Annotated in this window: 40 protein-coding genes and 3 pseudogenes; 17 read left to right on the top strand and 26 right to left on the bottom strand. The window is 70.2% G+C overall.

What is annotated here, in order from left to right:
* On the top strand, positions 1–540 hold a 540-nt coding region (locus H7965_RS22135), incomplete at its 5' end, for a hypothetical protein (RefSeq protein ID WP_186772761.1).
* Positions 537–1,745, top strand: coding sequence for a GNAT family N-acetyltransferase (locus H7965_RS22130; RefSeq protein WP_186772760.1), 1,209 nt, complete (start codon positions 537–539; stop codon positions 1,743–1,745). The genes H7965_RS22135 and H7965_RS22130, both read left to right, overlap by 4 nt.
* A 16-nt stretch (positions 1,746–1,761) precedes the next feature.
* Here the strand turns inward: H7965_RS22130 and H7965_RS31160 are convergent.
* Positions 1,762–3,102: pseudogene (locus H7965_RS31160) on the bottom strand (acyltransferase family protein); the annotation flags it as partial.
* 93 nt (positions 3,103–3,195) lie between these two features.
* Between H7965_RS31160 and H7965_RS22125 the strand changes: the two are divergent.
* The 8 genes and pseudogenes from H7965_RS22125 to H7965_RS32040 form a co-directional block, all read left to right on the top strand.
* A complete protein-coding gene (locus tag H7965_RS22125) occupies positions 3,196–4,575 on the top strand; it encodes a putative O-glycosylation ligase, exosortase A system-associated (protein ID WP_186772759.1) in 1,380 nt (459 codons plus the stop codon).
* Between the two features lie 151 nt (positions 4,576–4,726).
* Complete coding sequence (locus tag H7965_RS22120) at positions 4,727–5,140, top strand: carboxymuconolactone decarboxylase family protein (RefSeq protein WP_186772758.1); 414 nt, start codon at positions 4,727–4,729, stop codon at positions 5,138–5,140.
* Positions 5,141–5,480: 340 nt separating this feature from the next.
* Positions 5,481–6,257 carry a molybdate ABC transporter substrate-binding protein gene (gene modA / locus H7965_RS22115; RefSeq protein WP_186772757.1) on the top strand — a complete coding sequence of 259 codons (777 nt, stop codon included), beginning with the start codon at positions 5,481–5,483 and terminating at the stop codon, positions 6,255–6,257.
* Between the two features lie 8 nt (positions 6,258–6,265).
* The gene (gene modB, locus H7965_RS22110) at positions 6,266–6,982 is read left to right on the top strand and encodes a molybdate ABC transporter permease subunit (protein ID WP_186772756.1); all 717 of its coding nucleotides are present in this window, start codon (positions 6,266–6,268) and stop codon (positions 6,980–6,982) included.
* Entirely contained in the window at positions 6,982–8,211 is a 1,230-nt protein-coding gene (gene modC / locus H7965_RS22105; protein WP_186772755.1) for a molybdenum ABC transporter ATP-binding protein, read from the top strand. Before modB ends, modC begins: the two co-directional genes overlap by 1 nt.
* 67 nt (positions 8,212–8,278) lie before the next feature.
* Complete coding sequence (locus H7965_RS22100) at positions 8,279–8,629, top strand: winged helix-turn-helix domain-containing protein (RefSeq protein WP_186772754.1); 351 nt, start codon at positions 8,279–8,281, stop codon at positions 8,627–8,629.
* Between the two features lie 137 nt (positions 8,630–8,766).
* The gene (dinB, locus tag H7965_RS22095; RefSeq protein ID WP_186772753.1) at positions 8,767–9,870 is read left to right on the top strand and encodes a DNA polymerase IV; all 1,104 of its coding nucleotides are present in this window, start codon (positions 8,767–8,769) and stop codon (positions 9,868–9,870) included.
* Positions 9,871–9,917: 47 nt separating this feature from the next.
* Positions 9,918–10,144: pseudogene (locus H7965_RS32040) on the top strand (IS5/IS1182 family transposase); the annotation flags it as partial.
* Positions 10,145–10,175: 31 nt separating this feature from the next.
* On the opposite strand, the gene dut reads toward H7965_RS32040, so the two are convergent.
* The 3 genes from dut to H7965_RS22080 are packed head-to-tail and all read right to left on the bottom strand — an operon-like array spanning position 10,176 to position 12,719.
* Positions 10,176–10,625 (bottom strand): dUTP diphosphatase, encoded by a 450-nt coding sequence (dut, locus tag H7965_RS22090; RefSeq protein ID WP_186772752.1) that lies wholly within the window; start codon positions 10,623–10,625, stop codon positions 10,176–10,178.
* Complete coding sequence (gene coaBC, locus H7965_RS22085) at positions 10,622–11,809, bottom strand: bifunctional phosphopantothenoylcysteine decarboxylase/phosphopantothenate--cysteine ligase CoaBC (protein WP_186772751.1); 1,188 nt, start codon at positions 11,807–11,809, stop codon at positions 10,622–10,624. The genes dut and coaBC overlap by 4 nt, the downstream gene beginning before the upstream one ends.
* A 31-nt stretch (positions 11,810–11,840) precedes the next feature.
* Positions 11,841–12,719 (bottom strand): TauD/TfdA dioxygenase family protein, encoded by an 879-nt coding sequence (locus tag H7965_RS22080; RefSeq protein WP_186772750.1) that lies wholly within the window; start codon positions 12,717–12,719, stop codon positions 11,841–11,843.
* 181 nt (positions 12,720–12,900) lie between these two features.
* On the opposite strand from H7965_RS22080, the gene H7965_RS22075 reads away from it, so the two are divergent.
* A complete protein-coding gene (locus tag H7965_RS22075; RefSeq protein WP_186772749.1) occupies positions 12,901–13,068 on the top strand; it encodes a hypothetical protein in 168 nt (55 codons plus the stop codon).
* A gap of 77 nt (positions 13,069–13,145) precedes the next feature.
* Positions 13,146–13,409 carry a hypothetical protein gene (locus H7965_RS22070; RefSeq protein WP_186772748.1) on the top strand — a complete coding sequence of 88 codons (264 nt, stop codon included), beginning with the start codon at positions 13,146–13,148 and terminating at the stop codon, positions 13,407–13,409.
* Between the two features lie 89 nt (positions 13,410–13,498).
* Here H7965_RS22070 and H7965_RS22065 read toward each other — a convergent pair whose 3' ends face one another.
* A complete protein-coding gene (locus tag H7965_RS22065) occupies positions 13,499–13,672 on the bottom strand; it encodes a DUF1328 domain-containing protein (protein WP_186772747.1) in 174 nt (57 codons plus the stop codon).
* A gap of 272 nt (positions 13,673–13,944) precedes the next feature.
* Here H7965_RS22065 and H7965_RS22060 point away from each other — a divergent pair, with 272 nt between their 5' ends.
* Positions 13,945–15,420 carry a PQQ-dependent sugar dehydrogenase gene (locus tag H7965_RS22060; RefSeq protein ID WP_456308196.1) on the top strand — a complete coding sequence of 492 codons (1,476 nt, stop codon included), beginning with the start codon at positions 13,945–13,947 and terminating at the stop codon, positions 15,418–15,420.
* On the opposite strand, the gene H7965_RS22055 is transcribed toward H7965_RS22060, so the two are convergent.
* Complete coding sequence (locus tag H7965_RS22055; RefSeq protein WP_186772746.1) at positions 15,312–16,007, bottom strand: hypothetical protein; 696 nt, start codon at positions 16,005–16,007, stop codon at positions 15,312–15,314. The genes H7965_RS22060 and H7965_RS22055 overlap by 109 nt on opposite strands.
* 423 nt (positions 16,008–16,430) lie before the next feature.
* On the opposite strand from H7965_RS22055, the gene H7965_RS22050 reads away from it, so the two are divergent.
* A complete protein-coding gene (locus tag H7965_RS22050) occupies positions 16,431–17,432 on the top strand; it encodes a Bug family tripartite tricarboxylate transporter substrate binding protein (RefSeq protein ID WP_186772745.1) in 1,002 nt (333 codons plus the stop codon).
* 341 nt (positions 17,433–17,773) lie between these two features.
* Here the strand turns inward: H7965_RS22050 and H7965_RS22045 are convergent, their stop codons facing one another.
* From H7965_RS22045 to H7965_RS22005, 8 genes and pseudogenes are all read right to left on the bottom strand, one after another.
* Positions 17,774–19,390 (bottom strand): FAD-dependent monooxygenase, encoded by a 1,617-nt coding sequence (locus tag H7965_RS22045; protein WP_186772744.1) that lies wholly within the window; start codon positions 19,388–19,390, stop codon positions 17,774–17,776.
* An 11-nt stretch (positions 19,391–19,401) separates the two neighbouring features.
* Positions 19,402–20,364 carry a Bug family tripartite tricarboxylate transporter substrate binding protein gene (locus tag H7965_RS22040; protein WP_186772743.1) on the bottom strand — a complete coding sequence of 321 codons (963 nt, stop codon included), beginning with the start codon at positions 20,362–20,364 and terminating at the stop codon, positions 19,402–19,404.
* Positions 20,365–21,209: pseudogene (locus H7965_RS22035) on the bottom strand (Bug family tripartite tricarboxylate transporter substrate binding protein).
* Positions 21,210–21,330: 121 nt separating this feature from the next.
* Complete coding sequence (locus H7965_RS22025; protein WP_186772740.1) at positions 21,331–22,116, bottom strand: alpha/beta fold hydrolase; 786 nt, start codon at positions 22,114–22,116, stop codon at positions 21,331–21,333.
* Positions 22,113–23,738, bottom strand: a complete 1,626-nt coding sequence (locus tag H7965_RS22020; RefSeq protein WP_186772739.1) for an FAD-dependent monooxygenase — start codon at positions 23,736–23,738, stop codon at positions 22,113–22,115. The genes H7965_RS22025 and H7965_RS22020 overlap by 4 nt, the downstream gene beginning before the upstream one ends.
* 44 nt (positions 23,739–23,782) lie before the next feature.
* A complete protein-coding gene (locus H7965_RS22015) occupies positions 23,783–25,003 on the bottom strand; it encodes an LLM class flavin-dependent oxidoreductase (RefSeq protein WP_186772738.1) in 1,221 nt (406 codons plus the stop codon).
* A gap of 24 nt (positions 25,004–25,027) precedes the next feature.
* Entirely contained in the window at positions 25,028–25,810 is a 783-nt protein-coding gene (locus H7965_RS22010) for an alpha/beta fold hydrolase (protein ID WP_186772737.1), read from the bottom strand.
* Positions 25,811–25,883: 73 nt separating this feature from the next.
* Entirely contained in the window at positions 25,884–26,870 is a 987-nt protein-coding gene (locus H7965_RS22005) for a Bug family tripartite tricarboxylate transporter substrate binding protein (protein ID WP_186772736.1), read from the bottom strand.
* Between the two features lie 177 nt (positions 26,871–27,047).
* On the opposite strand from H7965_RS22005, the gene H7965_RS22000 reads away from it, so the two are divergent.
* Positions 27,048–27,758 carry a TetR/AcrR family transcriptional regulator gene (locus H7965_RS22000; protein ID WP_186772735.1) on the top strand — a complete coding sequence of 237 codons (711 nt, stop codon included), beginning with the start codon at positions 27,048–27,050 and terminating at the stop codon, positions 27,756–27,758.
* A 311-nt stretch (positions 27,759–28,069) separates the two neighbouring features.
* Here the strand turns inward: H7965_RS22000 and H7965_RS21995 are convergent, their stop codons facing one another.
* Together H7965_RS21995 and H7965_RS21990 are read right to left on the bottom strand one after the other, a co-directional pair.
* Positions 28,070–28,642 carry a hypothetical protein gene (locus H7965_RS21995; RefSeq protein ID WP_186772734.1) on the bottom strand — a complete coding sequence of 191 codons (573 nt, stop codon included), beginning with the start codon at positions 28,640–28,642 and terminating at the stop codon, positions 28,070–28,072.
* 8 nt (positions 28,643–28,650) lie between these two features.
* Entirely contained in the window at positions 28,651–29,454 is an 804-nt protein-coding gene (locus H7965_RS21990) for a peptidoglycan-binding protein (protein WP_186772733.1), read from the bottom strand.
* A 297-nt stretch (positions 29,455–29,751) separates the two neighbouring features.
* Between H7965_RS21990 and H7965_RS21985 the strand changes: the two genes are divergently transcribed.
* On the top strand, positions 29,752–31,911 hold the full coding sequence (locus H7965_RS21985; protein ID WP_186772732.1) for a DUF2235 domain-containing protein: 2,160 nt from the start codon (positions 29,752–29,754) through the stop codon (positions 31,909–31,911).
* 298 nt (positions 31,912–32,209) lie between these two features.
* On the opposite strand, the gene H7965_RS21980 is transcribed toward H7965_RS21985, so the two are convergent.
* The 8 genes from H7965_RS21980 to H7965_RS21945 form a co-directional block, all read right to left on the bottom strand.
* Entirely contained in the window at positions 32,210–33,196 is a 987-nt protein-coding gene (locus tag H7965_RS21980) for a Bug family tripartite tricarboxylate transporter substrate binding protein (protein WP_186772731.1), read from the bottom strand.
* 26 nt (positions 33,197–33,222) lie between these two features.
* Complete coding sequence (locus H7965_RS21975) at positions 33,223–34,518, bottom strand: LLM class flavin-dependent oxidoreductase (protein WP_186772730.1); 1,296 nt, start codon at positions 34,516–34,518, stop codon at positions 33,223–33,225.
* 21 nt (positions 34,519–34,539) lie between these two features.
* Positions 34,540–35,253, bottom strand: coding sequence for an ABC transporter ATP-binding protein (locus H7965_RS21970; protein WP_186772729.1), 714 nt, complete (start codon positions 35,251–35,253; stop codon positions 34,540–34,542).
* Positions 35,246–37,111, bottom strand: coding sequence for a branched-chain amino acid ABC transporter ATP-binding protein/permease (locus H7965_RS21965; RefSeq protein ID WP_186772728.1), 1,866 nt, complete (start codon positions 37,109–37,111; stop codon positions 35,246–35,248). The genes H7965_RS21970 and H7965_RS21965 overlap by 8 nt, the downstream gene beginning before the upstream one ends.
* Positions 37,108–37,998 carry a branched-chain amino acid ABC transporter permease gene (locus tag H7965_RS21960; RefSeq protein ID WP_186772727.1) on the bottom strand — a complete coding sequence of 297 codons (891 nt, stop codon included), beginning with the start codon at positions 37,996–37,998 and terminating at the stop codon, positions 37,108–37,110. Before H7965_RS21960 ends, H7965_RS21965 begins: the two co-directional genes overlap by 4 nt.
* A 15-nt stretch (positions 37,999–38,013) precedes the next feature.
* Positions 38,014–39,228 carry an ABC transporter substrate-binding protein gene (locus H7965_RS21955; RefSeq protein WP_222440749.1) on the bottom strand — a complete coding sequence of 405 codons (1,215 nt, stop codon included), beginning with the start codon at positions 39,226–39,228 and terminating at the stop codon, positions 38,014–38,016.
* Between the two features lie 46 nt (positions 39,229–39,274).
* Positions 39,275–40,048 carry a carboxymuconolactone decarboxylase family protein gene (locus tag H7965_RS21950; RefSeq protein WP_186772726.1) on the bottom strand — a complete coding sequence of 258 codons (774 nt, stop codon included), beginning with the start codon at positions 40,046–40,048 and terminating at the stop codon, positions 39,275–39,277.
* A 203-nt stretch (positions 40,049–40,251) separates the two neighbouring features.
* On the bottom strand, positions 40,252–41,205 hold the full coding sequence (locus H7965_RS21945) for a LysR family transcriptional regulator (protein WP_186772725.1): 954 nt from the start codon (positions 41,203–41,205) through the stop codon (positions 40,252–40,254).
* 240 nt (positions 41,206–41,445) lie between these two features.
* Between H7965_RS21945 and H7965_RS21940 the strand changes: the two genes are divergently transcribed.
* Positions 41,446–42,732: an LLM class flavin-dependent oxidoreductase gene (locus tag H7965_RS21940; protein WP_186772724.1), complete on the top strand. Its 1,287-nt coding sequence runs from the start codon at positions 41,446–41,448 to the stop codon at positions 42,730–42,732.
* A 127-nt stretch (positions 42,733–42,859) separates the two neighbouring features.
* Here H7965_RS21940 and H7965_RS21935 read toward each other — a convergent pair whose 3' ends face one another.
* Both H7965_RS21935 and H7965_RS21930 read right to left on the bottom strand, forming a co-directional pair.
* Positions 42,860–45,862 carry a CHAT domain-containing protein gene (locus H7965_RS21935; RefSeq protein ID WP_186772723.1) on the bottom strand — a complete coding sequence of 1,001 codons (3,003 nt, stop codon included), beginning with the start codon at positions 45,860–45,862 and terminating at the stop codon, positions 42,860–42,862.
* A partial coding sequence (locus H7965_RS21930) for a beta strand repeat-containing protein (protein ID WP_186772722.1) occupies positions 45,859–50,142 on the bottom strand: 4,284 nt, incomplete at its 5' end. The genes H7965_RS21930 and H7965_RS21935, both read right to left, overlap by 4 nt.

The raw sequence follows: 50,142 nt of genomic DNA, 5'->3' as shown, positions 1-50,142 counted from the left end.
CCATTCGGCATCCGTCAGATCGGAGGGGTAGCGCAGCCCGCGCCGATCCGCCGCACGCCGATGCTCCGCTGTCCACGCCATCCTGCTTCCCCACAAATCGCCCGCAGGAGAAGGGAATCACATCCGATTCAGGTAACTCAATCCCTTTTCGGATGGGCTCTGAGCCAATCCGAAAATCTTCAGATCACGAACTACAAGGGTGCCAATAGCCATTCTTTCGAATTGTATCTCGGCCTCTTCATGGGAATGAAGGGAATGGATACTGAGAATATGCGAAGCTCTGGAAACAATTCCTGGATGGTCTCGACTTGGCGAGCCTTCGGCTGCGATTTCCGGCCCCAAGACGGCTTCTCGAGATTGCTTAAGGCCGATCGCTTCCTGTTCGGCCTGCCATTCCTGCCTACAAAATTCACCGCCCTGTCTCCGAGCTTCGCCCACTTCATCGGGCTGCGGCCCCGGCGCCTGTATGATCGGTTGTCGGCGCACTTCCGCAGCGAGGCTCGCAAGCGACTCGCACTCTGCGAATCCAGCACGCGGTGACTCCGGGCGCGCCGCAGGTCGAGATACTCGCTTCGCCGCGCGGCGAAGCGCTGGGCCAGCTGTGGCGGGAGTTGGAAGCAAAGGCGGCCGAGTTCTCCTTTTTCCAATCCTGGACCTGGGTCGGCTGCCTGGCCGATGAGCGCTACCCCGATCCGGTGCTGCTGCGGGCGAACAGCGGCGGGCGGCTGCTCGGCCTTGCCCTGCTGAACCGCCGGCGCGGCCGGCTTTGTCTGGCCGAGAGTGGCGAGCCGGTGCTGGACGCGCCCTTCATCGAGCACAACGCACCGCTGCTGGCCGCCGATGCCGGGCCGGAGGTGGAAGCGGCGTTACTGCGGGCGGCCTGGCAGGTACCGGGGGTGGGGCAACTGGTGCTGGGCGGCGTGCCGCCCCATCTGCCAAGGCTGGCCGGCGGCATCGCCTGGCGATGGCAGGAACGACCGGTGCCGCTGGTCGCGCTGGGCCCGGTGCGGGCGGCGGGCGGCGATTACCTGGCGGGACTCAGCGCCAATAGCCGCTATCAGATCCGCCGCTCCGCCCGGCGCTATGCCGCCTTCGGCGCGCTACGGCTGGACCGCGCCGAGACCCTGCCGGAGGCGCTGGAATGGCTGGAAGCGCTTGCCACGCTGCATGGAGAGACCTGGCGCGCCCGCGGTCGCCCGGGGGCCTTTGCCGATGACTTCGCGTGGCGCTTCCACCAAGCGCTGGTGGCGCGCGCTCAACCGCGGGGGGAACTCGACCTGCTGCGGGTGACGGCGGGCGAGCGGGTGGTCGGCTACCTCTACAACTTCCGCCTGCGCGGGCGGGTCTACGCCTATCAGAGCGGGCTGGACCACGTCGGCGCCGGGCCGCACGGCAAGCCTGGGCTCACTTGCCACGCGATGGCGGTGGAGCGGGCAATCGCCGAAGGCGCGGAGAGCTACGACTTCCTGGCCGGGCCCGACCGCTACAAGCGGAGCCTGGCCAATGCCGAAGCGACGCTGGTCTGGGCCGAGTTGGTGCCGCGCTGGTCGGCGCGGGGGCTGGTGGTACGGTTGCGGGGGGCAGCGGGGCGCATCGTCGGCGGCAGACCGCTCAGAGCCCTGACCCCGGCTTCAGCCGAGCGTCCGGCGCTGCGGGAGGGCAACACACGGGGAGCGGGCGCAGCGGATCAACCAATCGCCGTGATAATTGGCGGCCCGGCACCTCGATCCAGCGATAGAGCATGATGGAGGTAAGCGCCACTGCAACCAGATAGCCCAGTAGCACCGGCTCCAGGCGCGTGCCGGGATGGATGAACAGGAACTTCATCCAGTCCTTGAGGAAGTAGTGGCAAAGATAGGTCGAGTAGGAAATCTCGCCGATCCGCTCCAGCGGCGCCCAGCCGAGGCCGGCAGACAGGAAATGCCCGCCACGGGCCAGGGCATGGATCAGCAGCGCAAAGCCGAGCGGCATCGTCAGCCAGTCCTGGATGGGCAGGGCTGCATAGGCAGCAAAGCAGCCGAGCGCCGCGCCCAGCGCGAAATACCCCTCCCACCGACCCACCGAGGGGCGCGCGGCATGCAGGCGCTGGAGGAACACGCCGATGGCGAACTCCATCACGCAGCGGACCAGCCCGAAGGTCTCGATCCTGTCGCCGAGGCTGCCGCCGATACCCGCGCAGATGGCTGCGAAGGCCAGAAGCAGCAGCGCCGTCAGCCGGAGCGCGCCGGCGGCATCGCGCGCCCAGCGCAGAGCGAGCCAAGCCAGGAAAGGAAAGACCAGATAAGCGAACCACTCCGTACTGATCGACCAGGCCGGGATGTTCCAGGCAAGGCTATCCGTGGAGCCCCAATTCTGCATCAGCAGCAGGCTCAGCAGGAAGTAATCCGCAGCATAGCGTTCGCCGACCCGGCCGGCGGCCGAGAACAGGCCGATCGCGATCGGATTGGCAACAAAGGCAATCAGCATCACCAGGTGCAGCGGATAGATGCGACCCAGCCGGAGCAGAAGGAAACGGCGCACCTGGCCGGCATCCAGCCGGGCAAACTGCGTACTATAATTCAGCGAAATGACGAAGCCGCTGAGCATGAAGAATAAGTCAACCGCAAGGTAGCCGTGCGCCAGCGCGGCATGCAGCATGGGCGGCATCGTCGGTGGCAGGAGTTCCCGGACGTGGTAGAGCACGACCCACCAGGCGGCGAGCCCGCGGATGGATGTGAGCGCACGGATTGGCTGCCGCGGCACGTTGGGGGCACTGACAATCACGGGATAGGCGCAATCCTGTCGAGACGCTGAATCAGCCGATTTCCGGCCGGCGGCTGCTCTATATACAACTTCTGGTAATGACAACAGCCTTTGCCTTGTCGGTCGAGGCGTGATTGCCTGGGGCGGATGTGACGGCACGGCGCCAGGCAGACACCAATGTTTCGTGTGCGGATCTAAGAAGGGCGTGGCGGTATGGTGGATATGTTGGCGATCATGCTGGTCACCGGCGCCTGTCTCTATGTGACCATCCGTGCCGTCCTGCTCGACCGAATGCTGCCTTGGTTCGCGACACCCGTAGTGCGGGAGACGGAGCGAGAGAAGCCAGCATCGCCAGCCCATGACACCACGTCCTCGCCCCCAGCAACCGGGTGGCGCGCACGCACGACCGGGGCTGGCGCCCGGCCCGACCGGCAGATGGACCACTGATCGGCCATGCTGCGCAGCCTTTACTTGACCTTGGCATTTTTCTCTTTTATTGGCGTTGGGCTGGCTGCGCCATTTGCTCTGAGCCTTGGTTACATCTGGATCAGTATTTTTCGACCTCAGGCGATTGCTTACACCATTCTTCCCTCCATCCCAGTGTCGCTCATCATGGGGGCGCTGGCAGTCGGCTGGTACCTGCTCCGCGATCGGCGGTCACCACCACACTTCAGTCCGGTGCTCGGCATGATGGCGGCCATGGCGGCCTGGGTCACGCTGACGACCGCCGTCTTCGCCGTAGCGCCGGACAGCGCTTGGGAGAAATGGGACTGGGCCTTCAAGACCATCGTCTTTTCCGGCTTCATGGTCTTCGTCTTTCGCTCCCGCATCCAGATCGAGGCGCTGCTGCAGGTCCTCCTGTTTTCCTTCGCCGCGCATTTCCTGCCGGTCGGGATCAAGGTGGTGCTCAGCGGCGGAGGCTATGGCCAAGCGCTTGGCCTGATCGGGGGCAACAGCGGTTTCGGTGAAGGCGCCACCCTCGCCGCGGTGGCGTTGATGTGCATCCCGATCGCGCTGTTCCTGGCCAAGCACAACCGTCTCATGCCGGCTTGGCCGATCGTGCGGTTGGGCTATATCGGCATGGCCGGCCTCGCGGTCATGGCGACCATCGGGACCTATCAGCGGACCGGGCTGGTCGGGCTTGTTGTCCTCGCCATCACCTTCTGGGTGCGGAGCAGGCAGAAGCTCCTGGTTGGCACGGGCCTCGGTATCGGCGCCATCGTCTTCGCGCTCAGCGTGTCGTCAAACTGGGCGGAACGCATGTCGACGATTAGCGAATATCAATCGGAGGGTTCGGCCCTCGGCCGTATCCTGGTTTGGCAATGGACGCTCGGCTTCGTTGCGAACAATCCGTTCGGCGGCGGCTTCCACAGCTACATGATCAATGAGTTTACCTCGCAGCCGACGCCCGAGTACCCCAATGGATATACGGTCCGTGGCAAGGCCTTCCACAGCATCTACTTCGAGGCCCTGGGCGAGCATGGCTGGATTGGGCTAGGACTGTTCCTGGCCATCAACATCGCCACGCTGCTGAGCCTGCAACGCGTCATCCGGCGCACGCGCGGGTCGGAGGCCTTGGCCTGGTGCCGCGATCTGGCGGCGGCGCTGCAGGTCTCACTGCTGGTGCTGCTGGCGTGCGGCGCCTTCATCGGCATCGCCTTTCAGCCGATGTTCTGGTATCTCTTCGCCGCCTCCGGCTGCCTCTCGCACCATGTCGGGCGGGCGTTTGCACCAGACGTTGCGGCACGGCGGCAGCAGGCCCTCGGGGCAGGCGTCGGGACCCGCGGGAACGCCATCGCCGCACGGCCGTGGCGAGGTGCCGCCGGCGGCTGACCGGCGGCGCACGGACACCGTATCCCTCATCCGGCCAGCCCATCGCCCTGCCCTCTGGTTGCGCCGGCGCGCGCCGGGTTCAGTATGGTCGCCGCGCTGCGCCAAGGCGGCGTCGGCACTGGCCCCTGCCTGCCGAACCCGGAGGAATCACATGACCAAGCTTCCCTACGACGAGAATGAAGGCTTCAAGGCCGGCCGCGATGTCTGGTTCGAGATGCGGGGCCCAAAGGCCGCGCAGCAGGCGCTTGATCAGGCGGCCGAGCATGATTTGACGCGCGATCTGCGGCAGTACCTGTTCGAGCACTGCTTCGCCGCGGTCTGGGCCCGCCCGGGGCTGGAGCGCAGCGCGCGCAGCACCATCACCATTTCCGTGCTCACCGCCCTCGGCCGGACCGAGGAGCTGAAGTCGCACATCAAGATGGGCCTCGCGAACGGGCTGACGCGGGACGAGTTGAAGGAGATCTTCCTGCATGTCGGCATCTACGCCGGCGTGCCGACCGCGGTCGCCGCGGTGCGTGCGGCGATGGAGGTCTATGCCGAGCTCGACGGCGCGGTGAAAAGCTAGAGCGGATTGCGGAGGGCATGACTCCGCTGTAGCCCTCTGCGACCTGCGAGGTGGGGCCGGGCCGGGGTGCCGGCCCTTCGGCCCCGACGCCGCCGCCGCGGGCGATGTCGGCGGCGCTGTGCCGCAGATCGCCCGCTGCCTGCGGCTCGGCCGACCCGCGTTATGATCACTCACGCACAATGCCGTGCAGGGGGCGTAGGCTACCCTGCGCCGGCATCCAGCCCCGGCTCATGCCAACGAAGGCGCAGCGGCAACCGCCCAAACCCCGCCTGGCCCGCCATGGACGGGTGCCGGTGCCTCCGCTATCTTTCGCCACATACAACGCCCATGGGAATCCGGCATGCGCCGCAACCGCTTCCTGGCCATCCTGGCCGCGCTGCTGCTGGCCTGCGGGACCGTCGGCCCGGCCACGGCCCAGGAGGTTACGGTTTTCGCCGCCGCCAGCCTGACCGATGCGATGCGCGCCCTCGGCGCCGCCTGGCAGGCCCGTGGCAATCCGGCGCCGCGCTTCTCCTTCGCCGCCTCCTCGGCGCTTGCCCGGCAGATCGAGCAGGGCGCCCCGGCCGATCTCTTCATGAGCGCCGACGAGTCCTGGATGGACTATCTCCAGCAGCGCGGGCTGATCGTGGATGCGACGCGGGTGAGCCCGATCGGCAATGCGCTGGTGCTGGTGTCGCCGGCCAATGCGGTGCGCCCCGTCACCCTGACGCGCAACACCGATCTGCTGGCGCTGGTCGGCCCGCAGGGGCGGATCGCCACCGGCGACCCGGCGCATGTGCCGGTCGGCCGCTACGCCCGGGCCGCGCTCGGCTGGATGGGACAGTGGGAGGCCATCGCCCCGCGCCTCGCCCGCGCCGACAACGTCCGCGCCGCGCTGCTGCTGGTGGAGCGCGGTGAGGCGCCCTACGGCATCGTCTACGCCACCGACGCGGCGGCCAGCGCCGGCGTGCGCGTGGTCGGCGCCTTCCCGGCGGAAAGCCACACTCCCATCACCCATCCCTTCGCCCTGACCCGCCGCGCCAAGGGCAATGCCCAGGCCCGCGCCCTGCAGGAGTTCCTGACCGGGCCGGAAGCGACGCAAGCCTGGCAGCGCTTCGGCTTTTTGCTGGCCCGCTGACCCGCCGCATGCCGCTGCACGTGGAGCCGGTGCTGGGGCTAAGCGCCGAGGAATGGCAGGCGGTCCGCCTCAGCCTCGGCGTCGCCGCGCGTTCCGTGCTGGTCTCGCTGATCCCCGCGGTCGGCATCGCCTGGCTGCTGGCGCGCGGGCGCTTCCCCGGCAGGACGCTGCTGGATGCGCTCGTGCATCTGCCGCTGGTGGTGCCGCCGGTGGTGGTCGGCTGGGGGCTGCTGATGCTGTTCGGCGTGCGCGGGCCGATCGGCGGCCCGCTGCACGACTGGTTCGGCCTGCGCCTGGTCTTCACCACCGAAGGCGCGGCGCTGGCCACCGCGGTGATGTCCTTCCCGCTGATCGTCCGCGCGGTGCGGCTGGGGCTGGAGCATGTCGACCAGGGGCTGGAGGCGGCCGCCCGCACCCTCGGCGCCGGGCCGCTCGACCGCTTCGTCACCATCACCCTGCCGCTGATGTCGCCCGGCATACTGGCCGGGGCGGTGACCGCCTTCGCCGCCGGCCTCGGCGAATTCGGCGCGGTGATCACCTTCGCCTCCAACATCCCGGGCGAGACCCAGACCCTGCCGCTGGCCATCTACACCGCCACCCAGACCGCGGGCGGCGAGGCCACCGCGGCGCGGCTTGCCCTGGTCTCCTTCGTCCTGGCCATCTCCGGCCTGCTGCTCGCCGAACTCATCGCCCGGCGGATGCACCTGCTGCTGGGACGCGGCTGATGCTGGAGGTGACGCTGCGGCACCGCTTCGGCCGGGCGGAGGCGAACGGCTTCGCCCTGGAGGCCGGCTTCGCCATGCCGGACAGCGGGGTGACCGCGCTATTCGGCCCCTCCGGCTGCGGCAAGAGCACCATCCTCTCGGCGGTGGCCGGGCTGCTGCGGCCGCAGGAAGGCCGGATCACGCTGCACGGGACGGTGCTGCTGGATACCGCGGGCGGCATCTTCGTCGCGCCGGAACGCCGGCGCTGCGGTGTGGTGTTCCAGGACTCGCGGCTGTTCCCGCATCTCAGCGTCGCCAGCAACCTGCGCTACGGGCTGCGCCGCGCGCCGCCGGATGCCGCCGGCCCGGGCTTCGAGGAGGTTGTCGCGCTGCTCGGCATCGCGCCGCTGCTGGAACGGCGGCCCGGGCGGCTCTCAGGCGGGGAGAGGCAGCGGGTGGCGCTCGGCCGGGCGCTGCTGGCGCGGCCACGGCTGCTGCTGATGGATGAACCGCTGGCGGCGCTGGATGCGGCGCGGCGTGGCGAGGTGCTGCCCTTCCTCGCCAGGCTGCGTGATGCCGCCGGCATCCCGATCCTCTACGTCACCCATGCGCTGGACGAGGTCGATGCGCTGGCCGACCGGCTGGTGCTGCTGGAGGCCGGGCGCGTCCTGGCCGAAGGCCCGGTGGAAGCGCTGGCGGCGCGCACCGACCTGCCACTGGCGGCGCGGCGCGACGCCGGCTCGCTCATCCCCTGCGCCGTCGCTGCGCACGACCCGGCGCGTGGCCTGACCCGGCTTGCCTTCGCCGGCGGTGCCTTCCATGTCCCGCTGCGGCCGGAGCCGGTCGGCACCCACGCCCGGATCCGGCTGCGGGCCCGCGACGTCGCGGTGGCGACCGAACAGCCGCGTGGCCTCTCGACCCAGAACATCCTGCCGGCGATCCTGGCGGCGATCACCGAGGCCAATGCAGCGCATGAGGTCTTCCTCCGGCTAACGGTGGGCCCGACCGCGATCCTGGCGCGGGTGACGCGCGACAGTGTCGCCCGGCTCGGCCTGAGGCCGGGCATGGCGCTCTGGGCGGTGGTGAAGGCGGTGACCTTCGACCATGCCGGGGCGAAGGCCACGACCGGGCCGGACCTGCCGGATGCGGTGCGGGTCGCCGAGCCGGTGGCTGACGGAGCGCCCCCGGATGAACGGCCGATCCCACCACGCCCATCGCCTGGCCGCACGCCAATAGGAAGGCTGAGATGACAGTGCTTCTCCCCGGCCACCGCCCGTCCGGCATGCTGGTCGGGAACACCATGACGGGGAGGCTGCTGTGAGCGGTCCGGCAACCGGGCTCCTCAGCCTGCGCATCGACCTGCCGCAGGGCAGGATCGGTCCCGGGAAGATCCGTCTGCTGGAAGCGATCGACCGCGAGGGTTCGATCTCGGCCGCCGGCAGGGCGCTCGGCATGAGCTACAAGCGTGCCTGGGATCTGGTGAATGCGCTGAACACGCTGGTCGGCACCGCGGTGGTGGAGGCCAGCCCGGGCGGCTACCGCGGCGGCGGCGCGAGGCTGACCGATGCCGGGCGCAACCTGGTGGCCGACTACCGCGCCATCGAGCGGGCGGCGCAGCGGGCGGCGGAGCCGCGCCTCGCGGCGCTGCTGCGGCGGACCAATGGCTGAACCCGGTGGCCTGGTGTAGCGCCCGGCCGGCGCGGTAATGGCGGCCCACCCTTCCGTCGACATCCTTGTCGCCGGCCACGGGCTGGCCGATGATCGCCGGCCCTGCACCAACGGCCCTCACGCGCGTGCCGCAGCCCATGACCAGCCTGCCCGACACCCCGGCACCGGCGCGCCCGCGCAAGATCATCCACATCGACATGGATGCCTTCTATGCCTCCGTCGAGCAGCGTGACCGGCCGGAGTTGCGCGGCCTGCCGGTCGCGGTCGGCGGGTCGCGGGAGCGCGGGGTGGTCGCCGCCGCCAGCTATGAAGCGCGGAAGTTCGGCGTGCGCTCCGCCATGCCCTCGGTGACCGCCCGGCGGAAATGCCCCGAGCTGATCTTCGTGCCGCCCCGCTTCGACGTCTACAAAGCGGTGTCTCAGCAGATCCGCGCCTGCTTCGCCGAGCATACGCCGCTGATCGAGCCACTCTCGCTGGACGAAGCCTATCTGGACGTTACCGAGAACCTGCAGGGCATCGCCTCGGCGACCGAGATCGCGGAGCGCATCCGCGCCCGGATCAGGCAGGAGACCGGGCTGACCGCCTCGGCTGGGGTCTCCTACAACAAGTTCCTGGCCAAGCTAGCCTCCGACCACCGCAAGCCGGACGGGCTGTTCGTCATCACCCCGCGCATGGGGCCAGGGTTCGTCGAGGCGCTGCCGGTCGGGCGGTTCCATGGCGTCGGGCCGGCGACCTCCACGCGAATGAACCGCCTCGGCATCCACACCGGGCTCGACCTGCGGGCGCAGAGCATGGCCTTCCTGCAGCAGCATTTCGGCAAGGCCGGCCCGTACTACTACTGGATTTCCCGCGGCATCGACGACCGGCCTGTCCGACCCGACCGGATCCGCAAGTCGATCGGCGCCGAGACCACCTTCGCCATCGACCTGACGGCCCTGGAGGCCGCCGATGCGGCGTTGCAGCCGCTGATCGACAAGGTCTGGCGTTATTGCGAGGCCACCGGAATCCGCGGCCGGACGGTGACGCTGAAGGTCAAGTATGCCGATTTCAGCCAGGCCACGCGCAGCCGCACCGGGCTCACCCTGATCACTGCGCGCGGCGAGATCGCGCAGGTCAGCCGCGCGCTGCTGGAGCCGCTGTTTCCGCCGCCGCGGGGCGTCCGGCTGCTGGGTGTGACGCTGTCCACGCTCAACAGCGAGGAGCCGGCGGAAGCCGGGGCGCAGCTGACGCTGTTGGTCTAGCAGGCTGTCGGATTCCTGTCCGGGCCGAGATCGGCGATCTGGCCGGGATGGCGCTGCCTATTCCGTTCAGCCGCGACCAGGCCTTTCCGGTGCCGCCTGACGCGAGAACTGGCTGCCGGCGGACGTGGTGGCGCACTTCTTGGTGGCGGCGGTGGAGCGGGTGCCGCTGAGCGCCTTCGAGGTACGGGCGCGCCCGTGCGGCAAGGCACGATACCACCCGCGTCGGCTGCGGGCGCTGCTGGTCCATGCCCATGCCGACGGCATCGTCTCTTCCATCGCGGCTCCCAGCCTTACCGCCGCCCCTCTCACCCCGTCCCGGTACTGCCGAAGCCGCCCTCGCCCCGCGCCGTCTCCGGCAGCGTCTCCACCTCCGCCCAGACGGCCCGCGTCACCGGCGCCAGCACCGCCTGGGCAATGCGCATGCCGCGTTCCACGGTGAAGGCTTCGCGGCCGGCGTTCAGGATGATGACCTGCAGCTCGCCGCGGTAATCCTCGTCGATGGTGCCGGGGCTGTTCGGCAGGGTGATGCCGTGCTTCAGCGCGAGGCCGGAGCGAGGCCGCACCTGCAGCTCATGCGCGGGCGGCAGGGCGATGCAGAGGCCGGTCGGCACCAGCGCCCGGCCGCCCGGCGGGATCACCAGCGGCGCGGCGACGGCGGCGAGCAGATCCATCCCCGCCGCCCCCGCGGTGGCGTAGGAAGGCAGCGGCAGTCCCTCGGCATGCGGCAGCCTGGTGACGTGGATGGTCGCGCTCATGCCAGCGCCGCCGCGATCCGCGCCGCCAGCCGTTCGGCGACAGCGCCCTTCGGCAGCTCCGGCCAATCCTCCACCCCGGCGGCGGTGATCAGATGGACAGTGTTGGCGTCGCCGCCCATGACCGTGCCCGAGACATCATTCGCCACGATCCAGTCGCAGCCCTTGCGCCGGCGTTTGGCAATCGCGTGCTCCACCACCTTCTCCGTCTCCGCGGCGAAGCCCACCACCAGCCCGGGGCGTTGGGCGTGGTGCGACAGGGTCGCCAATATGTCGGGATTGAGCGTCATCATCAGGCTCGGCGCCTCGGCGCCTGGTTCCTTCTTCAGCTTCTGGCCGGCTTCCCTCGCCACCCGCCAATCGGCAACGGCGGCGGCCATGACGGCGATATCGGCCGGGAGCGCCCCTTCGCAGGCCGCCAGCATCTCCCGTGCCGTCTCGATGCGCACCACCGTGACCCCGGGCGGATCGGGCTGCGCCACCGGGCCGCTGACCAGCGTCACCCGCGCGCCGAGTGCCGCCAGCGCCGCGGCGATGGCATGCCCCTGCTTGCCGCTGCTGCGGTTGGCGATGTAGCGCACCGGGTCGATCGGCTCATGCGTCGGGCCGGAGGTGACCAGGGCGTGGCGCCCGGCCAGCGGCCGCGCGGCGGGTGCCAGAAGCGCGGTGATGGCGGCGAGGATCTCCTCCGGCTCGGCGAGGCGGCCGGGGCCGCTTTCCGGCTCCGCCATGGCGCCGGTGCCGGGGCCCACCGTGGCGACGCCACGTGCCGCCAGCAGCGCCATATTCGCCCGGGTCGCAGGGTGGTCCCACATCGCCGGATTCATCGCCGGCGCCACCAGCAGTGGGGCGCGGGTGGCCAGCAGGATGGTGCTGGCCAGATCATCGGCCAGGCCTTGCGCCATCTTGGCCAGAAGATCGGCGCTGGCCGGCGCCACCACCACCAGCTCGGGCCAGCGCGCCAGGCGGATATGGCCGATCTCCGCCTCGGCGGCCCAGAGGTCGTCATGCACCCGCTGGCCGGTGATGCCCGCCAGCGCCTCCCTGGTCACGAAACGCGCGCCGCCGGCGGTCAGCACGGCGGTGACCGTGGCGCCCTGCTTGCGCAGCAGGCGGGTCAGTTCCAGCGCCTTGTAGGCGGCGACGCTGCCCGAGAGGATCAGCAGGATGCGGCGGTCCGTCAGCATGGGGCGGACACTACCTGCACCCCGCGCGCAATCAAACCGGCCGTTCGCCCTTCACCGTTACCCGATTGCCGTAGCGGCGGTGCGGCCAGTAGTCCCACATCGCCCGGTGCTGGGCGCAGCGGTTGTCCCAGAAGGCCACGGAATTCGGCTGCCAGCGGAAGCGGCACTGGAACAGCGGGTTCTCCATGTGCTCGTAGAGGTAGCGGAGAATTCCCTCGCTCTCATCTGGCGGAATGCCGAGGATGCGGGTGGTGAAGCCCCTGTTCACATAAAGCGCGCGGCGCCCGGTGACCGGATGGGTGCGGATGACAGGGTGCTCCGCCCGCGGGTAGCTTGGCTTGTCGGCGACACCGTCATTGGCGAACATGCCGCGATAGACGGGCTCGCCGTCATGCACCGCGCGCAGCCCGTCCAGATACGCCTTCATTCGGTCCGACAGCGCCTCATAGGCCGCGTACATACTGGCGAACAGCGTGTCGCCGCCATGCGGCGGGCATTCCTTGATGTAGAGGATGCTGCCGAGCGGCGGCTCCACGTCGCAGGACACGTCGGAATGCCAGCCCTCGCCATTGGCGCGGACTGATTTCTCATCGGCCTTGATGATCATCAGCTCCGGATGGCCTGGCTCGTGCGGCGCCGCCGGGTGCAGGTGCAGCGGGCCGAATTGCCGGCCGAACTCCAGGTGCTGCTCCTGGGTCATGTGCTGGTCGCGGAAGAAGATCACCAGGTTCTCGGCCAGGGCGCGGTGGATCTCGTCCATCTGACGGTTCGAGACCGGGCCGCCGAGCGCGACGCCGCCGATCTCGGCGCCGATGATCGGCGTCAGCTTCTCGACGGTAATGGTCTCATAGGGCAGGCCGGCTTCGGTGATGGCCTTGTAGCGCGGGCCGCTGAGGGCACTGAGCGACATCGGCGGTTTCCTCGGAGTTTGTATTGCCGCAAGGCTAGCGCGTGACCGGCCCAGGTGGAAAGCCGGGGCATGCGGCCGGGAGGATGCGTGTGGCCAAGCGGCCCGGGCGCTCGACCCCGGTTTCGTCACGGCGCACCACGGCCCCCCACCGGGCGCGGCGGCGGCGGCGCCACACCGCTTCATGGCGCTGGGGTCGGCAATGGCCAGGGCGGCGGCCAAGCTGGGTGGCTTCCCCCTCGCCGCTCCGGCCGGCCTTGCCTGGAAACGCCAGCGGCTGCTGCCGACAGACACCGATGCGCCGGTCGCGACGCTGGCCGACGGGCTGTGGCAGCCGATCGCCGCCGCGTGACACCGCGCCACGATGTTGCGACTGGAATGTTCCAGGCCGGGATGCTCGGTTACATGCTCGGTGCAGGGGAGCAGCCTATGTCGATCAGCACACCGGAGGCACCACCCCGGCCGGTCAATGACGCGCCATTGCGGATCGTGCTCGAAGGCCGCAGGAGCCGGCCCTTCGACGATGCGCTGGCGATGGTCTGCCGCAACCACGGCATGCGGCTCGGCCTGGCCGGCGCGGCGCTGCCGGGCTGGCTGGCCCAGGCGCCGCGCTGGGCTCGCAAATTCATGGAACAGGGACATAGCCAGGGCGCGGCGATAGCGACGCGACGGGCGGGCCGGCTGGCCAGCTGACCGGCTGCATCTGAGCGGCAAGGCGCGCCCGGCGGCATCAAGGGTCAATCCTGCCGTCATCACCGCAATCCCGCCGGGTGCAGCCGGCGTCAGAAGACGGCCTCGCCGGCCATCAGGCCCAGCACGAGGAAAACAAGGAAGACCACGATCGCGATCGCGAACAGCACCTTGGCGATGCCCCCGGCAGCCGAGGAAACGCCGCCGAAGCCGAAGTACCCTGCGACGATCGAGATCAGCAGGAAGATCAGCGCCCATTTGAGCATGCAACCTCTCCTTCCGGGATTGCCCGGCCTTGCCATCCGCCGGTGGGCCAGGGCCAGGGCGGCCCTACCACCCCTCCACCGCCATCGGTAAAGCCGCAGGGCGCCGTTCGATCCAGGTCGGCCGGCAGCCCGGTTCAGCCTGCCGCGGCACAATGGGGCACCTTCTTCAACCCCGCCGCCCCGAAGCCCGGGTTTGGCGGCAGCGTCCTGGCGCCCTCCGGCGGGCGCCGGCGTTGTGAAAGGTGTTTCCTTAGTCGGAGCCCGATCGTCATATGCGCTTCTCCTTGATCTTCCGCGTCGCGCTTGCTGCGGCGCTGGCCGGACTTGCCGCTTGCGGCGAGGAGGCGACGCTGCCGGTGGCCGCCGGCACCGGGCCGAACCCGCGCCTGCCCCCACCCAACCCAACGCTGATCCCCACGGTGAACATCGCCCCGGCACGGGGCTGGCCGGCGGGAGTTGCGCCCATCCCGGCGGACGGCCTGCGCGTCGCCGCCTTTGCCGAGGGGCTGGACCATCCGCGCTGGCTGCATGTGCTGCCCAATGGCGACGTCCTGGTCGCCGAGACGAACGCTCCGCCGAAGCCCGAGGACAACCGCGGCATCCGCGGCTGGATCATGGGCCTGGTGATGACGCGCGCCGGCGCCGGCGTCCCCAGCGCCAACCGCATCACCCTGTTGCGTGACGCCGATGGTGATGGTGTCGCGGAGGGGCGTTGGACCTTCCTGGAGGGGCTCAACTCGCCCTTCGGCATGGCACTGGTCGGCGACACGCTCTATGTCGCCAACACCGATGCCGTGCTGCGCTTTCCCTACCAGGCTGGCCAGACCCGCATCGCGGAGCCTGGCGTGACGGTGGCCAGTCTGCCGGGCGGGCCGCTCAACCATCACTGGACCAAGAGCCTCGTCGCCAGCCCGGACGGACAGCGGCTTTATGTCGGCGTCGGCTCCAACAGCAACGTCGCCGAGAACGGCATCGAGGCCGAAACCGGCCGCGCCGCGGTCTGGGAGATCGACCCGCGAAGCGGCGCCCACCGCATCTTCGCCTCCGGACTGCGCAACCCCGTCGGCATGGATTGGGAGCCGGTATCGGGCGCGCTCTGGGTCGCGGTGAACGAACGCGACGAGATCGGCAGCGATCTGGTGCCCGACTACATGACGGCGGTGCGCGACGGCGGCTTCTACGGCTGGCCCTACAGCTACTTCGGCCAGCATGTCGACCAGCGGGTGCGGCCGCAAGCGCCGGAGCTGGTGGCCCGGGCGATCGTGCCGGACTACGCGCTGGGCCCGCACACGGCATCGCTCGGCCTGGCCTTCGCACCGGCCGATATCGGCACCGCCGGCTGGCCGGCGCCCTTCTCTGCGGGCGGCGCCTTCGTCGGCCAGCATGGCTCCTGGAACCGGCGTCCGCCCAGCGGTTATCGGGTAGTCTTCGTGGCCTTCGCCGAGGCCGGCCGGTTGGGGAGCCGGTGGATGTGCTCACCGGCTTCCTGGATGGCGAGGGCCGGGCGCAGGGCCGCCCGGTCGGCGTGGCGCTGGACCGCCAGGGTGCGCTGCTGGTCGCCGACGACGTCGGCAACCGCATCTGGCGGGTCATGCCCGCCGTACGGCAGGCCGCAGCGCGGTAAGCCGTACGGCCCAGGTCAGAACAATGTCGTCTGCCGCCGCTGCGCCACGCTGGCCGACGGGCGCCGTGGCAGGGAGGCAGGCAGGGGCGGGGTGCCGATCTGGGAGCGGGCCGGGCCGGCATAGCCGTCATCGGCGATCAGGCGCAGCTGCTCCGCCGTGCCCCCTGCGGCGGCCGGCAAATCGAGCGGCACCGGCCAGAAGCACTCCACCCGTTCCTCCCCCCGGAGCGCCAGGAAGACAACCCGCTCCACCCGGCCACCCTCGCCGGTCTCGACAGCGAAGCGGAAGACCAGGCCTTCGGCCGCCACCTCTCCGAGCGCCAGCGAAAGCTGCTCGGCCTCCAGCTCCTGCCGGCGGAGGGTGCGATCCGTCGGATCCTCGGCGGCACCGCGGTAGAAACGCACCGGCACGCCATGACCGTTCGAGCCGATGACGAAGACGAAGTGGGCGCTGTCGTCCAGCACCTCGAGCCAGGGGTAGTCGCCGGACTGCGCCGCCCGCTTGAGGCGATGCCGGCCGAAGGCGAAGGCGCGGCAGCCGACCGACCAGGGATCGTCGCCAAGCTCGTAGCTGGCCATGGCGAGCGCGTCACGGCGCGCATTGGCCAGCATCCGGGCGCAGAGGCGGAGCCGCTCCTCGGTCAGGGCCGGATGGAAATCCCAGGGGAGGCGGGACGACGGAGGCGGGGCGGATTCTGCTTCTGGATCCATGACAGGAAGATACCATGAGTCGCGCGGTTGGGCTTGCAATTCTGATCGGTGCCGGTTTGCCGGAGGCGGGGGCTTCCGCCTTTCATCGCCGCGCCCGGATGGGCTGAACCCGTCCCGCCAGGGTGTCGAGGGCGCAGGGCTTGTCGGCCACTTGGCCAGCGTCTCATCCAGGATGGGCGCTGGCGGGCACTGATGGGCGGACGGGGAAGATGCCGTCGCCGAAGGCGACGAGGCGCGCGGCGAGGGCGCTGCCCGCGGCATGGGGCGTGTTGCTCAGCAGCAGCGGGTTGGTGATGATGCCCGTCGGGCCGGGAGGAGATCACCACGGCCTGCTTCCAGGTCTCGGCCAGGCAGTTGCCGACGGTGCGCACAGCGGCCGGCGGGCCGCTCCGCACGGCCACAATCAACACATCGGAGGAAACCGTGATCCAGGGTCCAAGCTCGTCCTTTCATGGCGTGTCTCGCCGTCAACTCATGATCGCCGGTGCCGGGCTTGCCAGCGGTTCGGCGGCCCAGGCCTCGGGCCAGGAGCTGGATTGGCCGGCGCGACCTGTGAGGGTGATCGTCGGATGGTTGCCGGGCGGCACCGCCGACAGCGTCGCCAGGGTCCTGTTCACCGAGACCTCGCAGCGGACCCGGCAGCAGTTCGTGATCGACAACCGCACCGGTGCGACCGGCATGATCGGCAGCGGCTTTGTCGCGTCCGCACCGCCGGACGGGTACACGGTCCTCTACGGGACGACGCCCCTCTCGACCGCGGTGCTGTTCCCCCAGCTCACCTTCGATCCGGGGCGCGATCTCGTCCCCGTGTTCCAGGCGATCACGGTGCCCCAGTTGCTGCTGGTGCATCCCTCGGTCACCGAAAACTCGGTTGCCGAGGTGATCGCCGCGGCACGCGCACGCCCCGGCACGATGAATTGGGCCTCGGCCGGCAATGGCGGAGTGCAACATCTCGCGCTTGAGCTGTTTGCGCGACGGGCGGGCATCCAGGTGAACCATGTGCCGTATCGGGGCGGTGGTCCTGCGACGAACGGCCTGCTCGCCGGACAGGTCAAATACTACTTCGGCAACGCGGACACGGCCGTCGCCTTCGTCAACAGCGGCCGCCTGCGGGCGCTCTGCCACACGGGCAAGGGCCGGCTTGCGTCGCTGCCGGAGCTTCCTCCCCTTTCCGACATCCTGCCGGGGTTCGAAACCTACGAGTGGAACGGGGTCTTCGTGCCTGCCGGGACGCCGCGGGCGATCGTGGCGAAACTCAACGGGATGCTCAATGAGACCCTGGCGACGCCGGCGGTCGCCGAGCGGCTGAAAAGCCTCGACCTGCAGGCGCAAGCCAATGCGCCCGAGCAGTTCGCCCAGTTCTTTCAAGGGCAGAGCGCGCGCTGGAATGGCTTCATCCGGGAGGCGGGCATACGGCTCGACTAGGGCGGATCGCGGAGGGGCGTGAACGCCCCGGAGCGTGAATCCGCCCTACAGACAACGGCCTACGGCGGATTGGCGTTCAGACATGAACGCGATCCGCTGTAGCTGTCCTCGCCAGGAGGCTTGTCCCTGGAGATCCGGGGGACGGGCGGTTTGCCCTTGAGGGGCGGAGTGGAGCCTGGCTGTGGCGTACTCGTGCAGCCAGGGGCGTGACGCGGGCTCGGCCGGCGGATGTTTGGAAGGGCGTGGCGTAGACCCGCTCACGGATGCTGGTTTGGATGAACCGCTCGGCCTTGCCGTTGGTCTCCAGGGTATAGGGTCGGCTGTCGCCTGTGCTTTCCGCGTCAGGCGGGCACTGTCTCCCGCGCCAGCAGGCGGTCGAAGACCGTCCGCAGCGTCGCCTGCGGATCAGCCGCGCCGCCCCGGCTGCGCCAGGCGACATAGCCGTCCGGCCGCACCAGCACCGCCCCGCCCGCCGCCACGCCATAGGCGTCATGCCAATCCGCCTCGGCTTCGGCCAGTTCCTGCCCGATCACATGCGCGACGACCGGGGGGCCACCGGCAAGGGACCGCGCCGCCTCCGCCCAGGCCGCGCCGTCGCGTCCGGCGAGGAGCACGAAGCGGTTGCCCAGCAGTTCGATGGTCGAGACGCGCTCCGCCCCGCGCTGCAACCAGACATGCGGCGCGCGAGCGCCGGGCCGGGCATTCGGCAGATACTCCGTCACCGGATCCTCGGGCTGGACCAGCGGCGTGCCGTCCGGCACCACCGCATCGCTCTCATAGGTCATGCCGAAGATCAGACCCTGCTCATTCAGGAACTCCCGCCGCGGCAGCACGGCGCTGCTCTGGCGCGCTGTCCGGCCCATGGAGAGTGCGTTCGCCAGGCTGGTCCGCGTAGTCAGCTCGGCCAGCGGCCGCCGTTCCGCGTCATAGCTGTCGAGCAGCCGTTCCCCCGCCTCGCCGCGCAGCACGGCGGTGAGCTTCCAGCAGAGGTTCAGCGCGTCCTGCACGCCGGTGTTCATGCCGAAGCCACCGGTCGGCGGCATCTCATGGGCGGCATCGCCGGCGAGCAGGACGCGCCCCTGCCGGTAGCGCTCGGCGACGGTCGCCGAGGCTTCCCAGACGCTGGTGCCAAGCACCTCGACCGGCAGATCCGGCAGCCCGGCGGCCTGGCGGACGAGGGAGATGCAGAGTTCCGGCGTGAAATCCGATGGGCCGAAGCCGTAGTGGCTGAGGCTGTGAATGAGGAAGCCCCAGCGATCCCGGGCATTGATGGTGAGGAAGGTGCCGCGCAGCGAGGGCTGCTCGACGAAGTAGAGCGCCGCCGGGCGGTCCTTCACCCAGGGCGAGAGGTCGGCGCGGAACAGGATGTTGACGCTGTCATAGACCTTCTCCTCGCCGAACATTCGGATGCCGAGCTGGCGGCGGGTCGGGCTCTGCGCCCCGTCGGCGGCGATCAGCCAGCGCGCCCGCACCTCGGTCGTGGCGCCGCTGGCGCGGTCGGTGATGGCGGCGCTGACGCCGCTCGCGTCCGGCCGCAGGGCTGTCAGCTCGGTCGCGAAGCGGACATCGCCTAACCCCTCCGCCTCGGCGTGGCGGCGCAGCACCGGCTCCAGATCATCCTGGGCGCAGAGACAGTTGGTGGTCGGCGTCATGGCGAGGTTCTTCGCCAGCGCGCGTCCCGGCACCCGCCGCTCGATCTCGCGGCCGGCGAGGCTCTCGGTCCAGACGATGAGGCCGGTGCTCTGCGCCGAGAGGCCGGCGGCGCGGATATCCGCCTCGAGCCCGAGCTGGCGGTACATCTCCATGGTGCGGGCATTGATGCCGCGGGCCTTCGGCACCCGCGCCGTGCCGGCATGCCGCTCCACCAGCAGGGAGCGGATGCCGAAGCGCGAGAGCAGCAGCGAGGCGGTGAGCCCGACCGGGCCGCCGCCGACGATGAGGACGGGAACGTCGAGCACTGGTTGATCCTTCACTGGCGGCCCATGCTGATGCGTTGGGCGATCCGACGCTGCATGGCCATTTCCTTCGCCAGATGCGCGGCGAATTCCTCGGGGCTGGCGCCGGAGCCCTCGGACTCGGCCTCGCGCATCAAGCGCTGCATGAGGGGCGTCTGCATCGCCTCGGCCACCGCGCGCTGCACGGCGAGGATTCGCTCGCGCGGCACGCCGCCCGTGGTCCAGATGCCGCCCATGCCGATCAGCTCCCAGTCGGGATAGCCGGCCTCCTGCATGGTTGGCACCTCGGGGAAGGCGTAGGTGCGGCGCGTGGCGGTGTAGCCGAAGGCGCGCAGCCGCCCGGCCCGCAGATGCGGATCGGCCGGCGGAAGGGTGGAGAAGCAGAGGTCCACCTGGTCGCTCAGCATGGCGGTGATGGAGGGGCCGGTGCCCTGCATCACCAGCGTCAGCAGCTCCGCCCCGGTGTATTCGCGGAATTGCTCGGCGCCGAGATGGGTGATGTTGCCGATGCCGGTCATGGCGCAGGTCAGGCCGCCCGGCCGGCTCTTCGCCAGCGCCACCAGCTCCGCCATGTTCTGTGCCGGCAGGGAGGCGCGGCCGACCAGCATCATGCCATTGCCTTTGCTCACCAGGGTAACCGGGGCAAGGTCGCGCTCGGGGTCATAGGGCAGCGGCACCGTGCTGAACACGATGTTCCCGATGAAGCTGCCGGTGGTGTAGATCAGCGTGTAGCCGTCCGGCCGCGCCGTCGCGACCGCCTGGGTCGCGACGATGCCGTTGGCGCCGGGGCGGTTCTCGAACACCACGGTCTGGCCGAGGATGCGCGACATCGCTTCGGCAAGCGGCCGGCCGGTGATGTCGAGCGGCCCGCCCGGCGCGAAGGGAACCAGCATGCGGAGCGGGCGGTCGGGAAAGCGCTCGGTCTGCGCCAGGGCCGGCACGGCGAGGGCCGATAACAGCAAGACGCGACGTTTCATCTACTCGCTCCTGACATTGGCGATGCGGGCAGCCTCCGCCCAGAGCGGCGTTTCCTCCACGATGCGGCTGGCGAGCACGGCCGGGCCGCCGCCACCGGGGGTGAAGGTGAGCCGGGTCAGCCGCGCCCGCACCTCGGGATCGGCAAGGCAGGTCTCGGTGGCTTCGCTCAGCGGTGCAAGGATCGCCTGCGGCAGGCCGGCGGGCGCGAAGAGGCCCATCCAGATCTCGTGCTGGAAATCCGGGAAGCCGACCTCGCCAAGCGTCGGCAGATCCGGCACCCGGGGGTTGCGCGCCCGCCCGGTGACGGCGAGACCGCGCAGCCTGCCCTCCTCCACCAGCCCCTGCGCATTGCCGACGCTGTCGAGCGCGAAATGCGCATCGCCGCGGGCGATCGCCAGCAACCCGGCGACGGTGCCGCCGAAGGAGACATGCTGCGCCGTCGCTCCGGCGTGGTGCAGCATCATTGCCGTCGCCAGGTGCCCACCGCTGCCGGTGCCGGGTGAGGTGTAGTTGGCCCGGCCGGGATTGGCCTTCAGCCAGGCGATGAGGCCCGGCACGTCCCGCACCGGCAGGCCGGGATTGACGATGAGGTAGAGGCCGTAGCTCTGCAGCAGCGCAATCGGCGTGAAGTCGCGCAGCGCCTCGTATCCCGCATTCTTCAGGACCAGCGGTGCCACCACCATGCCGGTATTGGCGGTCAGCAGCAGCGTGTAGCCATCGGCGCGGCACGGGCGACCGCGGCCGAGCCGATGGTGCCGGTGGCGCCGGGCCGGTTGTCGATGACGAAGGGCTGGCCGAAGCGGCGGGTCAGCCAGTCCGCCAGGATGCGGTTGACCGGCTCCATCGGCCCACCTGGCGCGAAGGGGATGACGATGCGCACCGGCCGGCTCGGCCAGCTCTCCGCCCGCGCGAGCGCGGGCATGGCGAGCAGGCCGGCCAGCAGCCCGCGCCGGCGCGGGCCGGCGCTACCCGCCCAGCAGGAAGGGCGTGATGGCGGCGGCGATGCGTTCCGGCGCCTGGATCGTTCCGACATGGCCCAGCCCCTCCAGCAGCGTGGTGCGCGCACCCGGGATTTCCTCGGCGATCGCCAGCGTATGGGCCGGCGGAACCAGCCGGTCCTCGGCCTGCGCCAGCACCAGGGTCGGCGCGGTGATGCCGCCGAGATCGAGCAGCGGCGCCTCCGGGATCAGGGGGTTGCGGCGCGCCCGCTGCGCCGGCGTGCGGGTGCCGCCGCCGAAGCGCCGGGCCAACTCGGGATGCGCCGCCAGATGCGCCTCCGGGTAGAACCAGCCTGCGATCCGTGCCGCATTGGCCGCCGGATCGGCGCGCAGGCGGCCGAGCGTCGCGGCGGCCTCGGGATTGATCTCGGCGATGCTTTTCCCGATGCGGATCGCCGCCGAGAGGACCAGACGGTCAACGCGCCCGGGATGCCGCACGGCCAGCGCCTGGGCGATGACGCTGCCGAGCGAGCTGCCGAAGACATGCGCCCGCTGATGGCCGAGCGCCGCGATCAGCGCCGCCGCGTCATCCGCCAGCGCCTCGATGCCGTAGGGCGCTTCGGGATTGCGGGTCTGGCCGGAGTCGCGCTGGTCATAGGCGATGTAGGTGAAGCGGCCGGCGAGATGGGAGGTAAGGGCGGCATACTGCGTATGGTCCGCCTCCGCGCCATGCATGAGCACAAGGGGCGGACCCTCGCCGGTGACGGCATAGGCGATCTCCACCCCGCCTCCGATGGGGGCGACATTGATCATGCGAGGGTGCCTCCTTGCAGCACCCGCGTCATCGCCTCGGCGACGGCGCGGTCGGGATTCTCCGGGATCCAGGGCATGCGCCAGGCCACATGGCCGTCCGGGCGGACCAGGCAGGCGCCGCGCTGGCCCATGCGGAAGCCGTCGGCGAGATCGACGCGCGGCATGCTGCGGAGCGCGAGCGGCAGGCCGACCGCCTCGGCGGCACGGCGGCCGGCCTCCAGCCAGTCCTGCCCGAGCGGACCGGCGACCAGGACGAACTCCTTGTCGAACCAGTCGAGTGTCGATTGCTTGCGGGCATGGTCGAGCCAGAGATGCGGGAAGCGGCCGCCATGCCGGTCGCCCGGGCGGTAGACCCGGCTGTCCAGCGCGCGGGCCACCGTGCCGTCCGGGATCACCGCGCCTTCCTCATAGGTGAAGCCGAGCGCCTGGCCGACGCTGTGCAGGTGGTTGTCCATGTCGTCCAGCCAAAAGGTGATGCGGTCCGGCTGGCCACTGCGCGCCGCGGCTTCCATATGGCCGTAGCGGTACCGGTTGCCGAGGCTGAAATCGGCGTTGCTGTGCGCGACCGGCCGGCGCTCCACGTCATAGGTGTCGAGCAGCCGCTCGGGCGCCCAGCCGCGCAGCACATAGGCAAGCTTCCAGGCGAGGTTGTGCGCGTCCTGCACGCCGGAGTTCAGCCCGAAGCCGCCGGTCGGCGGGAAGCGGTGCGCGGCATCGCCCACCAGCAGCACGCGACCGCGGCGGAAGCGCTCGGCAACCTGTCGGGAGACCCGCCAGACCGAACGGTTGAGCAAGGTGACGTCGAGGTCCGGCACCCCGGTCTGCCTGCGGACGATCTCGATGACCTCGGCATCCGTCCAGGGCCGTGGCCTGTCGTCCTGCGCCTGGCCGATCTGGGTCACCGTCAGCCAGCGGTCGCGGCCATTGGTGTTGAGGATTGTGGAGACCGGCACCCCGGGTTGCGGCGAGATGATGCGGTAGCCGGCTGCCTCCCGGGTGATCGGGAAGCGTGAGAGGTCGCCCTTCCAGTACTCGTTCGACATCACGGCCAGGGTCGAAGGCCCCTGCATCTCGATGCCCGCGGCGCGGCGGGTGCCGCTGCCCGCGCCGTCCGCGGCGATCACCCATTGCGCACGGAACCAGCGTTCCTCGCCACCCTCCGTGGGCCGGGTGCGGACGGTGACGCCGTCCGGCCCTTCCTCGAAGCCGAGCACCTCGGTCGAGAACAGCAGCCGGGTGTGGCGCGAGCGCTGGAGCTCGGCGTGGATCTCCTCCTCCACCGCGTCCTGCGCGACGAGCGACTTCCAGGCCGGGGTATGGCCCTCATTCGGCTCCGGCCGGGTGCGGCCGATCTCGCGACCGGCGATGCTCTCGACGAAGACGAACATGTCGGAGCCGTCCTGCAGGCCGCGGTCGCGGATACGCTGCTCGATCCCCCATTGCCGGAAGATCTCCATGGTGCGGATCCAGCAGCCGCGCGACTTCGGATGGTCGGTCGTCGTCGGGCTGCGCTCGGCGACGACGCTGGCGATCCCGAAGCGTTCCAGCAGCAGGGCCATGGCGAGGCCCACCGGCCCGCCGCCGACGATGAAGACCGGCGTGCTGTCCAGCTCATCCGGCATGGACTTCCTCCGCGGTGCGGGACGTGGCAGGCGCAGGCGGCATGTCAGCCGACCTCGATGGGTGCTATTTCCCGCAGCCGCGGCAGCACCTCGTTGCTGAAGAGGCGGATGCCCTTCTTCGACTCCGCATGCGTCATGAAGCCGCTGCGGCCGATCAGGCAAAGGTGCCCGAAGCCGCCGACCTTGTCGTAGAACTCCATGATCTGGCGATGGACGCTGTCAGGGTTGCCGGCGAAGAGGATGCCTTGCTGCATCGCCTCCTGCGCGGTCAGCCCCATGAGTTTCTGCGCGTTCTGGCTGGCCGAGGTCACGCCCTTCTCGGCATTTGCGAAGGCGATGCCGGCGTCGGCGCGCGGCTTCGTCCGGTAGAGGCCGGGCGCCGCCTGCGGTGGTGCCGCGCCGGGCAGGAATTTGTTGTATTGCGGCGCGGCTTTCAGGCTGGTGTTGAGGAACCAGAGCAGCTTGCTGCCGCCCTCGATCCCCTCCTCCTCGGTGTCGCCGACATAGACCATGGCGGCATAGGCGAAATTGTCGGTCGTCACCTTCGGCAGGCCGGCTTCCCGCCGCGCCGCGCGATGGGCTTCGTAGGCCTTCCTCGTGCCCTCCGGCCCGCGCAGCACCAGCACATGCGTCATGCCGCGGCGGCCGACCTCGGCGGCGCTGCGCGGATCGCCGGTCGCCGCCCACATCCGCGGATGCGGCCGCTGATAGGGGCCGGGCCAGATGTTCACGTGCCGATGGGTGTAGTGCTTGCCCTCCCAGCTGAAGGGGCCGTCATGGCTGGTCAGCGTCTTCTTGACGAGGTCGATCGCCTCCCAGAAGCGCTCCTCGTTGTTGACCGGCTGCATGTTGGAGCTGGCGACCTCGGTCCCGCCCGACTTGACGAAGCCAATCTCGAAGCGGCCGCGCAGCAGGCAGTCGGCCGTGGCGTATTCCTCCGCCACCCGGACCGGATCCGGCCGCAGCGAGACCAGCGTGCCGAGGCTGAGGACCCGCACGTTCTTCGTCTGCCGGGCCAGGATGCCGGTGATCATCGGGTTGGATCCGATGAGGGAGTTGATCCCGGCGTGGTGCTCGATGCAGAGGACATTCATGCCGAGTTCGTCGCAGAGTGCGAACTCGTCCAGCACCTCATGGAAGAGGTCAGCCGCGATCTTCGGGTCGCAGAGCCGGTTGGGCAGGCTGGCGCGGACCGAATCCGCGGCATCGGTGATGCTCTTGTCGACGTAAGGGTACGGAATCTCGCACTGCCACCAGGCATCCATGGTCGTCTCTCCGGAAGGCGTTGGTCAGCAGGACAGGAAGCCGGTGACGTGGTCGGCGAAGGCGTCCGGCTGCTCGATCTCGGGGTGGTGGCCGGCTTCGGCGATCTGCGCGAACTGGGCGCCGGGGATCAGCCGCGCCATCGCCTTGCCGTAGGCGGGCTTCACGATGCCGTCGGAGGCGCCCCAGAGCACCAGCGTCGTCGCCTTGATCGCCGGCAGCCAATAGGCCAGCCGGGGGTGATGCATGTAGGGATGCCAGCCATAGAGCGAGAGCGCCTCCCGGCCGCGGTGCAGCGCGATCAGCGCTTCGTCCTCCATGGCGTCGTAGTCCGGCGCGTGCCGCGGATCGTGCCAGGTGGCGGCACGGACCTTGTCGGGGTGGAGGTTGAAGATGTCGAGGATATCCGGCGTCTCGCGGCCGCTCACCTTGATGCCGAGGCTGTCGACCAGCACAAGCCGGTCGATGCGGGACGGCATGCGCAGCGCCAGCTCGGCGGCCAGCCAACCGCCGAAGGAGGAGCCGATGAGCGAGACCCTGGGATGGCCGAGCGTCTCGATCAGCTGGCCGTAGAGATGCAGCAGGTCGTAGACGCTCTCGAAATCCTTCGGCCTGGGCGTGCCGCCGAAGCCGGGATGGCAGGGCGCGATGACCTGCATCCGCCGTCCCAGCAGCTCGAGGAAGCGGGCATCGCGCCGTGCCGGGTGGAAGCCGTGCAGGAACAGCACCGGCGCCCCGGCGCCGAGGCGCAGCACCTCCATCTCGATGCCATGGACGGCGATGCGGTCGGTGGTCGTCTCGGGCGGCATAGTGCCTCGCTTCGCTCGGATGTTCGGGATTGAATTCAACGCGGCAGCACGCCGTGGCGGGTCCGGGGCGCGCTCAGCGCGCCCTTCCCCTGGATGCCAGACCCACCCGGCGCGCGATGGCGAGCTGCATGGCGAGCTCGCGTTGCAGGTAGTCCGCGAACTCCTCGGGCGAGCTGCCTTGCGGCTCGAACTCGCCCTCGCGCAGGAGCTTCGCGAGGGCAGGGGCGCGGACGATGTCGTGCACCGCACGCTGGACCTTCAGGATGCGCGCCTGCGGCGTGCCGGCGGTGGTCCAGAGGCCCATCATGCCGATGAGCTCCCACTCGGCGAAGCCCTGTTCCTTCATGGTCGGGATCTCGGGCACGAGCAGGGCACGGCGGCGACCGGTGTAGCCGATGGCGCGCAGCTTGCCGTCGCGGATGAAGGGCAGGATCGGCGGCACGGTGGAGAAGGTCATGTCCACATTGCCGGCGAGGATCTCGGTGATGCTCGGGCCGGTACCGTGCAGCGGGACGAGCAGCAGCTCGGCGCCGGTGAACTCCTTGAACTGCTCGGCGGCGAGATGGGTGATGTTGCCGAAGCCGGTGATGGCGCAGGACAGTCCACCGGGCTTGCGGCGCGCCAGTTCTGCGATCCCGGCCATGTCTGCCGGCAGGTCGGGCCGCCCGACCAGCATCATGCCGGTGCCGTCCGCGACGAGCGAGACCGGCGCCACGTCCTTCATCGGGTCGTAGGGCAGCGGCTGCTGGCTGAAGGCGAGATTGCCGATCAGGCTGCCGGTGGTGAAGAGCAGCATCTCCCCGTCCGGCCGCGCGGTGGCGACCTGGTGGGTGGCGACGATGCCGTTGGCGCCCGGCTTGTTCTCGAACACCACGGTCTGGCCCAGCGCCTCACCGAGGCGCTCGGCGAGCGGCCGGCCGAAGATGTCCATCGGCCCGCCAGGCGCGAAGGGCACCCACATGCGCAGGGGGCGCGAGGGCCAGTTCTCCGCCCTGGCAAAGGTGCCGGCCCCGGCGGATAGGCCGGTGGCGGCGAGCAAGGTCCGGCGGTGCAGCCGCATGGAACGTCCCTCCCATTGGCGAAGGTCGGTTCGGCCGCCTTCGCTCCGGACCGGCACGCGTCCGATCCACATCGGCAGGCGGGCGCGCGGTCCGTTTCATTCAAGCCGGGACCGAAGCCTTGGATCGTGCCTCGGCTCCGGACTGGCCTTGATCAAACGAGTGTTTTATACGGACGCATGAGTGTCAAGCGTATCGAGACCAGAAAAATGGGCAGCGACCTTGCCGCGATGGATCGGCCGGGCGAGGGTCCGGGCGTGCAGATACCAACGGTGGACCGAATCCTGAGCGCCGCGGCGCGCCTCTTCGCCGCGCGCGGCATGGCGGGAGTCGGCCTCAGGGAGATCACGGCCGAGGCGGGGGTGAACCTCGCTGCGGTGAACTATTATTTCGGTTCGAAGGAGAAGCTGCTGGAGGCGCTGTTCCTCCGCCGCGCACAGCCGATCACGGCAGAGCGTATGCGGTTGCTCGCGTGCTGCGCCGAGGGGCCGGGACGGCCGCCGATGCTCGAGCAACTGCTCGAGGCATTCCTGCGCCCGGCCTTCTCGCTCGGCCTCGAGGCCGGGGTCGACGGCGCGACCTTTGGCCGCCTGCGGGCACGGCTCTCGGTCGAGAGCGAGGAATTGTACCGCCGCATCGTGGCGCAGGCCTTCAACCCGAGCACCCGCGCCTTCCTCGATGCCATCGACGCGGCCCTGCCCGAGCTGCCACGGGCCGAGGTCGAGTGGCGCTTCCACTTCATGCTCGGCACGATGATCTACACCATGGCCGGTAGCGGTCGCATCCAGTCGATCACCGAGGGCCAGTGCCGGCCGGGCGAAGTCGACATGGCGCTGGCGAAGCTCGTGCCCTTCCTCTGCGCCGGCTTCCGCGCGCCGGTGACCGGCTGATCGCCTGCCGTAGCTGGCACGTGCGGGTCCATGGTCCTGGGATCCCGCCACGGCCGCGAAGCTGGAAGCGGATGGATTCAGGCTGAAGCAATCAGCCTCCGGCTTTGCTGGTTGGCCGCGTGATTCATGCTGTCATCCTAAGCGGCAGACCCCATTCACGATGAAGGCCTGCCACGGCGGCAGTGGAGGGTCGAGGGTCGAGACGCTGCACGCCAGGATCGGGCAGTGGCCGGTAATGAAGATTCATCCTGGCGCAAGCATCCCGCGTGCGTGGCTCATGCGGCCGGCGTCCGCGCCGGCCCGGTGCCGTGTCATCCGCCGTCGACGGCGGGAAGACAGTCGCTCCCCTCGTCCGCGGCGATCTGCCGCGCCTCTGCCTCCTTGGCCGAGACACCCAGCAGGCACACCCTGCGGCCGGTGCGGATGGTGACAAAGACCTCGACGCTGCCGGTGCCGTCAAGCCGGTCGGCCAGGCCCGAATAATAGGCTGCCCGCGGCTCGCCTCGCGCATCACGCGCCACCACGAGCCTGGCGCTTGCGAAGCTCACCCCGACCGGCCCCGCATCAGCCACCCAGAGCCGCCTCGCCACCGGATCCTCGAGGCTCATGACCGGGTCACGCCCGTGCTGCACCGCCGGCCACGAGGTCGGATCCGATGACAGGACAAAGATGCGAAGCGCGGGCTGTACGAGGCACCGCCTGCCCGTGACCCCGGGCCTGCGCAGCGCCGCCGGCAGGCCGGTGCCGCGCAGCGCCGTGCACCGTGAGAGCGGCACCGGCGCGTCGAATGTCATATCCATGGCTCCCGCCGCCGAAGCCGGCAGGCCACAACCGCCGGCTGCCAGGATGGCGGTGATCCAGGCTGTGAGGCGGCGCTGTGCCATGGCGCTCCCTATCCCGTCCCGGACAACGCAGCCCGCAGCGCCGCGAGGGTTTTCATCCCGACGACCCCGTCCGTCGCGAGCCCCGCCGTCCGGCTCTGGAAGTCCACGACTGCGGCCCGCGTCGCCGGGCCGAAGGTTCCGTCCGCCTTGATGGAGATCCCCAGGACCTTCGACAACATTTCCTGCAGGGCGGCAATCTCCGCGCCGCGGTCGCCGAATTCGAGCAGGCTGTCCGGCTCCGTGCCGGCGGCCGGAACCTCGCCGAGTTCGCCCTTTGCCTGCCAATCGTGGATCAGGTCTTCGGACGCCTCGAAATGCATGGCGTCCTCAGTGGGGAAGGCTGCCCCCCAGTAGAAGCCATGATTGTTGAAATGCTTGAAGATCTGCAGCAGCCCCTGCTGCGCCTTGCGGTCGCCGCGCGCATCCAGGACCCCATCGATCGTCAGGTCGATCGCCGTTCCCCAGGAGTGATTGCTGATGGCGCTGGTGCTGTCGCGCACGAAGCGCGCGCAGAGCATGCCCGCCGTGCCGAGCCGACCATGGATGTCCGGCTCGGCCGCCTTCACATCGGCGAAGATGGTTCGCAGCGTCCGGACCGCAGGCCGCAGCCCGGTGACCCGGAACGGGCCCACATCCTCGGTCACGATGAGGCTCCTGAGCCGCTCGTTCGTCACCGGCTGGCATTTCTGCGAGAAGCTGCCGCGCGGGCTCCCGAACACCGCCAGCATCGTCTTGTTGCGGGCGCCCCGCAGGGGACCGTTCAGGTTCACACGCGAGCCGTCCAACACAACCGTCCGTGTCCAGTGCGACATGTGGGCCTCCCCCACGGATCCTGTTCCTTCTGCCTGGGCCGGATCCGGTGCGGCCAGTTAGCCTGGCTTGCTGCACTCCGGTGGCACACGTCGCCGTTACTGCGGACCTATGGCTGGCTCGGGCTGAGGGTCTCACCGGGCAGCGCCTGATGGTGCCGGGCGGCATCACCGATCCTGCAGGATCGGCCGAATGTTTCCGCTTGCCGCAGGCGGCCGGTGCATCTGCAATGCTGCGTCACGACGCCGCCTGGCGGGCTCCGGCTGTCGAAGCCGCAATATTCCTTGCAGGAGTTGCACATGCAGACAGGCGGTATTTTCGGGGGGCTGCTGGCGGTCGCCACTGCCCTCGGCCTGTTGGGATGGTGGGTCGGCCGGCTCGCCGTGCACGGCTGCGCCCGATGCCTTGGCCCGGTCTGGCGCCTGTCAGGGGAGCGGCGCTTCCGCCTGCGGCTGCTGATGTTCTGGATCGCGACGGTGATCGTCGCATTGGTCCTGTTCACCGTGACGGCTGCGGCCGTCCTGTGGCTCGCACCGCGAGGCGACGTCGGTGCCGGTTGGGTCGGCTGGAGCGCGCGAGCTTTGCAGGTGGTGGTCGTTCTGGCGGCAGCCCTGGTCGGCGCCTTGGCCCTGGTCTCCGTGCTCCGCACCATTCTCGCCACCGTCGCGGCATTCCGGCGCCGGCGCACCCTGTTCGGACTGGATGGCGTCGGACCGGATGCGCCCGATCCTCTGCCGGCGAATGCCGAGCCGGCCCTCGTCCCGCCGCCCGAGGGGGGACGTCGGATCGTCATCTGCTGTGACGGCACCGGCAACCGCCCCGACGACGAGGAGGAGGGGCTGCCGGCCACCACCAATGTCTGGAAGATCCATCATGGCCTGGTCTGCGACGATACGCAGACAAGCTGGTATGATCCGGGCGTTGCCACCGACACCTCCTCGACCGCGGCGGAGGCCGCCTTTTCGCGCCGCGTGCTTGAGACTGTGGGCTCGCGCACCGGTGGGCAGATTGCCGCCACCTTCGGACGTCTTCGCCGGCTGATCGAGGGCGCGACCGGCATCGGCATCACCGAGAACATCGCGCAGGCCTATGCCGAGATCGTCCGCCAGTACCGGCCCGGGGACCGCATATACCTCATCGGCTTCTCGCGCGGCGCCTACACCGCGCGATGCGTCGCCGGGGTGATCGGGCGCTGCGGCCTGTTGCGCGCGGAATACGGGCGCTACGCCGATGATGTCGTGCATCTCTACCGCACGCGGGCGGATCCCGCGCAGGTCGTTCCGGTGCCCCGCAGCATGATCCATGACCCGGACGAGGTGCGCATCGAATTCCTCGGCCTCTTCGACACCGTGGGATCGCTCGGCGTGCCGCTCTGGGGCTGGTGGTTCCGCGTCCTGCCGATCTGGCGGAACCGGTCGCTCTCCACCGACCCGATGGCCATCTGCCGCTACGTCTACCACGCCATGGCCATGGATGAGCGTCGCTCCCAATTCTTCCCCACGCCCTTCTCCCGGCCGAAGGACACCGGCACCCGGTTGCAGCAGGTGTGGTTCCGCGGCGCGCATGGTGATGTCGGCGGCGGCTATGCCGAGACGGGGCTGTCGGACATCACCCTCGCCTGGATGGTCGAGGCAGCGCGGCGCCACGGGCTCAGGTTCAACGCCTGGATCGACGAGAACCGACGGCCGAGCGCGATCGCGCGGCTGCATGACGAGTTGCGCCGCAAGCCGTCCTGGCGGCTCTTCGGAAGCTGGCCGCGCTGGCACCCCGTGCCGGGTGCCGACGAGCCGGCCGATCCCGCGCCACCAGGCACGCTGCACCCTTCAGTGCTGGAGCGGATGCGAATTTCCCACACCCGCCTAGCGCGGCCGGACTTCCTGCGCCCGGAGCCCGGCCGGCCGCTGGTGATCGACGTGGAGGCAGGCCGGGAGTGGGACCGCACGGGGATCGTGCTGGACCGCGCCACCTACCGGATCACCTATCTCGGCGGCCTCTGGCGCGACGGGGAGGAGCGGCCCTGCGGCCCCGGCGGGCAACCGGACAAGGAGGTCAGGCTGCTGCGCCGCCTCTTCGGCTTCAGCCGGCGCCTGCCGGACCAGCCCTGGACGCAGCTCTGCGCCGCGGTGGCGCATCCGCGCGAATGGAAGCTGCAGGAATACGGCTTGTGGCGGCTGCTGCGGTATCTCTACTGGCGGGACCCCGAGGAGCTGCAGGGCCAGATCGCCTCGATCGGCGCCGACCTCCGCGACGCCAGGCGTTCCGTGTGCCTGCGCAATGACGCCGCACCGGGCCTGCTCTATTTCTTTGCGAATGACCTGTGGCAGACGGCCGGCAACAACGCTGGCGCGCTGCGGCTGCAGATCGAGCGGGTGCAACAGCCGCGCGAGAGGGAACCGCTTTGGATCCTCGGCGAGAGCGGCTCCTGGCAGAGGCGGCTGGGTATGACGGCTGGCGCCTAGAGGAGGTGGTCGGATGGCATAGGCGCATCGAGCATTCGCAACGGATCATGGCGGCGTTCCGCCGCCCTGGCCGCCGCCAGCGGAGACGGCCTCGTTCGTCGTGATTGGCCACAGTTCCAGGTGCCGGCCGAGACCGCCGCGGCCGCCTGTGCCGATGCCGATCTTGCGGTATGCAGGACCGCCCCAGGCCACTGATCCGCGGGCGTCGATCTGGCCATCGGAGAATGCCGCCGACAAATCGAAGCTGTCGTGAGGGCCGTTCCGGCGACGGCCTTCACGACATGAGGCATGACCTGCTCTATTCCGGCTGGATGCCGGCCAGGCGCATCAGCTCCGCATTGCGCGTCCGGTCGGCGGCGATGCGGGCGCGCATGTCGGCGGCGCCGCGCGCCGCCGGGATCAACCCATGCTCCGCCAGCTTCGCCGCCGCCGCCGGCGTGCCGAAGGCCCCGGTCGCCGCCGCCTCCAGCCGCGCGAGCAGCGCCGGCGGGGTGCCGGCCGGGGCGGAGAGGCTGTACCACGGCAGCATCACGAAATCGTGGAAGCCGAGGTCGACCATCGTCGGCAGATCAGGGTAGCCGGGGATCCGCTGCGGCGAAGGTGTCGCCAGCGCGCGCAGCCGGCCGGCCTGCACATGCGGCAGCGCCGCGGCCATGGTGGTGAAGATGATGTCCGCCCGGCCTGCGATCAACTCGATCAGCGCCTGTGGCGCGCTGTTGAACGGCAGGTGCAGCATGTCGATGCCCGCGCGGCGGCAGAAATCCATGCCCTGCAGATGCGCCACGGAGCCGACGCCCCAGCTGGTGTAGACCAGCTCGCCCGGCCGCCGCTTCGCCTCGGCCACCAACGCATCGATGCTCTGCCACTTCGGATTCGCCGCCATGAAGTACAGCGCCTCGGCGAGCAGGCTGATATGGGCGAAATCCTTGTCAGGATCGAAGCCCGGATTGCGGTAGGCGAACTGCGCCATGGTGAAGGTGACATTGGTGGCGAGGAACAGGGTGGAGCCATCCGGCTTCGCGCGCGCCACCTGCCGGGCCGCCACCGTGGTGCCCGCGCCGGGGCGGTAGTCGTTGACGAAATTGCCGCCGAATTGCGCGGCAAAGCCATCCGTGAGGATGCGGCTCGTCACCTCCTGCCCTGCGCTCGGCCCATAAGGCATGACGATCACCACCGGCTTCCCGTCGGCGATCCCCTGGGCCGCCGCGGGTTGCAGGCCGGCGCCGGCTATGGCCACCGTCCCCAGCAGGAGACGGCGGCGCATGATGGTCGGGTGAGGTATCATTCCTGGATTTTCCTACGCTTGCCGGTTCAGTCGCTCTGCACCTTTGCCAGCTTCGCGTGCGGGTCGGTGGCCGGGATCGGCAGCGCGCGGTCGGCGAAGGCGGTGCGGCGGGCATCGCCGACCGCGGCGGAGCGCCGGCCCGGGGCGATGAGGACCGGCACATCGGCCTCGGCCAGTGGCGCCATGCGCGGCTTGCGGGCCAGCGCGGCGGCGATGTAGGGCGCCAGCGCCTCCTGCTTCTTCACCTGTCGCGCGGCGTCGCGCTCGGCGAATTCCGGCAGCACCTCGCGACCGAAGAGCTCCAGCGATTCGCAGATATGGTCGTGGCGGTTCTTGCCCGATTGCTTGACGAAGATGATCTGGTCCACCCCGGCGCGCTCATAGCGCAGCAGATGCTGGCGGACCTGTTCCGGCGTGCCGATGCCGCCGCGGCCGGCATTGTCCTCCAGCGTGTCCCGCACCTCCATGTAGCGCGACCAGATGTCGGTGTAGCCCGGCTTGATCTCGCCGTAGATGCCGAAATAGCCCAGCGAGTAGCCGAAGAATTTGAAACCATCGAGGCCGCGGGCCACCGCTTCCTCGGCATCCGGGTGGCACATCATGCCGGAGACCAGGGCGATGTTCGGGTTCACCGTATGCGTCAGCGGGACGCATTCCTCCGATTTGATGATGTCGTAGTATTCCTGCACCCACTTCGCCGCCATCTCCGGCTCGACGAAGGCGAAGGCCAGCGCGCCAAGGCCGTTCCGCGCGGCGCGGTGGATGGTCTCGCGCTTGGAACAGGCAACCCAGGCCGGCGGATGCGGCCGCTGCAGCGGCTTCGGCACCAGGTTGCGGCAGGGCATCTCGAAATACTCGCCCTTGAAGCCAGGATAAGGGCGCATCGCCAGCATGTTGGCGGCCTGCTCGGTCGCCTCGCGCCACATCGCTGTCTTCTCCGGCGGGTTGATGCCGAAGCCTTCCATCTCCATCAGCGAGGCGCTCTCGCCGGTGCCCCATTCGACGCGGCCGTGCGAGACCAGGTCGAGGGTGGCGATGCGTTCCGCCACCCGGGCGGGGTGGTTGTAGGCCGGCGGCATCAGCGCGATGCCATGGCCGAGGCGGATGCGCCTGGTGCGCTGCGAGCAGGCGCCGAGGAAGACCTCCGGCGCGGAGGAGTGCGAGTATTCCTCAAGGAAGTGGTGCTCCACCTCCCACAGCATATCCATGCCGATGCGGTCCGCGACCTCCACCTGCTCCAACGCTTCCTGGTAGAGGCGATATTCCGCCTCCTCGCCCCATGGCTTGGGAAGCTGGTGCTCGTAGAACAGACCAAACTGCATAATTCACTGGATCCTATGGTGTTACAGGTAGCTCGCGGCCAGTGCGCCGGACTCGCCGCCGCCCTCCAGCAGGGTGCGGCTGTCGCCTTCCAGCACCAGCCGTCCGCGGCGCAGCACGAAGCCGTGCCGCGAGACGCGCAGCGCCAGGGTGGCCATTTGCTCCGCGATGACCACGGTGATGCCGCTGCGCTGCGCGTATTCGGTGATGAAGCCGTAGATCTGCTGCACGATGATCGGCGCGAGGCCGAGCGAGGGCTCGTCCAGCAGCAGGTAGCGGGGGCTGCGGATCGTCGTGCAGGAGAGGATCACCATCTGCTGCTGGCCGCCGCTCAGCAGCCCGGCCATGGTGCGCGCCTTCTGCTCCAGGATGGGGAAGCGGCCGTAGATCTCGGCGATCGCCGCCGGCAGCGGCGTCGCACGGGCGCCGAAGCTCCAGGCCAGCTTGAGGTTGTCCTCGACCGTAAGCTGGCGGAACAGCCGCCGGCCCTCCATCGCATGCGCCAGGCCGAGCTTCGCCCGCGCCGCCGCCGGCAGGGTGGTGATGTCGCGCCCGTCCAGCAGGATCTGCCCACCCGCCACCGGGGCGACACCGGAGATCGCCCGCAGCAGGGACGACTTGCCGGCGCCATTGGCGCCAAGGATGGCAGTGATGCCGCCCGGCGCGGCGGTGAGCGAGACCGCCTCCAGCGCCCGCACCGCGCCGTAGCTCACCTGCAGCCCACGAACCTCAAGCATGGGTCGCCTCATCGCCAAGGTAGGCGGCGATCACCTGCGGGTCGCGCCGCATGCCGGCGATGTCGCCGTGGTAGATCATCCGGCCGCTGTCGAGCACCACCACCTCGTCGACCAGCTCGGCGAGAAAATCCATGTGATGGTCGATCAGCAGGATGGCGAGGCCCATGGCCTTCATGTCGCGGATCAACTGCGCCAGCCGCTCCATCTCCTTCTCCGAGAGCCCGGCGGCGGGCTCGTCCAGCAGGATGACGCGCGGCCGCGCCAGCAGCGCGCGCCCGACCTCCGCCATGCGGCGGGTACCGTAAGGCAGGGTGTCAATCGGCCGGTCGGCAACCTCGGTGAGGCCGGCCAGCGCCAGCACCGCCTCCGCCATCGCCAGATGCTCGGCTTCCTCGGCAATGGCGCCGGGCAGGCCGAGAGTGGCGGCGGCGCCGCTGTGCCGCAGCAGCCGGTGGGCGCCGAGCAGCAGATTCTCCCGCACCGTGAAATGCGGCACCAGCCGAGGGTCCTGGAAGGTGCGCACCACCCGCGCCGCCGCCACCTGATGGTCGGAGAGGCCGGTGATGTCCCGCTCGCCGAACCGCACCTTTCCGGCGGTCGGTCGGTAGATGCCGCTGACCACGTTGACCAGCGTGCTCTTGCCCGAGCCATTGGGACCGACCAGCGCGGTGATCCGCCCCGGCTCCAGCCGCAGCGAGACACCGTCCACCGCGACCAGCCCGCCGAAACGCATGGTCACGCCTTCCACCACCAGGCTCTCGGCCGCCTCCCCCTGCGGCCGCAGCGCGGCCGGGTCGGCGGTGAGCCCGGCGGCGCGGCGCAACACCCGCGGCTTGATGAAGCGCGGCGGCTCGAACAGCAGGCCGCCGATACCCTTCGGCAGCACCAGCAGGGAGAAGGTGAGGATCAGGCCGTAGGCGATGAACTGCCATTCGGCGAAGACCTGCAGCCGCTCCGGCAGGAAGGTGAAGAGCGTGGCGCTCAGCACCTGCCCGGCGATGGAGCCAAGGCCGCCGACGATGGCGATGACCAGCACCTCGATCGAGCGCGGTAGGGCGAAGCTCTCCGGCCCCAGATAGCCGACCAGATGGGCGTAGAGCGCCCCGGCCAGCCCCGCCAGCGCGCCGCTGACGGCATAGGCGAGCTGTTTGGTGGAACCCGATGGGATGCCGATGCTGCCCGCCGCCACCTCGCTGACATGGATGGCGAAGAAGGCGCGGCCGATGCGGCTCTGGGTCAGGTTGCGCATCAGCAGCAGGACCAGTGCCGTCACCAGCAGCACCAGCCGGAAGTAATCCAGCCCATCCATCCGGAAGCCGAGGATGGTCAGGGTGCGCAGCGCCGCCGCGGGCACCCCCGGCAGCCCCATGGTGCCGCCGGTGACGTCGTTCCACTCCCGCACGATCTCGAAGAAGACCATGCCGAAGCCCAGGGTCATCATCGCCAGATAGACGTCCCGCACCCGGTTGGCGGGGAAGGAGAGCAGCCAGCCGGTCGCCGCCGCCAGCAGCACCGCCACCGGCACCGCCGCCGCCACGTCGAAGCCCCAGCTCTTCACCAAGATGCCCGAGCAATAGGCGCCGATCCCGAAGAAACCGGCATGGCCCAGTGAGATCTGACCGGCTAGACCGGTCAGCAGATTGATGCTCTGGGCGAAGATGGCGGCGATCAGCACGAAGCTGGCGATCTGCACCGTGCCGCTGCTGAGCTGGCCCGCGCCGAGCAGCAGCAGCGCCAGCAGCGCCAGCTGGAACAGCGGATGCGCGACCAGCCGGCTCAGCCCGCGGCGCAGCGCGGCCGGGCCGAGGCTCGGTTGCTCCACCGTCGCGCCGGTCTCCTCTCGGACGGAGGCGGTCATGCCTTGCTGACCTCCGGCCGGCCGAACAGCCCCTGCGGCCGCACCGCCAGCATCAACATAAGCAGGGCGAAGGCGATGCCGTGCTCCGCCGCGGTGGAGACGTAGCCGCCGACCAGCTTGCTGATCAGCCCCACCACCAGCCCGCCCGCCAGCGCCCCGAGCGAACTGCCCATGCCGCCCAGCACCGCCGCGACGAAGCCCAGCAGCACCAGGTCGAAGCCGAAGGCAGGGTCCACCGTGCCGCCGATCTGTGCGATCAGCACCCCGGCCACGCCGGCCAGCACCGACGACAGCATGAAGGAGCCGAGGATGATCCGCCGCACCGGCATGCCCTGCACAAGCGCCAGTTCGGGATCGAGCGAGACGGCATGCACCGCCTGGCCCCACACGGTCTTCCGCACGAAGAGCTCCAGCAGCAGGATCAGCACCACCGCCACTGCCAGCACCACCAGGTATTGCAGCGAGACGTATTGGCCGAAGAGCGTGACGTAATCCTGCGCGGTGAAGATCACCTCGGGGAAGGCCACGGCCTGGGAGCCGAAGTATTTCGCCGCCATGCCTTGCAGGAAGATGCCGAAGCCAAGGGTGGAGACCACCCAGCCCATGGTGCTGCCGCCGGAGCGCAGCGCCGGCCTGACCGTCCAGCGCTCGATGAACATGCCGAGCGCGGCGATGACCAGCAGGCTGCCCAGCACCGCCAGCGCCATCGCCACCCCCTGGCTGGAGAGGAAGACGGTGAGCATGGCGCAGAGCATCATCAGCGAGCCCTGGCCGAAGTTCAGCGTCTTCGTCGTCCAGAAGGTCAGGTTGAGCCCGAGCGCGACGAGCGCATAGACCGAACCGACGCTGATCCCGGCCAGCACCAGCGAGAAGAAGAAATCATCCATGTTGTGCTGCGCGCCTCAATCGCGCAGCTCGAGCACCACGCGGTCGCCGCGCTTCAGCATCTCATAGGTGCCGAGATCCTCGACCTTCAGCGCGACATGGTTCTGCGGGGTGAAGCTGACGGCGGGGATGGTGGCGCCGGCGAAATCCTTGGTCTGGTCCAGCGCGGCGATCATCTCGGCGGGGCTGGTGCCGCCGGAGCGGCGGATCGCGTCGAGCAGCAGGTTGATGCAGTCGTAGCCCGAGCCCACGGTGCCGGCCAGCGAGACCAGCGGGTTGGCGGCATCCGGCCCGTACCAGCGGTCCGTGCCATGCTTGGCGCGATAGAGATCGACGAATTTCTGCGCCTCGGCATGCATAGGCCGGCGGCCGAAGGCGGCATGGTTCACCGCGCGCGTCCCCGCGACCAGATCGCCCGCGCCCTCGATGTAGGGCACGGTCACCGCGCCGGCGGCGCCGAACAGCGCCAGATTCATGTTCAGGCGGCTCATGTTGCGGCGGATGACGGCGAAATCGGCGCCGAGGCCGATCACCAGCATCGCCTCCGCTCCCGCGCGCTGTACCCGCACCAGCTGCGCCGTCATGTCCTGGGCGCGCTGGTTGTAGGATTCCAGCGTCACACGAGCGCCGGGCTTGCGCGCCAGGATCGCCTTCCGCACCAGGTCGGCGCCGGTCACGCCATAGCCGGTGCTCTCATGCACGACGCCGATGCGGCTGAAGCCGGCCAGTGCCAGGCCCAGCTTCTCGGATTCCGCCAGATTGCCGATGGAGATGGAGAACAGGTTCGGCCGCGGCGGCTTGTCGACGCCATTGGGATAGACGATGGCCGGTGTCTGCGCCTGCGGGTTGATGAAAGGCCGGCCATCGGCCTGCGCCATATCGGCGATCGCCAGGGTCGGGCCGCTGCCCGAAGGGCACATCAGCCCGACAATCTCCTTGTTGTCCAGGATGCGGCGCAGGTTCTGCACCGCGCGGTCCGGCACCAGCTGGTCGTCCAGCACCTCGGCCAGTTCGGCCATGCGGCCGCGGATGCCGCCGGCCTTGTTGCACTCCTCCACCGCGATCTCGGCGCCGCGGCGGATGCCTTCGCCGAACTCGTTGAACGGCCCGGTCAGCGCGGCGGTGAAGCCGAGCTTGATGGTCCCGCCCTGCGCCCGCAGCACTCCCGGCGCCGCCAGCACGGCGAGCCCCGCCGCCATTCCACCCAATGCCCTTCGGCCGATAGTCTGCATTCCGGCTTTCCTTCCCCCCGGTGTGACGCTGTGGCGTTTGCCGCCTTCAGCCTTTTCCTGCGGCGCGCAGCTCCTCCATCAGGATCGGCACGCCATGCGTGGTGCTGTGGATGCCGAGCACGCTCACCAGCTCGAACACCTCCATGATCTCCTCGCGCGTCGCGCCGTATTGCAGGGCGTTGCGGACGTGGATGCGGGTGCCCGGCTCGTAGAGATGCGTCGTCGCGGCATCGATCGCGATGTAGATGAACTCCTTCACCTTCGGCTCCAGGCGCCCATGCTTCCAGGGCACCGAGGAGAAGCGCATGTAGGCTTCGAAGAAGTCAGGCGAGAGGGCCAGGACATTCTCCCACAGCTCGCTCCAGTAGCCGCGGGCGGCGGTGAACTCGGCCTTCAGCCGGGCTTCGCGCTCGCCGCCGGCGCCGGGCCGCGGCAGCTCCGCCTCGCGCCCGGCGGCGCGCAGCTCATCGACCAGGATCGGCACGCCATGGGTGCAGCTGTGGATGCCGAGCACCGAGATCAGCTGCAGCACCTCCATGATCTCCTCACGCGTTGCGCCATGCTGCAGCGCGTTCCGCATGTGCACGCGGGTGCCGGGGGCGTGCAGATGCGTGGTCGAGGCGTCGATCGCGATGTAGATGAACTCCTTCACCTTCGGCGCCAGCGTGCCGTGGCGCCAGGGCACGGCGGAGAAGTTCATGTAGGCTTCGAAGAAATCCGGATCGAGCGCCAGCACGGCATCCCAGCTCGGGCTCCAGTAGCCGCGGGCCCGGGTGAATTCCGCCTTCAATGCGCTCTGGCGTGGCGAGAGGTCGGTCATGCCTCGGTTTCCTTGTGCGCCGCCAGGGCTGCCCACATCCCGGCACGCCATGGATGCGGGCCGACCGCCCTGGATGCTTCCTTCCCTGATCCCGGGCATGGGTTGCCCGCCGCGGAACCGCCTGGAGCATGCGGCATCGGGTGGCACTTGGGAATGTTGCCCCGCGACAAGCAGCATTGCGCCAGATGAAATGTTCCGGCGGGCTATTCGGCCGCTTGTGCGGCCCGGTCACCGCGGCCCACCGCCGCCGGGCGCATGGCCTGGGCCATGAAATCGACGAAGGCACGGATCTTCGGCGGCACGTGGCGGGACCGTTGGTACACCGCGTAGATGCAATGGTCGAAGGTGGTCGGCGTCGACTGCCATTGCGGCAGCAGCCGCACCAGCCGCCCCGCGGCCAGATCGGCGGCGACGCACCACACCGGCAGCAGCGCGATGCCGAGCCCGGCCAGCGCCGCCTCCCGCAGCACCTCGCCGTTGTTCACCTGCAGATTGCCGGACAGCCGCAGATCCCGCGTGCCGCCCGGGCCGCGGAACTGCCAGGTGGCGTGGCCATCCTCATGCCGCCCGTCCAGCGGCCAGGTCAGGCAGTTATGGGCCAGCAGATCCTCCGGCGTCCGGATCGCGCCATGGCGGGCTAGGTAGGCGGGGCTGGCGAAGAGGATGCGCTCCGCCGCATCGGCCAGCTTGCGCATCGCCAGCTGCGGCTCATCGGCATTGCCGAGGCGGATGGCGATGTCGATGTTGTTCTCCACCAGGTCGCGCGGCTCCTGGGTCAACCACAGCTTCAGCGTGATCTCGGGATAGCGCGCCAGGAAATCCGGCAGCAGCGGCGCCAGGAAATGCTGGCCGAGGCCGACCCGCGTGTGCACGTGCAGCAGTCCGCGCGGCTGCGCCTGATGCGTGCTGAGCTGACCGGCCAGCGCATCGATGTCGGCCAGGATCCTGGTGGCGCGCTGCAGGTAGATCTGCCCGGCTTCGGTCAGCGCCAGGCGGCGGCTGGTGCGGTTGATCAAACGGATGCCGAACTCGCCCTCCAGCGCATTCACCCGGCGGGAGACCGAGGCGGGCGAGAGTCCGAAGGCGCGGCCGGCGGCCGAGAGGCTCTCGGACTGCGCCACCCGGACGAACAGCCGCATGGTTTCCAGTGTTTCCATCCCAGACCTCGGCTTTGCGCTTGCTGCAAGGATGCTACCGGCCCGGCGCCGCATGGCAAGGCGCTTCCTGGCGGCCTCCGCGGCCAGGCTTCGGGACCCACGGCCAAGTGGCTTTGCGCTGGGTGGAAAGATGCTCCTCGCACCAGGACGGCTTGCGCCGGGCCAGGGAGGCCCGCACCCTCGGCCCCGGAGCTGTCGCTACCGGGCCTCGACGCCCGGTCCGAGCGTTGGAGGAAACCTATGCAGTTCGGGTTGTTCTACGAACATCAGTTGCCGCGCCCCTGGGGCCCCGATGCGGAGCTGCGGCTGTACCAGCAGGCGCTGGACCAGGTGGAACTCGCCGACCGCCTCGGCTTCCACTACGTCTGGGAGGTCGAGCACCATTTCCTCGAGGAATACTCGCATTCCTCGGCGCCGGAGGTGTTCCTCGCCGCCTGCTCGCAGCGCACCCGCAACATCCGGCTCGGCCATGGCGTCATGCTCATGCCGACGGCCTACAACCACCCGGCCCGCGCGGCAGAACGCATCGCCACCCTCGATCTCGTCTCCAACGGCCGGGTCGATTGGGGCACCGGCGAAAGCGCAACGGCGATGGAAATGGGCGGCTTCCTGATGCAGCCGGACAACAAGACGGCGATGTGGCGGGAATCGGCCGAACAGGCCGCCAACATGCTGGCAATGGAGCCCTACCCCGGCTTCAAGGGCCAGTATTTCGAGATGCCCTGCCGCAACATCCTGCCGAAGCCGGCGCAGCGGCCGCACCCGCCGATGTGGATGGCCTGCTCCCGCCGCGAGAGCATCCACCGCGCCGCCCGCCACGGCATGGGGGCGCTGACCTTCGCCTTCGTCGAGCCGGAGCAGGCCGCGCACTGGATCGCCGAATACTACGACATCATCCGGTCCGAGGAATGCGTGCCGGTCGGCCATACGGTGAACCCGAACGTCGCCCTGGTTAGCGGCATGTCGCTGCATGCCGATGAGCAGGAGGCGATCCGCCGCGGGTTGGACGGCTTCAAGTTCTTCGGCTACTCGCTCGGCTATTATGCCCTGTTCGGCGAGCACCGGCCGGGCCGCGGCAGCGTCTGGGAGAAATTCCAGGAGGTGAAGGACAGCCTGCCGGACAATGCCGGCCGCGGCGGCATCGGCACCCCCGACCAGGTGCGCGAACACCTGCGGCGCTACGAGGAAATCGGTGTCGACCAGATCATCTTCGTGCAGCAGAGCGGTACCAACCGGCACGAGCATATCTGCGATTCGCTGGAGCTCTTCGCGGAAACCCTGCTGCCGGAATTCCAGGCGCGTGAGACGCTGCGCCGGGCGAAGAAGCAGGCGGAGCTGGCGCCCTACATCGCCGCGGCGCTCGCCCGGAAGTCACGCATGCCGCCGATCGCCGAGGCGGACATCCCGGCGGTCGGCGCCTTCGGCCGCCAGGGCGCCAATGTCGGCGTCGCCCAGGGCACGACCTTCAACGACCGCGGCGGCGCCATCCCGGTACCGCGCTTCGACCCGCATGCGGCGAAGCGCTAGCAGGCTGGCGAGGAACGCGATTACGCGCCTGGGCGCCCCCAAAACCCGCCATGGCCGGGCCTGGCGGCAGAGATGCGTCCCGCGCTTTACTCAGCATCCCGCCAGCGCAGCTTCGCCCGCGATGCGCCTACCCCCTCGGCGCCGCCGGCGCCTCGGCGCTCACCACCGGCGCCCGCCTGCCGTCGCCGATCAGCGCGAAGGGCGCCCAGTAGTAGGGATGGCCGAATTCCGGCGGCAGCCGCAGCCCGGCCTCGTCCAGGATCAGCCGCTGCGCCCCGCGCAGCGCCGCGGCGGAAGAGGCGCCGCCCTGCTGCCGGCGCATCGAATCGCTGACGACCAGCATCGCCGCATCGTCATTCACCGCCCAATGCGTCACCATCAGCCCGCGCGCGCCGGCATAGAAGAAGGCGCGCGCCAGCCCGGACAACGCCTCGCCGCCGCCAGAGCCGGAAGGACCGCCGGTGTTGCAGGCCGAGAGGATGACGAGATCGGCGTTCAGCTTCAGCCCCAACAGGTCGCTGGCCTTGACGAAGGAGAGGTCGGCATCCGGTGCCCCGGGCGGCGGGGAGACGACGATCGAGGGCTCCTGCAGGCAGGAGAGCTCGCCCGGCAGCAGCGCATGCGTTGCCAGATGCAGGATCCGCCGCTGCCCCAGCTCCGCCTCGCGCAGCGCCGCTGCGGTGAAATCGGTGCCGAGGCGGATGTCCTGCGGCCGGGCGTTCAGCAGCCGCTGCACTTCCAGCACCTCCCGCCGCGTACCGGGCAGCCGGACGAGGCCGGCGGCGAGGCGGGCGTCGGCGGCGCAGCGATCCACCGGGAAGCTGCGCAGCAACTGCGCCGCATTTGGCGGGGCGAAATCGCCGAAGCCGCCATAGGCCAGCGGCGCGTTCGAGGCGGCGCCGGTGCCGCGCAGGGTCACCAGGGTTTGCGGCGAGGGTACGTGCACCACCGCATGCCGCTTGATCAGCCAGGGGGCGACGCCCAGCGCGGCCCGGTCGGCCGGGCCGGTCAGCAGCAGGCCGAAGGGAATGCCGAGCAGCGGGCCATCCGGCGCCACCACCAGCGTCTCCACCTCCGCCAGCGCCGCTTCCAGCGGCGCCAGCAGCCCGGCGTAGAGCGCCTGGGCCGGCGCCGGGTCGAAATTGCCCGGCTGGCCATTGGCATCGATCACCCCGGCACGCATCGCATTCACCAGCCGCCCGGCCTCGGCCTCGGTCAGCGTGGTGCGGGCGGCATGGACCTTACCCTCGCGCACCACCAGCACCCAGCTTGCCCGGCGGCCGAGCAGCATGGTCACCAGCGCCTCCTTCGGTGCCAGCACCGCATTGACCGCATCGAGGGCGGCGGTGCTCAGCAATAGCTGGCGATAGCCGGGGGCGGCGGCGGCCACCTCGCTCTCCGCATCGGCGCGCACCTGCTGCGCCGCGGCGATGCGGGCGTCGAGACCCGGGGTGCCAGCGGCGGCGTCGCGCTCGGCAAACAGGTCGCGCAGCGCCTGGTCGGCATCCTGCAACCGGCGCACCGCGTCGGAGACCCGCTGGTCGCCGGCGGCGGCGCCGATCCGGGCGCTCGCCTGCTGGACGAAGCGCACCGTGTTGCTGCGCTGGGCGAGCTGGGCGGCGGTGAACATCTCCCGCCGCAGCGCCTCGGCCTCGGCCGGATTGGCGCGCGCCTCGGCGTCCAGCGCATCGAGATAGGGCAGCACCAACGGCACGGAGAGCGAAAGTTGGCGGGCCCTGAGGATGGCGGCGCCGGCGCGGAACGCCTCCAGAGCATCATCGCGGCGGCCGCTGGCGGCGCGGCGGGCGCCGGCCAGGAACAGGGTGACGGCTTCCGGCCGCTCGCCCGGGGCCGCGATGGCGAAGCGCCGGGCCGCCGCTTCCAGCTGCCGGGCCGCGGCCTCGTCCTGGCCCAGGGTGGCATAGGTGCGGCCCTCGGTGCGCAGCAGCCGCGCCACCATCTGCCCGGGCGGCGCACCGGTGTGGCGCAGCAGCCGCCGGCTGTCGGCGATCAGCGCCGGGGCCCGCGCCGCTTCCCCGGTGCCGGCCAGCACCCGCGCCAGGTTGCGCCGGGTCTCCGACAGGCCGAAGGCGGCGGTGGTGGCGGTGGGGTCGGCCAGCAGGTTGGTCTCGCCCTCGGCGCCGTTCAGCATGCTAGTCGGCAGCAGCGCCGCATAGCCGGCCTCGGCCTGGCGGAGATGCGCCAGCGCCTCCTCCGGCTTGCCGGCCTTGAAGGCGGCAAGGCCGCGGTAATGCTCCACCCGGGCCGAGGCGGTCTGGTCGGCGGCGCGCGGAGCGAGGCCCTCGGCGCGGGCGAACAGCACCTCCGCCTCATCCGCCCGTCCCTGATTGGACAGGTTGAGAGCGAGGTGGACCAGCGCCATGACGATGTTCGGGTCGTCGCGCCCCAGCACCCGTTCCTGCAGCGCCAGCGCGGCGCGGTAGGCATCCTCGGCGGCGGCGAAATTCTCGGCGAGGTTCAGGTCGCGGCCGGCGGCGATCAGCGTCTCGAACTGGCCGACGTCATTGGTGCTGAAGCTTTCCGCGGCCATCCGCCGCACCGCGATCTCGAGCGCGGCGGAGCGTGCCTGGCCGGTCCCGGCGCCAGGGGCTTGGCCGGCGGCCAGGCGTTCCATCACCGGCGTCGCGGTGGCGACGCCATCGGCCAGCACCGGCCCGTTCGGCCCGGCCGCCACCATCGCCACATGCGGCCAGCCGCCGGCCCGCCTCGTGCAGGCCAGCAGCCGCGCCTCGCCGCCGCCGAGGATGGTCGTCACCTGCGGCGCGGCACAGGTCACCCGCTGGTCGAGCCAGGTGCGCCACAGCCCGCCATTCGCCAGCTGGTCGAGCGTCGCCGCATCGCTCGGCCCGCGCAGCTGCACGATGCGCGCCGCCGCCGAGGTCCAGCCGCCGCAGAACACCTCCCGCGTCGCAGCCACCGGCAGGTCAGCCGGCAACGCGCTGCCGCGCTGGGTGAGGCAGGCCTCGCCCTTGGCATCCTGCCCGGCCGGCTCGCCGGCTGAGGCGCGCTGGGTCGGCGCAACGAAGGCGTCATCCGCCGGCATCGTGCAGCCGGCGGCCAGCAGCAGCAGGCTCGCCGGCAGGAGGCGGAGCAGGCGGCGGGGGGTCATTCGTCGTCCTCGTCCGAGACGTTCGGGATGATGATTTCCGCACTGTTCAGCCGCCCGGCCTCGATGACGAGGTTGGCCCGGTCGACATGGCGCGGCGGCACGATCTGGATGGCCGGCGGCACCACGCAGTTGATCGAGGTGACGACGCAGCCGTTGATCCGGTAGCGCTGCAGCGTGGTGGCGGGAATCACCTGGCTGATGTCGGCGAACTGCGCCGCATTGGCGCCGATCTGGCCGTTCAGCCGCCCCTCCAGCGCCATGCTGCCGCCGCTGCCGACCACGCCGAGCCGGCCGGCATCAATGCTGCCGGTGATGTTGCCGCCGGCGACCAGCAGGAAGGCGGCACCCTGGTTCTGCAGCGGCACGCCGCCCCGCGCCAGCATCTCCAGGTTCACCGCGATGTCGCCGGCCGGCTCGGCGCTGGCCGGGCCGAAGTTGCCGGGCAGGAAGATGTTGCGCACCTTGGTGGCCTGCTGCTTCGGCAGCATGCCGGCAATGTCAGGCGACACCTGGCCGAGCGGCGTTTCCAGCAGGGTCAGCCGCGTCGCCAGCGCCGGCACCACTGGGGTGCGGCTGTCGAAGATCGCCGCCGGCAGCGAGGTGCCGCGGGCGGTAACGGTGACCGGCGCGCCGGCCGTGATGTCGCCCGCCGCGGCGAAGTTGACCGCCGAGCCGATGGTGGCGGCGACCCTATCCAGCATCAGCCCGGTCGGCCGGGCCCCGAAAGCGGCGTTCCACAGCATCGGCACGCCGGCCCGGATCGATGCCGCCTCGGCGTTCAGCACCAGGTTGGTGATGGTGATGGCGCCGCCCGAGTAGAGGGTAACGAGGCCGGCGCGGGCGTTGGTGTCGAGCTGGTCGAGGTTGAAGCCTTGGCCGATCGCGCTTGCCACTGCAGTGCCGGTGCTGTGGATGGTGGCGTCGGTGATGGTCAGCGCCCGTTCCGACCAGATCTGCAGTGCGCCGCCGGCCTGCAGCGGCCCGGTGATGAGGGTGGGCGCTTCCACCGTCTGGATCTGCAGCGCGCCACCGGCGGTGAGGCCGAGCAGCGTGTCCACCCGGTTGCCGCGGGCGGCGCCGTCACGGCTGCCGCTGAAGGCCAGCAGCTCCACCGCGGTGTCAGCCTGGCCGGTGAGCCGCGCGGTGTTGATCGCCGCGCCGCTGTCCGCCACCTGCCGCACCGCGCCGGCGCCAGCGATGAGGTTGAGGGTATTGGCCGCATTGCTGCCGCGGGTCGAGATCAGGCCGCCGGTCTGGACGATGTCGCCGGTGCCGGTGGCCAGGGTGATGTTGCCGGCCCCGCCGCGCGCCGCCTGCAGGATGCCGGAGGTGAAGCCGCTGCCGCTTCCCGGCTGCTGGCCGGTGATGGCGATGCCGGTGGCGGCGATGGCGGTGATGTCGGTGGTCGCGCGGATGCTGCCGCTGTCAGCGGTGGTGCTGCCGAGCAGGGTGATCGCGCCGCCGGCCGCGGTCAGCGTCACGCTGGCGCCCACCCCGTCGGCATCAATCAGCCCGCCGCTGGTGATGGACTGGCTGGCGGTGAGCACCGCATTGCCCTGGCCGGCGCCGATCAGCGCGCCATCGCCGATGGTGATGCTGCCGGCCTGGGCCTGGACGGTGACGCCGCCCGCGGTGGCTCGCACCGAACTGTTGGTGCCGATGCCGAGCGCACCGGTGGTGGCGGTGAGCCCGACGCCGGTCGCGGCCTGCACCGTCGTGCCAGTGCCGATGACGAGGCCGGTGCCGCCGGTGGTGGTGACCGCGCCGGAAGCCCGCAGCACCGCAGCATCGCCAAGGCTGACGGCGCCGCCGGCCACGACCGCGGCATTGCCGGCCAGGGCTTCGATCCGCGTGCCGTTGCCCACCGCGACCCCGTCGCTGGCTGCCACACCGATGTCGCCGGCCCCGGCCAGCAGCAGGGCATTCGTCCCAGTGGTGATGCCGCCGCCGGTCGTGGTGACCGAGGCCGTGCCGGCATTCGCCCGCAGCACCGTGCCGGTGCCAAGGTTGATCTCGCCGCCAGCCTGGAGGGTCAGCGCACCGGCCGTGGCCTGGGCGAGGCCATCTGCCGCCAAGTCGATGCCGCCACCGGTCGAGAGGAGCCGGAGGTTGCGTCCACCGGTGACGCTGACCACGCCGAGGTCCTGCGCCGCCGTCAGCGTCGCATCCCGCCCGGCGGTCACCGTTCCGGCGCCGAGACTGGTAGCGGCGGCGAGCAGCGCGTCGGAGGTGCCGGAGACAAGGGAATCGGTGGCAAGGCCGATCGCCCCGGTCGAGGCGGTGAGGCTGACCGTGCCGCCGGCCGCGGTGATGCGCGCGCCGGAGCCGGCGGTGATGCCGGCCCCGGCGGTCAGGGTGGTGCCGCCGCCGCCGGCTTCCATCCGCGCCGCCGCGCTCAGCGCGATGCTGCCCGCGGCGGTCGCGGTGATGTTGCCGGTGGTGGCATCGACCGAGCCGCTGCCGGGCAGCCCGATGCTGCCGCCGGTGCTGGCGAGGCTGGCGTTTCGTCCGGCGGTGACGCTACCGAGGATGATATCCTGCGTCGCCGTCAGGCTCACGTCGCGCCCGGCGATGATGCCGCCGCCCGTGATGCCGAGCGCCGATTGCAGCGTGACGTCGCCGCTCGCCCGCACCTGCGCCGTGCCCGCCACCATGATACCGCCGGTGCTGGCGGTGAGCACTGTGTTGCCGCCAGTCGCGGCAATGCTGGCGAGGGTATCGAGGCTGATGCCGCCGCCGGCGATCACCGTGGCGTTGCCGGCGCCGGCGGCCATGACGGCCGAGGCGCCGAGCGAGACATCGCCCGCCGCGCTGACCGACAGGCTACCGCCGACACCCCGGACAACCCCGGATGTGCCGAGCGAGACCGTGCCGCCGCTGCTGGTGACGGAAGCGCTGCCGGCGGCGGTGACGGTGCCGAGGGTGATTTCCTGCGTCGCCGTCAGCGTGGCGTTGCCGCCGGCCGTCAGGCTGCCGAGGCCGATATTGTTGCCCGAGTTGAGGGTGGCATTGCCGCTGGTGCCGAGCAGTGCGTCCGTGGCGGTCAGGCCGCCGGCACCCGCCGTGATGCCAAGGTTGCCACCGGTCGCCTGGATCGTCGCGCCGGCCGCCGCGAGGAACTGCGCAGCCGAGATCGTCGCATCGCCGGCGCCGGCGAGGAAGTGGGCATTGGCCCCGATGGCGATGCTGCCTGTGGTCGCGGTCATGTCCACCGCGCCGGCTGTTGCCTCGAGTGTCCCCCCTGCGGCCAGGGCAATGCTGCCTGCGGTGCTGGTCAGCGCGGCATGGCGCCCGGCGGTCACGGTGCCGAGGCTGATCGCGTCGCGCGCGGTCAGCGTTGCGTCGCGGCCCGCGGTCAAGGTGTCGAGCGTGATGGCGCCGCCGATGCCGGTCGCCGTCAATGTCGCGTCCAGCGTCGCGGCGAGCACTGCCCCGGCGCTGGAGACGATGCCACCATTGACGGCGATAAGACTGGCGCTGCCGCCCGTTGCCTGGATAGTGCCGCGGTTGGTAATGCCGGTGCCGCCGCTCAGCGCTACGTTGCCGGCTCCGGTTTGCACCGAGCCCCCGGAGGTGACTGTGATGGCCCCGGCAATGGCGGTCACCTCGGCACTGTCGCCCGTGGCCACCGCACCGTCGATGGTAACGGCGTTGCCTGCCGACAGCACCGCATTCGTTGCCGTGATGCTGCCGGTGGCCGCCACGGTGATGTCGCCTGTGGTGGCGGTGACCAGGGCGCTGGCGCCAGTGCTGATGGCATTGACCTGGGCTCCGGCGCCGATGGCGACATTGCTGCCCGCGGCCAACCTGGCATCGCCGTTGCCGGCAAGCACAATGGCGTTGGTGTCCAGCGTGACCGCGCCGGCGGCCGAAAACATGGCCGCCCCACCCGTCGCCCGCAACCGTGCCGCGGATTGCAGCAGAATGCTGCCTGCCGTGCTGGTCAGCACCGCGTTGCGGCTGCCAGCGAGCAGCATGTCGCTCGCTACCGTCAGCGTGCCGCCGCTGGTCAGCGCCAGATCGGCGACCCCGGCCGTCGCCGCATGGTTGGCGGCGACGTTGCCGGTAACGGAGAGTGCGCCCGCCGTCCGCAGCGCGAAGCTGCCGAGGGCCGAGGCATCGCCGCCGGTGGTCCCGGTGCCGCTGGCGAAGGCGATGCCTGTGTCGGCCGCGCTGAGCACCGTCCGCGGCGCCAGCGTGTCGATGGTGTTGGCGGCACCTTCAAGCGAAGTGGCGAAGCGGCTGGCACCTGCGATCCGCGCCACATCGATGCTGGTACC

The sequence above is a fragment of the Siccirubricoccus deserti genome (assembly GCF_014283215.1).
Lineage (GTDB): Bacteria > Pseudomonadota > Alphaproteobacteria > Acetobacterales > Acetobacteraceae > Siccirubricoccus > Siccirubricoccus deserti.
This window is presented reverse-complemented; position numbering and strand designations above follow the sequence as displayed.

Coding starts and splice junctions, on each gene's coding strand:
- H7965_RS22005 (WP_186772736.1), bottom strand. CDS start 26,870: ATGCGGCTGCACCGCCGGACCTTGCTCGCCGCCACCGGCCTATCCGCC.
- H7965_RS21950 (WP_186772726.1), bottom strand. CDS start 40,048: ATGACCGACCTCTCGCCACGCCAGAGCGCATTGAAGGCGGAATTCACC.
- H7965_RS22020 (WP_186772739.1), bottom strand. CDS start 23,738: ATGCCGGATGAGCTGGACAGCACGCCGGTCTTCATCGTCGGCGGCGGG.
- H7965_RS21940 (WP_186772724.1), top strand. CDS start 41,446: ATGCAGTTCGGGTTGTTCTACGAACATCAGTTGCCGCGCCCCTGGGGC.
- modC (WP_186772755.1), top strand. CDS start 6,982: ATGCTGGAGGTGACGCTGCGGCACCGCTTCGGCCGGGCGGAGGCGAAC.
- H7965_RS21970 (WP_186772729.1), bottom strand. CDS start 35,253: ATGCTTGAGGTTCGTGGGCTGCAGGTGAGCTACGGCGCGGTGCGGGCG.
- H7965_RS22075 (WP_186772749.1), top strand. CDS start 12,901: ATGGCGCTGGGGTCGGCAATGGCCAGGGCGGCGGCCAAGCTGGGTGGC.
- H7965_RS22000 (WP_186772735.1), top strand. CDS start 27,048: ATGAGTGTCAAGCGTATCGAGACCAGAAAAATGGGCAGCGACCTTGCC.
- H7965_RS21945 (WP_186772725.1), bottom strand. CDS start 41,205: ATGGAAACACTGGAAACCATGCGGCTGTTCGTCCGGGTGGCGCAGTCC.
- H7965_RS22015 (WP_186772738.1), bottom strand. CDS start 25,003: ATGGATGCCTGGTGGCAGTGCGAGATTCCGTACCCTTACGTCGACAAG.
- H7965_RS22060 (WP_456308196.1), top strand. CDS start 13,945: ATGCGCTTCTCCTTGATCTTCCGCGTCGCGCTTGCTGCGGCGCTGGCC.
- H7965_RS22055 (WP_186772746.1), bottom strand. CDS start 16,007: ATGGATCCAGAAGCAGAATCCGCCCCGCCTCCGTCGTCCCGCCTCCCC.
- H7965_RS21955 (WP_222440749.1), bottom strand. CDS start 39,228: ATGCAGACTATCGGCCGAAGGGCATTGGGTGGAATGGCGGCGGGGCTC.
- H7965_RS22025 (WP_186772740.1), bottom strand. CDS start 22,116: ATGATCAATGTCGCCCCCATCGGAGGCGGGGTGGAGATCGCCTATGCC.
- H7965_RS22065 (WP_186772747.1), bottom strand. CDS start 13,672: ATGCTCAAATGGGCGCTGATCTTCCTGCTGATCTCGATCGTCGCAGGG.
- H7965_RS22070 (WP_186772748.1), top strand. CDS start 13,146: ATGTCGATCAGCACACCGGAGGCACCACCCCGGCCGGTCAATGACGCG.
- modA (WP_186772757.1), top strand. CDS start 5,481: ATGCGCCGCAACCGCTTCCTGGCCATCCTGGCCGCGCTGCTGCTGGCC.
- H7965_RS21990 (WP_186772733.1), bottom strand. CDS start 29,454: ATGTCGCACTGGACACGGACGGTTGTGTTGGACGGCTCGCGTGTGAAC.
- dinB (WP_186772753.1), top strand. CDS start 8,767: ATGACCAGCCTGCCCGACACCCCGGCACCGGCGCGCCCGCGCAAGATC.
- H7965_RS22125 (WP_186772759.1), top strand. CDS start 3,196: ATGCTGCGCAGCCTTTACTTGACCTTGGCATTTTTCTCTTTTATTGGC.
- H7965_RS21980 (WP_186772731.1), bottom strand. CDS start 33,196: ATGATACCTCACCCGACCATCATGCGCCGCCGTCTCCTGCTGGGGACG.
- H7965_RS21975 (WP_186772730.1), bottom strand. CDS start 34,518: ATGCAGTTTGGTCTGTTCTACGAGCACCAGCTTCCCAAGCCATGGGGC.
- dut (WP_186772752.1), bottom strand. CDS start 10,625: ATGAGCGCGACCATCCACGTCACCAGGCTGCCGCATGCCGAGGGACTG.
- H7965_RS22010 (WP_186772737.1), bottom strand. CDS start 25,810: ATGCCGCCCGAGACGACCACCGACCGCATCGCCGTCCATGGCATCGAG.
- H7965_RS21935 (WP_186772723.1), bottom strand. CDS start 45,862: ATGACCCCCCGCCGCCTGCTCCGCCTCCTGCCGGCGAGCCTGCTGCTG.
- H7965_RS21995 (WP_186772734.1), bottom strand. CDS start 28,642: ATGGCACAGCGCCGCCTCACAGCCTGGATCACCGCCATCCTGGCAGCC.
- H7965_RS21960 (WP_186772727.1), bottom strand. CDS start 37,998: ATGGATGATTTCTTCTTCTCGCTGGTGCTGGCCGGGATCAGCGTCGGT.
- H7965_RS22080 (WP_186772750.1), bottom strand. CDS start 12,719: ATGTCGCTCAGTGCCCTCAGCGGCCCGCGCTACAAGGCCATCACCGAA.
- H7965_RS21965 (WP_186772728.1), bottom strand. CDS start 37,111: ATGACCGCCTCCGTCCGAGAGGAGACCGGCGCGACGGTGGAGCAACCG.
- H7965_RS22120 (WP_186772758.1), top strand. CDS start 4,727: ATGACCAAGCTTCCCTACGACGAGAATGAAGGCTTCAAGGCCGGCCGC.
- coaBC (WP_186772751.1), bottom strand. CDS start 11,809: ATGCTGACGGACCGCCGCATCCTGCTGATCCTCTCGGGCAGCGTCGCC.
- modB (WP_186772756.1), top strand. CDS start 6,266: ATGCCGCTGCACGTGGAGCCGGTGCTGGGGCTAAGCGCCGAGGAATGG.
- H7965_RS22040 (WP_186772743.1), bottom strand. CDS start 20,364: ATGAAACGTCGCGTCTTGCTGTTATCGGCCCTCGCCGTGCCGGCCCTG.
- H7965_RS21985 (WP_186772732.1), top strand. CDS start 29,752: ATGCAGACAGGCGGTATTTTCGGGGGGCTGCTGGCGGTCGCCACTGCC.